Annotated in this window: 58 protein-coding genes (1 of these 58 only partly in view); 17 read left to right on the forward strand and 41 right to left on the reverse strand. The window is 68.7% G+C overall.

The genetic code is table 11. The features are described from left to right. From AB0I04_RS15885 to AB0I04_RS15895, 3 genes are all read left to right on the forward strand, one after another. The coding region (locus AB0I04_RS15885; protein WP_360884588.1) for a nuclear transport factor 2 family protein at positions 1-244 on the forward strand (244 nt) is incomplete at its 5' end. 338 nt (positions 245-582) lie between these two features. Beyond that, positions 583-1,674 carry a helix-turn-helix transcriptional regulator gene (locus AB0I04_RS15890; protein WP_360884591.1) on the forward strand — a complete coding sequence of 364 codons (1,092 nt, stop codon included), beginning with the start codon at positions 583-585 and terminating at the stop codon, positions 1,672-1,674. Between the two features lie 371 nt (positions 1,675-2,045). Next, complete coding sequence (locus AB0I04_RS15895) at positions 2,046-2,567, forward strand: hypothetical protein (RefSeq protein ID WP_360884594.1); 522 nt, start codon at positions 2,046-2,048, stop codon at positions 2,565-2,567. Positions 2,568-2,860: 293 nt separating this feature from the next. On the opposite strand, the gene AB0I04_RS15900 is transcribed toward AB0I04_RS15895, so the two are convergent. Continuing rightward, complete coding sequence (locus AB0I04_RS15900; protein ID WP_360884597.1) at positions 2,861-3,262, reverse strand: hypothetical protein; 402 nt, start codon at positions 3,260-3,262, stop codon at positions 2,861-2,863. Further along, on the reverse strand, positions 3,259-3,915 hold the full coding sequence (gene msrA, locus AB0I04_RS15905; RefSeq protein WP_360884600.1) for a peptide-methionine (S)-S-oxide reductase MsrA: 657 nt from the start codon (positions 3,913-3,915) through the stop codon (positions 3,259-3,261). The genes AB0I04_RS15900 and msrA overlap by 4 nt, the downstream gene beginning before the upstream one ends. A 103-nt stretch (positions 3,916-4,018) precedes the next feature. Here msrA and rarD point away from each other — a divergent pair, with 103 nt between their 5' ends. Then, entirely contained in the window at positions 4,019-4,924 is a 906-nt protein-coding gene (rarD, locus tag AB0I04_RS15910; RefSeq protein ID WP_360884603.1) for an EamA family transporter RarD, read from the forward strand. Between the two features lie 9 nt (positions 4,925-4,933). On the opposite strand, the gene AB0I04_RS15915 is transcribed toward rarD, so the two are convergent. From AB0I04_RS15915 to AB0I04_RS15930, 4 genes are all read right to left on the reverse strand, one after another. Next, complete coding sequence (locus AB0I04_RS15915) at positions 4,934-5,848, reverse strand: trypsin-like serine protease (protein WP_360884606.1); 915 nt, start codon at positions 5,846-5,848, stop codon at positions 4,934-4,936. Between the two features lie 41 nt (positions 5,849-5,889). Then, entirely contained in the window at positions 5,890-6,780 is an 891-nt protein-coding gene (locus tag AB0I04_RS15920) for a hypothetical protein (protein ID WP_360884609.1), read from the reverse strand. 218 nt (positions 6,781-6,998) lie between these two features. After that, positions 6,999-7,904 (reverse strand): hypothetical protein, encoded by a 906-nt coding sequence (locus tag AB0I04_RS15925; protein WP_360884612.1) that lies wholly within the window; start codon positions 7,902-7,904, stop codon positions 6,999-7,001. A gap of 146 nt (positions 7,905-8,050) precedes the next feature. Then, entirely contained in the window at positions 8,051-8,869 is an 819-nt protein-coding gene (locus AB0I04_RS15930; RefSeq protein ID WP_360884615.1) for a trypsin-like peptidase domain-containing protein, read from the reverse strand. Positions 8,870-9,140: 271 nt separating this feature from the next. Here AB0I04_RS15930 and AB0I04_RS15935 point away from each other — a divergent pair, with 271 nt between their 5' ends. The 5 genes from AB0I04_RS15935 to AB0I04_RS15955 all read left to right on the forward strand — a co-directional run bounded on the left by AB0I04_RS15935 (position 9,141) and on the right by AB0I04_RS15955 (position 17,379). Further along, entirely contained in the window at positions 9,141-9,713 is a 573-nt protein-coding gene (locus AB0I04_RS15935; protein WP_360884618.1) for an LPXTG cell wall anchor domain-containing protein, read from the forward strand. Positions 9,714-9,852: 139 nt separating this feature from the next. Continuing rightward, positions 9,853-10,005, forward strand: a complete 153-nt coding sequence (locus AB0I04_RS15940) for a hypothetical protein (RefSeq protein ID WP_360884621.1) — start codon at positions 9,853-9,855, stop codon at positions 10,003-10,005. Between the two features lie 331 nt (positions 10,006-10,336). Beyond that, the gene (locus tag AB0I04_RS15945) at positions 10,337-14,026 is read left to right on the forward strand and encodes a hypothetical protein (RefSeq protein ID WP_360884624.1); all 3,690 of its coding nucleotides are present in this window, start codon (positions 10,337-10,339) and stop codon (positions 14,024-14,026) included. Between the two features lie 114 nt (positions 14,027-14,140). After that, positions 14,141-14,737, forward strand: coding sequence for a hypothetical protein (locus tag AB0I04_RS15950; protein ID WP_360884628.1), 597 nt, complete (start codon positions 14,141-14,143; stop codon positions 14,735-14,737). After that, complete coding sequence (locus AB0I04_RS15955; RefSeq protein WP_360884631.1) at positions 14,734-17,379, forward strand: NACHT domain-containing protein; 2,646 nt, start codon at positions 14,734-14,736, stop codon at positions 17,377-17,379. Before AB0I04_RS15950 ends, AB0I04_RS15955 begins: the two co-directional genes overlap by 4 nt. A gap of 89 nt (positions 17,380-17,468) precedes the next feature. On the opposite strand, the gene AB0I04_RS15960 is transcribed toward AB0I04_RS15955, so the two are convergent. The 17 genes from AB0I04_RS15960 to AB0I04_RS16040 form a co-directional block, all read right to left on the reverse strand. Then, entirely contained in the window at positions 17,469-18,464 is a 996-nt protein-coding gene (locus AB0I04_RS15960) for a polyprenyl synthetase family protein (RefSeq protein WP_360884634.1), read from the reverse strand. A 16-nt stretch (positions 18,465-18,480) separates the two neighbouring features. Next, complete coding sequence (gene nuoN, locus AB0I04_RS15965) at positions 18,481-20,043, reverse strand: NADH-quinone oxidoreductase subunit NuoN (RefSeq protein WP_360884636.1); 1,563 nt, start codon at positions 20,041-20,043, stop codon at positions 18,481-18,483. Beyond that, the gene (locus AB0I04_RS15970) at positions 20,040-21,575 is read right to left on the reverse strand and encodes an NADH-quinone oxidoreductase subunit M (protein ID WP_360884639.1); all 1,536 of its coding nucleotides are present in this window, start codon (positions 21,573-21,575) and stop codon (positions 20,040-20,042) included. The genes nuoN and AB0I04_RS15970 overlap by 4 nt, the downstream gene beginning before the upstream one ends. A gap of 40 nt (positions 21,576-21,615) precedes the next feature. Continuing rightward, positions 21,616-23,544 carry an NADH-quinone oxidoreductase subunit L gene (gene nuoL, locus AB0I04_RS15975; protein ID WP_360885328.1) on the reverse strand — a complete coding sequence of 643 codons (1,929 nt, stop codon included), beginning with the start codon at positions 23,542-23,544 and terminating at the stop codon, positions 21,616-21,618. Between the two features lie 19 nt (positions 23,545-23,563). Further along, complete coding sequence (gene nuoK, locus AB0I04_RS15980) at positions 23,564-23,860, reverse strand: NADH-quinone oxidoreductase subunit NuoK (RefSeq protein ID WP_252779706.1); 297 nt, start codon at positions 23,858-23,860, stop codon at positions 23,564-23,566. Then, on the reverse strand, positions 23,857-24,687 hold the full coding sequence (locus AB0I04_RS15985) for an NADH-quinone oxidoreductase subunit J (protein ID WP_360884643.1): 831 nt from the start codon (positions 24,685-24,687) through the stop codon (positions 23,857-23,859). Before AB0I04_RS15985 ends, nuoK begins: the two co-directional genes overlap by 4 nt. Then, complete coding sequence (nuoI, locus tag AB0I04_RS15990) at positions 24,684-25,211, reverse strand: NADH-quinone oxidoreductase subunit NuoI (RefSeq protein WP_360884645.1); 528 nt, start codon at positions 25,209-25,211, stop codon at positions 24,684-24,686. Before nuoI ends, AB0I04_RS15985 begins: the two co-directional genes overlap by 4 nt. Continuing rightward, positions 25,204-26,550, reverse strand: coding sequence for an NADH-quinone oxidoreductase subunit NuoH (gene nuoH / locus AB0I04_RS15995; protein WP_360884648.1), 1,347 nt, complete (start codon positions 26,548-26,550; stop codon positions 25,204-25,206). Before nuoH ends, nuoI begins: the two co-directional genes overlap by 8 nt. Continuing rightward, positions 26,547-28,988 (reverse strand): NADH-quinone oxidoreductase subunit G, encoded by a 2,442-nt coding sequence (locus AB0I04_RS16000; RefSeq protein ID WP_360884650.1) that lies wholly within the window; start codon positions 28,986-28,988, stop codon positions 26,547-26,549. The genes nuoH and AB0I04_RS16000 overlap by 4 nt, the downstream gene beginning before the upstream one ends. Continuing rightward, a complete protein-coding gene (nuoF, locus tag AB0I04_RS16005; RefSeq protein WP_360884653.1) occupies positions 28,985-30,283 on the reverse strand; it encodes an NADH-quinone oxidoreductase subunit NuoF in 1,299 nt (432 codons plus the stop codon). Before nuoF ends, AB0I04_RS16000 begins: the two co-directional genes overlap by 4 nt. Then, positions 30,280-30,948: an NADH-quinone oxidoreductase subunit NuoE gene (gene nuoE / locus AB0I04_RS16010; RefSeq protein ID WP_360884656.1), complete on the reverse strand. Its 669-nt coding sequence runs from the start codon at positions 30,946-30,948 to the stop codon at positions 30,280-30,282. The genes nuoF and nuoE overlap by 4 nt, the downstream gene beginning before the upstream one ends. Continuing rightward, complete coding sequence (locus tag AB0I04_RS16015; protein ID WP_360884659.1) at positions 30,945-32,291, reverse strand: NADH-quinone oxidoreductase subunit D; 1,347 nt, start codon at positions 32,289-32,291, stop codon at positions 30,945-30,947. Before AB0I04_RS16015 ends, nuoE begins: the two co-directional genes overlap by 4 nt. Then, positions 32,288-33,034 carry an NADH-quinone oxidoreductase subunit C gene (locus AB0I04_RS16020; protein WP_360884662.1) on the reverse strand — a complete coding sequence of 249 codons (747 nt, stop codon included), beginning with the start codon at positions 33,032-33,034 and terminating at the stop codon, positions 32,288-32,290. Before AB0I04_RS16020 ends, AB0I04_RS16015 begins: the two co-directional genes overlap by 4 nt. Then, positions 33,031-33,585 (reverse strand): NADH-quinone oxidoreductase subunit B family protein, encoded by a 555-nt coding sequence (locus AB0I04_RS16025; RefSeq protein ID WP_345429122.1) that lies wholly within the window; start codon positions 33,583-33,585, stop codon positions 33,031-33,033. The genes AB0I04_RS16020 and AB0I04_RS16025 overlap by 4 nt, the downstream gene beginning before the upstream one ends. A 2-nt stretch (positions 33,586-33,587) precedes the next feature. Further along, the gene (locus AB0I04_RS16030; RefSeq protein WP_345352310.1) at positions 33,588-33,947 is read right to left on the reverse strand and encodes an NADH-quinone oxidoreductase subunit A; all 360 of its coding nucleotides are present in this window, start codon (positions 33,945-33,947) and stop codon (positions 33,588-33,590) included. A 95-nt stretch (positions 33,948-34,042) separates the two neighbouring features. Further along, positions 34,043-35,323, reverse strand: coding sequence for a geranylgeranyl reductase family protein (locus AB0I04_RS16035; protein ID WP_360884666.1), 1,281 nt, complete (start codon positions 35,321-35,323; stop codon positions 34,043-34,045). Between the two features lie 308 nt (positions 35,324-35,631). Continuing rightward, positions 35,632-36,828 carry a transposase gene (locus AB0I04_RS16040; protein ID WP_360884669.1) on the reverse strand — a complete coding sequence of 399 codons (1,197 nt, stop codon included), beginning with the start codon at positions 36,826-36,828 and terminating at the stop codon, positions 35,632-35,634. A gap of 91 nt (positions 36,829-36,919) precedes the next feature. Between AB0I04_RS16040 and AB0I04_RS16045 the strand changes: the two genes are divergently transcribed. After that, the gene (locus AB0I04_RS16045; protein ID WP_360884672.1) at positions 36,920-37,612 is read left to right on the forward strand and encodes a demethylmenaquinone methyltransferase; all 693 of its coding nucleotides are present in this window, start codon (positions 36,920-36,922) and stop codon (positions 37,610-37,612) included. Positions 37,613-37,643: 31 nt separating this feature from the next. Here AB0I04_RS16045 and AB0I04_RS16050 read toward each other — a convergent pair whose 3' ends face one another. Together AB0I04_RS16050 and AB0I04_RS16055 are read right to left on the reverse strand one after the other, a co-directional pair. After that, positions 37,644-38,003 carry a DUF4229 domain-containing protein gene (locus AB0I04_RS16050; protein WP_360884675.1) on the reverse strand — a complete coding sequence of 120 codons (360 nt, stop codon included), beginning with the start codon at positions 38,001-38,003 and terminating at the stop codon, positions 37,644-37,646. A 103-nt stretch (positions 38,004-38,106) separates the two neighbouring features. Then, on the reverse strand, positions 38,107-39,108 hold the full coding sequence (locus AB0I04_RS16055; protein ID WP_360884678.1) for a threonine/serine dehydratase: 1,002 nt from the start codon (positions 39,106-39,108) through the stop codon (positions 38,107-38,109). Between the two features lie 299 nt (positions 39,109-39,407). On the opposite strand from AB0I04_RS16055, the gene AB0I04_RS16060 reads away from it, so the two are divergent. Beyond that, positions 39,408-39,623: a BldC family transcriptional regulator gene (locus AB0I04_RS16060; RefSeq protein WP_252840677.1), complete on the forward strand. Its 216-nt coding sequence runs from the start codon at positions 39,408-39,410 to the stop codon at positions 39,621-39,623. Positions 39,624-39,654: 31 nt separating this feature from the next. Here AB0I04_RS16060 and AB0I04_RS16065 read toward each other — a convergent pair whose 3' ends face one another. Together AB0I04_RS16065 and AB0I04_RS16070 are read right to left on the reverse strand one after the other, a co-directional pair. Beyond that, complete coding sequence (locus AB0I04_RS16065) at positions 39,655-39,918, reverse strand: hypothetical protein (RefSeq protein ID WP_360884682.1); 264 nt, start codon at positions 39,916-39,918, stop codon at positions 39,655-39,657. Between the two features lie 10 nt (positions 39,919-39,928). After that, positions 39,929-40,885: a hypothetical protein gene (locus tag AB0I04_RS16070; RefSeq protein ID WP_360884684.1), complete on the reverse strand. Its 957-nt coding sequence runs from the start codon at positions 40,883-40,885 to the stop codon at positions 39,929-39,931. 176 nt (positions 40,886-41,061) lie between these two features. Here AB0I04_RS16070 and AB0I04_RS16075 point away from each other — a divergent pair, with 176 nt between their 5' ends. Then, positions 41,062-41,409, forward strand: coding sequence for a PLD nuclease N-terminal domain-containing protein (locus tag AB0I04_RS16075; RefSeq protein ID WP_360884687.1), 348 nt, complete (start codon positions 41,062-41,064; stop codon positions 41,407-41,409). 60 nt (positions 41,410-41,469) lie between these two features. On the opposite strand, the gene AB0I04_RS16080 is transcribed toward AB0I04_RS16075, so the two are convergent. From AB0I04_RS16080 to AB0I04_RS16105, 6 genes are all read right to left on the reverse strand, one after another. Next, a complete protein-coding gene (locus AB0I04_RS16080) occupies positions 41,470-42,651 on the reverse strand; it encodes an Ig-like domain-containing protein (protein WP_360884690.1) in 1,182 nt (393 codons plus the stop codon). Positions 42,652-42,727: 76 nt separating this feature from the next. Then, entirely contained in the window at positions 42,728-43,699 is a 972-nt protein-coding gene (gene ccsB, locus AB0I04_RS16085; protein ID WP_360884693.1) for a c-type cytochrome biogenesis protein CcsB, read from the reverse strand. Positions 43,700-43,704: 5 nt separating this feature from the next. Beyond that, positions 43,705-45,291 (reverse strand): cytochrome c biogenesis protein ResB, encoded by a 1,587-nt coding sequence (locus tag AB0I04_RS16090; RefSeq protein WP_360884696.1) that lies wholly within the window; start codon positions 45,289-45,291, stop codon positions 43,705-43,707. Between the two features lie 25 nt (positions 45,292-45,316). After that, a complete protein-coding gene (locus AB0I04_RS16095; RefSeq protein ID WP_360884699.1) occupies positions 45,317-46,048 on the reverse strand; it encodes a cytochrome c biogenesis protein CcdA in 732 nt (243 codons plus the stop codon). After that, positions 46,045-46,620: a TlpA disulfide reductase family protein gene (locus AB0I04_RS16100; protein WP_360884702.1), complete on the reverse strand. Its 576-nt coding sequence runs from the start codon at positions 46,618-46,620 to the stop codon at positions 46,045-46,047. Before AB0I04_RS16100 ends, AB0I04_RS16095 begins: the two co-directional genes overlap by 4 nt. A 55-nt stretch (positions 46,621-46,675) precedes the next feature. After that, positions 46,676-47,308 (reverse strand): histidine phosphatase family protein, encoded by a 633-nt coding sequence (locus AB0I04_RS16105; protein ID WP_360884705.1) that lies wholly within the window; start codon positions 47,306-47,308, stop codon positions 46,676-46,678. Positions 47,309-47,537: 229 nt separating this feature from the next. On the opposite strand from AB0I04_RS16105, the gene AB0I04_RS16110 reads away from it, so the two are divergent. Then, positions 47,538-48,722 carry an Ig-like domain-containing protein gene (locus AB0I04_RS16110; protein WP_360884708.1) on the forward strand — a complete coding sequence of 395 codons (1,185 nt, stop codon included), beginning with the start codon at positions 47,538-47,540 and terminating at the stop codon, positions 48,720-48,722. A 46-nt stretch (positions 48,723-48,768) separates the two neighbouring features. On the opposite strand, the gene AB0I04_RS16115 is transcribed toward AB0I04_RS16110, so the two are convergent. Further along, the gene (locus tag AB0I04_RS16115) at positions 48,769-49,680 is read right to left on the reverse strand and encodes a serine/threonine-protein kinase (protein ID WP_360885331.1); all 912 of its coding nucleotides are present in this window, start codon (positions 49,678-49,680) and stop codon (positions 48,769-48,771) included. A 277-nt stretch (positions 49,681-49,957) separates the two neighbouring features. Between AB0I04_RS16115 and AB0I04_RS16120 the strand changes: the two genes are divergently transcribed. Further along, positions 49,958-50,509 (forward strand): hypothetical protein, encoded by a 552-nt coding sequence (locus tag AB0I04_RS16120; protein ID WP_360884711.1) that lies wholly within the window; start codon positions 49,958-49,960, stop codon positions 50,507-50,509. Between the two features lie 162 nt (positions 50,510-50,671). On the opposite strand, the gene AB0I04_RS16125 is transcribed toward AB0I04_RS16120, so the two are convergent. Both AB0I04_RS16125 and AB0I04_RS16130 read right to left on the reverse strand, forming a co-directional pair. Continuing rightward, the gene (locus tag AB0I04_RS16125) at positions 50,672-51,088 is read right to left on the reverse strand and encodes a hypothetical protein (protein ID WP_360884714.1); all 417 of its coding nucleotides are present in this window, start codon (positions 51,086-51,088) and stop codon (positions 50,672-50,674) included. Between the two features lie 59 nt (positions 51,089-51,147). Continuing rightward, positions 51,148-51,534 carry a hypothetical protein gene (locus AB0I04_RS16130; protein WP_360884717.1) on the reverse strand — a complete coding sequence of 129 codons (387 nt, stop codon included), beginning with the start codon at positions 51,532-51,534 and terminating at the stop codon, positions 51,148-51,150. 172 nt (positions 51,535-51,706) lie between these two features. Between AB0I04_RS16130 and AB0I04_RS16135 the strand changes: the two genes are divergently transcribed. Next, a complete protein-coding gene (locus AB0I04_RS16135; protein ID WP_360884720.1) occupies positions 51,707-52,219 on the forward strand; it encodes an RDD family protein in 513 nt (170 codons plus the stop codon). 193 nt (positions 52,220-52,412) lie between these two features. Here AB0I04_RS16135 and AB0I04_RS16140 read toward each other — a convergent pair whose 3' ends face one another. The 3 genes from AB0I04_RS16140 to AB0I04_RS16150 form a co-directional block, all read right to left on the reverse strand. Beyond that, entirely contained in the window at positions 52,413-52,979 is a 567-nt protein-coding gene (locus AB0I04_RS16140; RefSeq protein ID WP_360885334.1) for a PIN domain-containing protein, read from the reverse strand. Between the two features lie 2 nt (positions 52,980-52,981). Further along, positions 52,982-53,440, reverse strand: a complete 459-nt coding sequence (locus tag AB0I04_RS16145; protein ID WP_360884722.1) for an excisionase family DNA-binding protein — start codon at positions 53,438-53,440, stop codon at positions 52,982-52,984. Positions 53,441-53,570: 130 nt separating this feature from the next. Then, positions 53,571-53,708 (reverse strand): hypothetical protein, encoded by a 138-nt coding sequence (locus AB0I04_RS16150; protein WP_360884724.1) that lies wholly within the window; start codon positions 53,706-53,708, stop codon positions 53,571-53,573. A gap of 283 nt (positions 53,709-53,991) precedes the next feature. Between AB0I04_RS16150 and AB0I04_RS16155 the strand changes: the two genes are divergently transcribed. After that, positions 53,992-55,203 (forward strand): hypothetical protein, encoded by a 1,212-nt coding sequence (locus AB0I04_RS16155; RefSeq protein WP_360884727.1) that lies wholly within the window; start codon positions 53,992-53,994, stop codon positions 55,201-55,203. Between the two features lie 43 nt (positions 55,204-55,246). Here the strand turns inward: AB0I04_RS16155 and AB0I04_RS16160 are convergent, their stop codons facing one another. Together AB0I04_RS16160 and AB0I04_RS16165 are read right to left on the reverse strand one after the other, a co-directional pair. Further along, complete coding sequence (locus tag AB0I04_RS16160) at positions 55,247-56,161, reverse strand: LLM class flavin-dependent oxidoreductase (protein ID WP_360884729.1); 915 nt, start codon at positions 56,159-56,161, stop codon at positions 55,247-55,249. Positions 56,162-56,256: 95 nt separating this feature from the next. Beyond that, the gene (locus tag AB0I04_RS16165; protein WP_360884732.1) at positions 56,257-56,790 is read right to left on the reverse strand and encodes a helix-turn-helix domain-containing protein; all 534 of its coding nucleotides are present in this window, start codon (positions 56,788-56,790) and stop codon (positions 56,257-56,259) included. Between the two features lie 64 nt (positions 56,791-56,854). Here AB0I04_RS16165 and AB0I04_RS16170 point away from each other — a divergent pair, with 64 nt between their 5' ends. After that, positions 56,855-57,123 carry the 5' portion of an alpha/beta hydrolase gene (locus AB0I04_RS16170; RefSeq protein WP_360884735.1) on the forward strand. The gene runs 622 nt beyond the window's last position, so only the first 269 of its 891 coding nucleotides appear in the window; it begins with the start codon at positions 56,855-56,857; the stop codon falls past the right edge of the window.

The following is a 57,123-nucleotide window of genomic DNA, read 5'->3' on the forward strand; positions in this document are numbered from 1 at the left end:
TCAGACCAAGGCGGACGACCTGGAGCTGCACCGCACTCGAGCGCAGGTGGTGACGAGGGTGGCCGAGGAAGAGTTGACCGTGCTCACCGACGGGCACACCGGGGTGACGTGGTTTCTCGGCACCGTCGAAGGGACCATCTCCGGGGCGCCGTTCGCGGCCAGGATCCGCTACACCCGTACTTGGCTATACGACGAGACGCACGGTTGGCGAATCATCGCCGCGCACGCCAGCACGACCGATTGACACAGCCGACACGTTGTCCGGCGACCGGCCAGTGAGCCGCGGCACCATCTACCGGGCGCTCCAGCAGACACCCTGACCTCCAGGCGCGGCTCTACTGGGCGTCCTTCTCGGGTCCAGCGTTGTGGACGGCGGGCCGCCGTCGGGACTGTTGAGCGCCGATCTATTGGCAGCGGTGGCGGCGGCCGGGGTCGTGTTCGGCGAGGGCGGCGGGGTGAGGTTGGTATAGATGGCCAGGCTGCGGATGTTCTCGTGCCCGGACAGTCCCCAGTCCCGTCAGTTTCGACACGCTGGTGACGTTACGGCTCGCGCGCCTGCTTACAGGCGAATACTTGCTTCGTGTGGTGGACAGTTTGGAGTGGATGACCCGGGAGCTGCGCGCGATGGTCTTGCAGCGACCCGGCCCGCAGGAGCTGGGGCAGTTACTGTCCCGCCTCGTGGCGTCGCGGGTGGCGCATGACGCGCTGCGGCTCATCGGGTCGAATCCGGCGCTGGGCTTGGAGACGGGGGCTTTCAGCTTCTGGCACGGGTACGAACCCGACCTGGGGCGGGCGCTATTGCTCAGCCACTACCGGGGAGAAGACCCGTTGAGCCCACAGCGGCTCGCCCTGCGACGGCTTCCCGGCGGCGTCATGGGTGACCGAAGGGTCGCTCGAACGCGCCATGTGGGTGAGCCAGGCGAAGGATCCCGGTGGGAACGGCTGCCCCACGACGTCTTCGCGGCCAACGGGGCCGGCAGCGAGCTGCGGCTGGTGCTGCGCGATTCGCGCGGCAGCTGGGGGATGCTCGGACTGCTGCGTGCCGAGGGCGGCATCCAGTTCAGCCAGAAGGACGTTGAGAAAGTCGCCGAGATGACCCCGACGCTGGTCGCTGCCGTTCGGGCCTTGGTCACCTCTCACCCGCTGCGCGCGCCGACCCCGGCCCCGCCGGCGGGCGTGATAATCCTCGACCAACAGCACCAGATCAAAGCGGTTACCCCGCAGGCGCGGGAATGGCTGCACATGATGGGCGCGTCAGGGAGGTACGGCCCGCCCGAGTGGACCATCGAGCCGTTCCACACCGGCATGTCGCTGGCCGTTCGGCGGCGGGCGAGGGACGCGAATGCCCCGGTACCGCTGGCCTGTGCTCCCCCGATCTGCTTCGGCCGGTGGGTCACCGTTCAAGGACAGCCATTGGACGAGGGCGGAACCGGTGATGTGGCCATCGTCATCCAGGCCGCCGGTAAGGAAGCGCTACTACCGTTCTGCGAGTGGCACGGGATCACCGAACGTGAACGCGCAGTTGTCCAAGAGGTGTGCACCGGATCAGCGCCCAAGCAGATCGCCCGGCGCCTCGACCTGTCGCTGCATACGGTCAACGCCCACCTCAAGGCGGTGTACCGCAAGACCGGCGCCAACGGACGAGACGAACTGATCGCCGCGATCACCGCCTGACACAGGCGCCCGGGAACACAGCGCACCCTCCCCACGAGGCAATACGGCGATGACCGAAGGTGCTCCAGTTACGCGCGCCCTGTCAACTGCCCAAAGACGCGAGCTCACCTCGCAGCCGCTCACCGGAGCCGCGCCGAAACAGATCACCCCACCATCCGCAATCCCCAACCTTGGTAATACCGCGCGCATCAGCGATCCCGGAACCTTAGGTGGCCAGCACAGGTACACCGTTCGAAGGAGAGCACCCCATGCAACGCGACAAGACCACAATCAAGATCAAGGACTTGATGGCGTCACGCCTTATCCGCCCTCTCGGGCGATCCGCCGAATCAAGGAGAATCCCGGCGAAAAGCGCGAGGAAGTTCCTCGCATTGTCGGCGGTCATCGGGCTGACCGTGGTCGGCCTGTCCGCCACGCCGGCGCACGCGTCCGCCTCACAGTTCTCCGACGGCTTCGAGGGCAACCCCTGGAGCCACTGGGAGCCGCTGGTGAGTGGGGACGGCAGGGCCGACGCGGACATCGACCAGGGCTTTGCGAGGACCGGCGCCAACAACGGCTGGCTGTACACCGGCCAGGGGTGGGCGGCCGAACGCATCGCAGTACCGATCGGCCCGTGGGAGGACCGGTCGAACTGCAGCGCGGAGATCTACGCACAGCCGTTGGGCGGAGGCGCCCAGGTAGGCCTCGAGATCTGGGACCCCAACGGCTGGCACAAGCTGACCGCCACGGCGCCCTGGCTCACCGGCCCGGGCTACCAGCCGATCAGGACCACCTCGGTCAACCTGACCGGAATCGACAGGGTCTACGTCCAGGCGATCTTCGGTAAGGACAACGGGGTCAAGCAGTTCGTCCGATTGGACGACATGACCTTGCGGTGCGGCTCCGGACGGTGACGCGCCCCGGGACCCGGCGTGCCTATCGCCGGGTCCCGGCAGGGAGTGGACCGGATCGAGCCGGATGGACGACAAGTGCCCCAATCGGCACCGAGGGACCTCCATGCCAGATCCGCCCCCGCCCTCCGGAGGGGGCACGGGCGCCAGCCAACCACTGACAGAGTTCCGGCGTCACGCCACGGACATGTTGAGCGACAGGAAATTGGGCTCTGACGCACACCTTGGGGCTGCGGTCGCGTTCGGGAGAAGACCCCTTGCTTGGCGGCGGAGGACACCTTCGGGAGCGGAGGGCCCTACTGGGAGTCGTCCTCGTCGAAGTCCTCGTCCTCGTCCCGGGCATCGGGGTCGCGCAGTTGCCGGGTTGCGGTGGCGCCTTTGCCGGGCCCGGCCGGACCTGTGGGAGTGAACGAATATTTCCCATGGACGTTGATGTGGCGCTCCGCGTATCGACGCCCTTCGCCACGGCGAAGCTTCGGAAGAAGCTTCTGGAGCACCCGGCTGCAGTCATCCAGAATGACGCGCTTCTCGGCGTCCAGCGCTCCGCCTAGATAGCTACTCACGCAACCGGCCATGTCGCTGTCGAGCAGCACGACCGGTTCGCCGTCAACCTCCAGCCACTTGAGGTCATCCGGGAACGTCAGCCCGAGATGTTCCGCCCACAGAACCGAGACCTCGTCGAAGACGGTGTCGTTCACTCGGCCCGAGCGATGCCCACCGGACAACTGACACCGGTGCCACCCACGCCGCAGTAGCCGTTGGGGTTTTTATCGCTTGAAAGATACTGCTGGTGGTAGTCCTCGGCGAAGTAGAACTCGCCGGCGGGGACGATCTCGGTGGTGATCTCGCCGTAGCCGCTCTCGGTCAGGACCTTCTGGTAGGCGTCGCGGGAGGCCAGGGCGGCGTCGCGCTCCGCGTCGTCGCGGTAGAAGATGACCGAGCGGTACTGCGTGCCGACGTCGTTGCCCTGGCGCATGCCCTGGGTCGGGTCGTGGCCCTCCCAGAAGGCCTTCAGCAGTTGCTCGTAGGAGACCTTGGCCGGGTCGTAGACGACGCGCACGACCTCGGCGTGGCCGGTCAGGCCGGAGCACACCTCTTCGTACGTGGGGTTCTCGGTGTAGCCGCCCGCGTAGCCCACGGCGGTGGACACGACGCCGGGGATCTTCCAGAAGGCGCGCTCGACGCCCCAGAAGCAGCCTTCGCCGAACTCGGCGATCGCGGTGCCGGGCGGGTAGGGCGGGGCGAGTGGGGTGCCGAGCACCGTGTGCCGCTCGGCCACCGCCATGGAAGTGTCCCGTCCGGGCAGGGCCTCGTCAGGACTGATCATCTTCGTCTGCGCGAATCCGAACACCCCTGCAGGTTATCCCCCGGCGCAAACGAGGCGTCGTCCGTGAAGCATTGCTTGACAGTACCGTTCAGCATTTACGCTGATTACGACTTGCTACTATTTCTCCGTGGCTGATACCCGTCGTGGCATTCTGTCCGGCATCGCGGCGTACACGATGTGGGGCTTGTTCCCCCTCTACTGGCCGCTGCTGAAGCCGGCCGGGCCGCTCGAGATCCTCGCCCACCGCATGATGTGGTCGCTGGCCGCTGTGCTGGTGATCCTCGCCGTGCGCCGGAACTGGGCCTGGATTAAGACCATGCGGCCACGGCGGATCGCGCTGCTGGCCCTCGCCGCAATGATCATCACGGTCAACTGGGGCACGTACATCTACGCCGTCAACAACGGGCACACGATCGAGGCGGCCCTCGGCTACTTCATCAACCCGCTGGTCAGCGTGCTGCTCGGCGTCCTGATCTTCCGGGAACGGCTGCGCCCCTGGCAGTGGGCGGCGATCGGGATCAGCGTGGCCGCCGTCGCGGTCCTCGCCGCGGACTACGGCCGCCTGCCGTGGATCGCGCTGCTGCTGGCCTGCAGCTTCGGCACGTACGGCCTGGTCAAGAAGTTCGCGGCCACGGGGTCGGCGGAGAGCCTGACGGTGGAGACGGCGGTGCTGTTCCTGCCGGCCCTGGGGTACACGCTGTTCGCGCCGCATCAGACGTTCACCGGGCACGGGGGCGGGCACCTCGCCCTGCTCGTCGGCGCCGGGGTGGTGACGGCGATCCCGCTGATGCTCTTCAACACCGCGGCGACGCGGGTGCCGCTCACCGTGATCGGCATGCTGCAGTACCTGGCGCCGGTGCTGCAGTTCCTGATCGGGCTGGTGGTCCAGCACGAGGCGATGCCGGCGAGCCGGTGGGTCGGGTTCCTACTGGTCTGGGCGGCTCTGCTGATCCTCAGCGTGGACGGGCTCCGCACTGCCCGCTCCAAGCGGCGTGCGGTGGTCCGGCCGGAGCCCGTCGCCGAGGCCGCCTGACGACCGCCCTCAGCAGTGCGAGGGCTGGCAGTCGTTGGCGTATTTCCTGAGCTTGAGGATGTCGTTGTCGAAGACGGCGCTGTAGGACCGCCAGTCGTACGCGCCGCCCCGCTGGTAACCGCCGAGCGCGCCGATCACGTACCCGGTCTGCCTGCGGCTGTCGTAACTCAACATCCACGGGCTGCCGCTCGTGCCGTTGTAGAAGCCCTTGCAGTCGAAGCCCTGCTGGTACGTCGCCTGCTTGAACGTGTAGTTGGTGCACTCGATCGGCTTGTCCGGCGGGTTGTGGTTGTGGTCCCTCGCCGGGTAGCCGATGATCGTCACCCATCGATGGAATCCCTCGTTGATCCAGATCGTGTTGTAGCCGAGGGTGTGGGCGATGCGGCCGTTGACGGCGGCGAAGCCGAAGTCGAGGTCCTGGTCGGCGTTGCCAGTCCAGCGCTTGTCGACCGCCATCATCCAGATGGGCCAGACGCCGTGCGGCCGGTGCCCCGCGCTGTAGCCGGGCACGAACGCGACGTTGCTGTTCCAACGGTGCTTGTCCGGGTCGTACAGGCAGTGCGCCGCGGTCAGGAGCAGGTTCTGCTGCGACGCGTTGATCACGCTGGCCGTGCAGTAGTGGCCGCCACTGCCGTTGTTGAAGAAGAGCGCGCCGATGACCTTGCTGCCGCTGCTGTAGTGGGCGGACGGAGTACCGGACGGGGGGCCGGCCGGCAGGAGCGTCTCGGCGTTCCGGCTGGTCACCGGCGAAGCGGTCGCCATCCGAGCCGGAGTCCAGTACTTGAGGATCTGTGAGGTGTTCTTCTCGACGTGGCTCACCGGGTGCACCTTGCTGCCGTCCCCGGCGGCCATGGCGGGCGGCGCCGCTACGGAGAGGAGCGACGCCGTCAGCAGCGCGCCCTGGAGCATTCGTCTGATCTTCACCAGGCGCCTGCCTTCGTGATCGGAAACAGTTCGGCGCCGCATCAGTTCACCTTGGCGAGGAGGGTGGCGGCGTCGTTGTCGAAGACGGCGCTGTAGGACCGCCAGTCGTACGCGCCACCCGCCTGGAAACCGCCGAGCGCGCCGATCACGAACCCGCTCTGCGTGTGGCTGTTGTAGTTGATGATCCACGGGCTGCCGCTGGTGCCGTCGTAGTAGCCCTTGCAGTCGAAACCCTGCTGGAACGTCGAGTGCTTGAACGTCCAGTTGGAGCACTGGATCGGCCGGTCGGCGTGGTAGTACCTCTTCTGCGGGTAACCGATGACCGTCACCCACCGGTGGAAGCCCTGAGTCGCGCGGAACTTGTTGGAACCGACCACGTTCTCGATGTGGCGTCCACCCACCGTGCCGACCGAGACGAAGCCGAAGTCGAGGTCGGGGTCGCCGTGGCCGGTCCAGCGCCCGTCCAGGTACATCCTGCGAACGGGCCAGACGCCGTACGGCCTCGGCCGGGAGGTGTTGTAGTCCGGCACGAAGGCGATGTTGCTGAAGTAGCGGTGCTTGTTCGTGTCGTAGAGGCAGTGCCCGGCCGTGAGGACGGCGTTCTTCCCCATCGTGTGGATGACGCTGCCGGTGCAGTAGTGGTCGCCGCTGCCGTTGTGGTAGAACACCGCACCGACGACCTTGCTGCCACCGCTCCGCTTCGAGCTCGGCGTCCCGGCCGGCGGACCGGCCAGATCCGGGGTCTTCCCCTTGGTCCCCTCCGAGGTGGCGGACGCCATCCGGGCGACGGTCCAATATGCGGCGGTCTGCGCGGTGTCCTGATCGTGGCTCACCGCCCGTACCGTGTCGGTGTCGGCCGCCGCGGCCGGCACCGCGAGGGAGAAGAGTGACGCGGTCAGCAGCGCGCCATGGAGCAATGGTCTGATCTTCACCAGGCCCCCGCTTTCATGATCGAAAACAGTACGACGGCGCACTATTTCATGATCATTAAAGCGATAGACCCAGATTTCGGGCGATCAGGCCGCCGATACCGTCGATCCGGTCGTCCGACCGGGCGTGTATCCGCAGGTCAGCAAGGCCATCTCGATGCCGCGCCGTGGCCGGATGTGGACGTTCGCCCACACGCGGGTACGGGGCCGCCTCCCAGCGCTCAGGCCTGGTTGTTCGCGGTGACGGCGAGGCGGCCGATGTCGTCGTCGAAGAGCGGGCTGTAGGACCGCCAGTCGTAGTCGCCGCCGCGCTGATAGCCGCCGATCACGCCGATCACGTAGCCGCGCTGCGCCTGGTCGTCGTACTGGGCGATCCACGGGCTGCCGCTGGTGCCGCCGGTGAAGCCGCCGCAGTCGAACCGGAGCTGGCGATCGTCCTGCCGGTACGAGCGGCCGGTGCAGCGGATCGGCCGGTCGCTCGGGTCGTTGGCCTTCGACGGGTAGCCGATGACCGTGACGCGGTTGGAGTAACCCGTGTTGACGAGCATCTCGTTCGCCCCGACGACGTCGGCGATGCGCCGGCCGTCCATCACCTGCACGGCGGCGAACCCGACGTCGGCGTCTTGGTCGCCGTGGTCGAGCCAGCGCTCGTCCGTCACCATCAGCCAGACCGGCCAGGTGCCGTACGGGCGGCGGCCCTGGCTGTACTTCGGGACGAAGACGATGTGGTTGTTCCAGGTATGGCTGGTCGGGCTGTAGAGGCAGTGGGCCGCCGTGATGAGGAGGTTCTTCTTCGGAGAGTCGACGACGCTGGCGGTGCAGTAGTGGCGGCCGCTGCCGCTGCCGAAGAAGAGCGCTCCGACGACGCGGCTGCCGGTCGTGGGGGCGGCCGAGGGAATCGCCGAGGGCGGGCCTGCCTGCCGCGCCAGGCGCACGTCCCGGGGGTCGAGAGGGGTCGCCGACGCCATCAGGGCCGCCGTCCAGTACGCGGCGCTGCGCGCGCCGGCGGCGCGGTCGACGAAGGTGACGGGGTGGGCGCCGTGCCTTCCGGCGGCCCAGGCCGGCGAGGCCGGGGTGAGCGACGCCAGGCCGGTCAGGACGGCGCAGCACAGTCGTCTGGTCTTCACCGGTGACTCACCCTCCGTGCGCAGGCGTACACGATAACGAACTATCGCATCATCGCCGCGCCGCCGCCGGGTTTTCCACCGCCGTGTCGCAGACTGGGGCACGCTCTGGCCGCCGCGCAGCCGGACGGAGATCCGCCGGGCGCGCCCTAGCCGCGGTTCTTGGCGGTGGTGAAGAGGTGGTTGATGTCCTTGTCGAAGACCGAGCTGTAGGAGCGCCAGTCGTACTTGCCGCCCTCCTGGTAGCCGCCGATCACGCCCAGCACGTCGCCGCGCCGGGTGGTGGTGTTGTAATTCTTCAGCCAAGGACTGCCGCTGGTGCCGCCGTAGAAGCCGTTGCAGTCGAACTTGATCTGGTACTTGAAGGCCTTGTGGGTGGTCACCGTGCAGTAGATCGGCTTGTCGACGGAGGCGTACTTCTTCATCGGGTAGCCGATGACGCGGACCCGGTTGGTGTAGCCCTGGTTGATGACGAGCCGGTTCGCGCCGACGACGTCCGCGATCTTCAGGTTGTTGCGCGTGCCGACCACCGCGAAGCCGAAGTCGAGGTCCGGGTCGCGGTTCTTCTTCCAGCGCGAGTCGACGTACATGTACTTGATGGTCCAGGCGCCGTACGGGCGGCTGCCTTGGCTGTAGCGCGGCACGAAGACGATGTTCTTGGCCCAGCCCTTGGTGCCGTAGAGGCAGTGCCCGGCGGTGAGGATGAGGCTCTTCTTGGGCGTACTGACAACGCTCGCGGTGCAGTAGTGGCTGCCGCTGCCGTTGCTGAGGAACAGCGCGCCGACCACCGGGCTGCCCGACCACGTGCTCGCGGTCGGCCTGCTGGACGCGATGCCCATCTTGCCGCTCGAGAGGGCCTGCATCGGCCGGCCGTCGAGCGGTGTCGCCGCCGCCATGCGCTTAGGAGTCCAGAACGCCAACGTGGCCGGGTCGGCGAGACCGAACGGATCGTCCGCCTGGACGGTCACCGGAGTACCGTCCTCATTGGCGGGTCCGGCGAGCGCCGGTCCCGCAAGAGTGACCAACGTCGCCGGAATCAGGACAATCGGGAGGATCCTCGTCGACCGCACCAGCTACCCCGTCTATTGACAACCGTTAACACCAGCAAAGCGAATCAATAGCGTAGCCCTAACCTCTCGGCGCTTGATCAAGATATGCAGTAACTTGCATGTGCCGGGATTGACCTGAAGCTGCCCGCACAGCGGGGGCGAGAGCCCGCGAGGCTTGGAGGAGGAAGCAGTGCGACCAGCGCGTAAGGCCGTCACGGCCACCGTCGCGGCCGTTGTGGCGACCGGTCTGGGCGCCGCGCCCGCCGCCGCGCAGGGCATCGATGTGACACCGAACACGCCGCATGCCGGGCAACGGATCCACATCTCCGTTCCCGGCTGCAGCGTCGGCCCGACACCGCACATCGCGAAGTCGGCGGCGTTCACGCACGATGTGACGCTCTACGGCAAGGCGGACACCGGTGACGGCGATCCGCGGCTCAAGAAGGACCTGCCGGCCGGCACGTACGCCATCACCGCGTCGTGCGGCAACGGCCGTACGGTCCGCGGTCAGATCGTCGTGGCGGCCAGGGCCGGCCGGCCTGAGACGCCCGGCAAGCCGACCCACAAGCCCGTCACGTCGCAGGCGACCCCCGGTGGCGCGTCACCGCACCCCACGTCGTCCACGACCACGCTCAGTGCCAGCCCCGCCGCGTCGCAGAGCAAGAAGAGCTCGAACATGCCGTTCTTGGCGATCGTCGGGGTCATGGCGGTGCTGATCTTCGGCGGCGCGGGCCTGCTGTTCGCCCGACGCCGACGTAACTAGTGCGGTGACACCGTAGGTTCACCGGGTCGGTGACACGCTGGTCACCGGCGCACCCACGGCATCCGCCATGTCCACGGCTGCTGGTGAGCGATGACCGGCTGTGGGGCGCCGCCCGCCGGGCGGCGCCACCGTCTATGTGATGCGTGTTCCGGCGCTCTATGTGATGCGTGTTCCGGCGCTGCGGATGGGAACCGTCACAGTCCCCGGGGCGAAGCCCGTCGCCGCTCCGGCCGGTCGTGTTGAAATCCTCGTCGAGGCGGCGTTCGCCATACTCCTTGACCAACGTCGCTGATGTGCATCGAACGATGCGGCCTCCAGCGCACCGGATGTGCGCTGAGCGTGCCCGTATGGCTTCTGAGAGCCGATCCCGCTGTGCATGGTTCGCTCGGTCCCCTGTTTCTTCGTTGGTGAGATCCGCAAGTACACCTAACGCGTGTTCGAGCTGTTCAGGCCATGGGTCGGACGGAACTGCACGGGATCGGACGACGTGCGCGAGACCAGAACCGACCTGTGGCGAAGTGACCTGCGGATCGTCGTGGGCAGCCGCCGGCCGGCAGCCGCCGCTCTCCTGCCCTGTTGGACGCGATTGATCGATACGACCACGATTCGACAGAATGAAGGTCATGGATCAGGGTGGCCACGGCGACCATCGCCGGCCGCGGGCACCGGCGCTGCCGCAGGCGCCGGCGAGACTCCCCCATCCGCGGAAATACGGCGCCCCATCGACGGCGTCCGACGTTGTGGACGATGTGTGCCCTTATCAGGGCCTTGCGCCATTCGACGCCGAGCGGACCGAGTTCTTCTTCGGGCGTACGCGGGCGACCCGCGGCATTCTCGAGCGCCTGGGATCACGCCTGACAGAGCACGGCACCGTGCTGCTCGTCTCGGGTCCCTCGGGTGTGGGCAAGTCGTCGCTGCTGCGTGCGGGGCTGATGCCGGCGCTGGCGCAAGGGATGTTGCCGGCGGTCGGATCGCAGCGTTGGCCGCGCCTGCTCGTGACGCCGACCTCAAGGCCGCTGCGCGCATTGGCGGAGCGCTGGACGGAAGTGTTCGGTGGGGACGCCGAAAAGCTTTACGAGGGGCTGCGAGACGAGCCGCAGGATGCCCTGTCCGGAAGTGTCCCGCCGGACCGCCGGCCAATACTGGTGGTTGATCAGTTCGAGGAACTGTTCACCGTGGTGGCCGACGAGCGGGAGCGCCAAGCGTTCGTGGGGGCTCTGCACGCCCTGGCCGAGGGCCCCGCGCAAGCCGGAGTGATCATCGGTGTGCGCGCGGACTACTGGGACCGATGCGCCGCCTACCCGCAGTTGGCCGAGGCCATCCAGGACGGCCAGGTCATCGTCGAGCCGATGACGGAAGAGGATCTGCGGCTGGCCATCACCGGGCCCGCGGCCGCGGTGGGCCTGGAGATCGAGCCGGGCCTGGTGGACACCATCCTGGCCGAGTTGCGCGCCGACCAGGCCGTCGGCGATCGGTACGAGGCAGGGGCCCTGCCCTTGCTCTCGCAGGCGTTGCGCAATATGTGGGACAGGCGGGAGAACGGTCGGCTGACCATCCGCGGCTATGAGGAGTCCGGCCGGATCCGCGACTCCGTACGGCGCACCGCCGACGAGGTCCTGGGGCTCCTATCGACGGACGACCGCAAGACCGCCTTCAAACTCTTCCGGCGGATGACCTTGATCACCGTAGGTGGGCGAGTGGCGCGGCGCAGGGTGACCCTACCCGAGATTCACGCGGCCGTGTCCGCGGACTCGGCGGAGCGGCGGGATCGTGTCGAGACGCTGCTGTCCGCGTTCGCCGACCAGCGATTGATCACTTTGCACGAGGACGCCGTCGAAATCTCCCACGACGCGCTCTTGACCGCCTGGCCGGCGCTCCGTCTGTGGCTCGAGCCCGACTTGACCGCACAGGCGGTGTACGACCAGCTCATCGACGACGCCGCGGAGTGGGCCGAGCACCACCGCGACACCGCCTTCCTCTACCGGGGCGCGCGATTGCTGTCCGTACAGGACAGCCGGCCCCGCTGGGACCGCGACCTCGACAGCTTTCCGCCGCCCGGCCCGACGGTGGAAGGCTTCATCGCGGCATCGACGCGAGAGGCCCGGCGAGCAGACCGCCGTCGCCGTCTCGTGATGGTCGGCCTGGCGGTGCTGACGATCTTCACCCTCATCGCGGCCGGCGCCGCCGTCAACGCGGCGAACGAGGCCGACCACCAACGCAAACTGGCGGTGTCGCGCCAGTTGGCAGCGCAAAGCGAGATCGTCGGCGATCCGATCGCCTCCGCACAGCTGGCCGTGGCGGCGTGGCGAATCGCTCCCACCCCCGAGGCCCGCCATCGTCTGCTGGTCACGGCGGCGGGCGCGACCCGCGGAACGCTCGTCGGGCACGAGGCGTACGTCAGATCATCGGCGTTCAGCCTCGACGGCAGGATGATCGCCACCGGCGGCGTGGACGGGACCGCGCGCCTTTGGGACACGGCTTCGCATCGGCAACTCGGCGCCCCGATCGTCCTCCCCCGACAGGAGTGCTCCGATTGGCTCCCGGCGGGGGTGCAGGTGGCCATCAGTCCCGACGGGCGGGTGCTGGCTTCGGCATGCGCCCGGATCGTCCGGTTCTGGGACGTGTCCACGCACCGACAGGTGGGGCGCCCGCTGGACAACGGGGCTCTCGTCTCGGCGATCGCCTTCGCCCCGGACGGGAGGACTCTCGCGGCCGCGGGCTTCGGGAACATCGTCCGGCTGTGGGATGTCGCCGACGGCCGCCAACGGTGGGAGAACATCGGCCGCGCCACTGGAGCGGACGGCCATGACACGATCAACGCGGTGGCCTTCAGCGCCGACGGGAAGCGCCTCGCCACCGCGAGCTCCGACCGCACCGTACGCCTCTGGGACACCACCTCCCACGATCAGATCGGCGCACCCTTCGCGGGACACACCGGTGACGTCGACGGCGTCGCGTTCAGCCCGGACGGGAAGAGCCTCGCGACCGCGAGCACGGATGGAACCGCCCGGCTCTGGAGTCTGGCCACCCACCGGCAGATCGGTGCCGCCCTGAGGAAGCCCGATGGCAGAAGCGCCTTCCATTGGATCACCTTCAACCCCGATGGCAGGCGACTCGCCACCGCCGGAGACGACGGCCTCATCCGTCTCTGGGACACGACCAGCCACCAGCAGGTGGGCGTACTGGGCGCCAACGACCTTCCCCTCTGGCGAGTGGCGTTCAGCCCTGACGGAAGGCTCCTCTCCACCGCGGGCGACGATGGCGTGGTGCGGCTGTGGGATCCCCTGACCCACCAGCAGATCGGCGACGCCATGCCCGGAAGATCCGCCATCGCTCTGAGCCCCGATGGACGAACCCTCGCCAGCGGCGGACCCGGAAGAGACGATCCGGCGGTCCGCCTGTGGGATGTGGCCACCCAACGTCCTACCGGCCGCCTGCTGCGATCGGCGGACAGCCCGTCGAGCGGCGGCGCCGTCTTTCAGATGGCGTTCAGTGCCGACGGGCGGACACTCACGACTCTGAGCACCGACGCCGTGCGGACATGGGACACGACGAGCGGACGTCAGACCGGTTCTCCCGGCTACGTGGAGAAACGTAGTGGTGTCGCGGCGCTCAGCCCCGGCGGCAGGTTCCTCGCCGTCGAAAAGGACGATTCCATAGTGGCTTGGGACGTCGCGGGCCGCCGCGAGATCGGGACACGAATCCGCGTTCCCGGCAACGCCCCGATCATCTCGGCGATGGCCATCAGCCCCGACGGCGCCTTCCTGGCCACCGATGACTTCGACCGCCACGTGCGTCTTTTCGACGTGGCCAAGGGCCGTCAGATCGGGACTCCGCTGCCCGTCGGCACCAACGTGATCATGGTCTCGATGGCATTCGGCCCCGATGGCAGGACCCTGGCCATCGGAGCAGCCGATGACACCGTACGACTGTGGGACGTGGCGGGCCATCGTCCGATCGGAGCCGCCCTGACCGGTCACGCCGGCCGGATCAGCGCGATGGCGTTCAGTCCTGACGGCAGGATTCTCGCGACCGGCTCCGCGGACCACACCGCGAGGCTGTGGGATCTGTCGACGTACCGTCAGATCGGGGCTCCGCTCACCGGACATACCGGCGCTGTGACCGACATCGCCTACAGCCGGGATGGAACCACCGTCGCGACGGTGGGCGAGGACGGGACCGCGAGGCTGTGGAACGTCGTCCTGCCCGCCGACCCGGTGGCCGCCGCATGTGCCATCGCCGGCCGCTCCTTCACCCGCGCCGAATGGGAGCGCTACGTGCCGCAGGAGAAGTTCCGACGGATATGTCCGTGACTGTGCATACCCGCAGCGAGAATACTGCCCTACGTCAGCCGTATGGATAGGGCGAGGATGTTCCTACGAGGTTTCCGGCGACGAACGGGCAGGCCCGTCCCTGAACTGGCCACGTTGTTCCGTTCGATCGTCGGCCAGGGGCGCGACGTCCATCCGATCGCGTCCGATTTCCTGGAGCACTTCATGGACGGCGCCGGCGCCTCAAGGACGCTGTCGCCGCGCTGGCTGCGCTCGTTCAGAGTGATCCAAAAGGCCGAGCAGAAGAATCAGCACCGTTTCGAACGCCAGCTCGCGCAAGAGGCGAAACGGTTGCCGGACGGCGCCTCGACCTGGCTCCACGATTACTGGGACGCCCGGATCAGTGCGCTCATCGGCACGGAACTCTTCTATGTCAGCAGAATGAGCATGCTGCGCTCACGGGGATCGTTCACCCTGACGCGGACCGGCCCGGAAGTGCGGGTGTCCGGCACGGTTCGCCACCACTGGTTCGATCCCTATGACTGGGACCGCGGCCGATGGGTCTACATCCCCCGGCACGGGTTCGTTCCCATCGCCGTCGGCCGGGAGCTGGTCGAATCCGACGAGGCGCGCAACTTCCTGATGGAGTCACGTCATGTTCAAACGCTGGTGGGCACATTCCTGGACCGGCGATGGCCTCGGCGCCCCACGGCGACCTTCGAATGGTCGCTGGTGAGGATGGGGCACCGATGACCGCGGGCAGCCCCCGTCCCCCCGATCCCACCGAGGTCCACACCGTCGCGGATTTCGTCCGGTCGCTGGTCCTGCTCAAGCAGTGGGCGGGCGAACCACCGCTGAGCAGGCTCCGGTCACTCGGCGGCCAGACGGTGACCCCGGACGGCGCCACGGTCGACGCGTTGCCCAAGAGCACGGTCTCGCATGTTCTGCGGCAGACCGACAAGCTGCCACGATGGGATTTCGTCAAGGCGTTCGTCACCGCGTGCCTGCGCTACTGCGACCATCCGACCGAACTCATCCCTGGTGAGCTCGAAGGCTGGCGGGCGGCCAGGAGCGCCCTGGCCGAGGCGTCCATCAGTACACCGCCCGCAGAGAGCGGCGACGAGCGAACGTCGCCGGTGGTCACGGCGCCCGCGCCGGTGGTCACGGCGCCCGCGCCGGTGGAGCCCGACGGTCCAGTCGCGGTGGACTCGCCGGTGATGATCGCAAGGGCGGATGCGGCCGCTCATTGGGACATCACCGACCATCCCGAACACGACCACACCGTCGCACTCCTGGCACGGCGAGTGGCCCGAGAGGAGGACCGAGCACGCAAGGGGCTGCTCGGCGGCTACAGCATCGCGCCGCTCTCCTTCAGATCGCACGCCGACTCGACCCGCCACGACGACGGCACCGGCGAGATGCGGGACGACCTGTACTCGATCGGCCACTTCTTCAACGACCTACGCCCCCAGCGCCTGCTGGTCGTCGGTGAATCAGGAGCGGGCAAGACGGTGCTCGCGATCGAACTGGTGCTGCAGTTGGTCGAGCCTCTGGTGGAACCCCGGGGGCGGCCCAGTGACCGGCCGATGGTGCCGGTACGCGTGAACGCGGCTCGATGGACCCCGGGGAGCCCATTCGAACAGTGGCTGGCCGAGCAACTGGTGCGGGACTTCGGACTCGCGGCCACGGACGCGCAGCGGCTGGTGCGGGACCGCCGCGTACTGCCGGTGATGGATGGGCTGGACGAGTTGGACCCCGAGCCCTCCGCGGGCCCGCCCCGCCGGGCGATCGGACTGCTGACCGAGCTCAACCGGTACAGCGATCTTTCCGGACGGCGGCCAGGTGCGGTCGTCGTCACCTGTCGAGCCGACCGTCATGCGCAGTTGATCGAATCCCGGGTCGGACTCGACAACTCCACCCGCGTACATCTGCACGACCTGACCGTCGAACAGATCAACGCGTACCTGCGCGCCCGCTGGCCGGACGACCATCCGTGCAGCCCACACCGCGACCACATCCACACGGCGCTGACGGGAACATCGGGGACCGCGGTCCATTCCGCTCTGCGCACACCGTGGCGGCTGTCACTGACCGCGACCGCCGTGGAGTCCGGCGCCGACACCGCCGAACTACTGCACGTCGCCCCTGCCGCAGATCTCCCCGAAGCAGCGGCCCAGATAGGCCGACGACTACTCGAAGCGTACGTCCCGGCGGCGACCGGGCTCACCCCGCGCACAGCCCACGGCACTCCGTACCATCCCGCACAGGTGCGGTCGTGGCTGGAGCACCTCGCCGACCACCTGCGGTGGCAGGCGACCCGCGCCGCCGAGATGGATCGGCCGCCGTCCGGTCTCACGGCGATCGACATCGTCCCGCACCTGCTGTGGCCGATCGGCGGCCGGCGTCGGGTCCGGGCGCTGCACTGCCTGTGCTGCGCGATATTCGCGGTGATCGCCATGCTGGCGTTCTGGGTGGGATCGGCCGTCGATCCCCTCACCGACCTGCGCGACGGGCTGGGCGCGGGAGAAGGTCTTACTCTGGCTCTCATGGTGGGCTGGGTGGCCATCGCCACCGGCCTGTCACTGTCGCCATGGCCGGCCGCCGACGGCGGACGCGCCAACGTCCCCCACAGGCGCCGCATGATCGGCGGACTGCTCGGTGCGCTCGCGGGCGGCCCGGTCGGCGTGCTCGGCGGTCTGGGCGGCCTCATGCTGACGGCAGGCAGAGTGTTCGGTCCGGGCTTCGCCGTCGCCGCGGGTGCCGCTGGGGGCTCGGTGCTCGGAGCTCTCATCGGGCTCACCGCAGCCGGGCGGCAAAGGGCCGAGCACAGGACCCTTTCCGAGGTGATCCGCACCGAGCCACTCACCCTCCTGGGCTTCGGACTGTGCGGGGCGCTCACCGGGCTGCCGCCGCTACGCCTCGCCGCCGCCGGCTCGGTGCAACTGTTCGTCGGGGTAACAGGGGCCTTCGCCCTGGCGTTCGCCCTGGGAGTCGTCTTCAAGATCGCAACGGGTGGTTGGAGCAAGGACGCGGAACTGGCCCACCCGCGAGAGGCCCTTCATCGCAATCCGATGATCGGAGTGGCCTTCGGCCTCACCGGCGGCGTCGCCGCCGTACTCGTGTTCGTCATGAACCAGGGCGTCATCGAGTCAGTGGTGTGCGCGCTCATCGGTGGTGTGGCGTTCGGCCTGGCCTTCGGCGCGATCGCCTGGTCCCGCGCCATGATCGGCCTGCTCATCGCAGCCGCGCGCGGCCTGCTTCCGCTGCGGCTCTGGAGCTTTCTCGACTGGGCCTGCGAGGCACGGCTGCTGCGCATCAGCGGCGCCACCTACCAGTTTCGGCACCGCGAACTTCAGGAATTTCTCACCGCCTCTGAGGACGCCCACAGCACCTGAGTATCGGAGGCCTGCGACGATGGCGATCCAGGCCTGTCTCAAGCCCCGCTGTCCTACGGACGGGGGACCTCGAGACAGGCCCCAGAGCTTTAGCTCGTCCGGGTCAGGACGAAGTCGCAGAGGCCGAGGAACGCCGCCCGCGCCGGCACGTCGGGGACGGTCAGCAGCTCCGCACGGGCCTCGTCGACCCATCGGCGAAGGTCGGCGCGGGCGCGGTCCATCGCCGGGTGCGCGCGTAGCAGGACGAGCGCCTCGGCGTGCGCGGCGTCGTCGGTGAGGTCGGAGGACAGCAGCTCGCGCAGGCGGGCGTCCTCGTCCGCCGCCGAACGCAGCACGTGCAGCACCGGTAGCGTACGGATGCCCTCGCGCAGGTCGGTGCCGGGGGTCTTGCCCGACTCCTCCGACTCCGAGGCGATGTCGAGGATGTCGTCGGACAGCTGGAACGCGACCCCGATCTTCTCGCAGGCCGACGTCAGCGTCGTGACGATCTCCGGAGCGGCGCCGGCCAGGAGCGAGCCCAGGTGCGCCGACGCGGCGATCAGCGAGCCGGTCTTGCCCGCCACCACCTCGATGTAGTGCTCGAGCGGGTCGGCGCCCTCGGCCGGGCCGACGGTCTCCTGGATCTGGCCCTGGACCAGCCGGGCGAAGGTGCGCGCCTGGATGCGCACGGCTTCCGGCCCGAGATCGGCCAGCAGGTCGGAGGCGCGGGCGAACAGGAAGTCGCCGATGAGGATGGCGATGGTGTTGTTCCACCGGGAGTTGGCCGACACCTGGCCCCGGCGCATCACCGCCTCGTCCATCACGTCGTCGTGGTAGAGCGTCGCCAGGTGGGTCAGCTCGACCACGACCGCCACCGGGATGACCCCGGGTGCGGACGGGTCGCCGAACTGGGCGGCGAGCAGTGCCAGCATCGGCCGGAACCGCTTGCCGCCCGCGTCGGCGAGGTGCCGCGAGGCGTCGGTGATGAGCGCGTAGTCGCTCCTCACCGCCTCCCGCAGCGCCTCCTCGACCTCTGTCAGTCGCCCCTGGACATTCGCTGCGAGTGTGTCATCGACGGCCGGAAGGCCCAGAAGGGCACTACTCACAGACTCTCCCCAGGGGTCAGCGAACGAACAGCTGGTTTGCGGCCGACTGCGCCAGGTGCAGCGCAGGGCCGGGAATCACACCGAGGACCAGAGTAACGAACGCCCCAACTCCGACAGCAGCCGCGGTCGTCGGGCTGAATGCCACGGTCGGCCCGTCCGCCGCCGGGTCGCTGAAGAACATCAGCACGATCACCCGGACGTAGAAGAACGCGGCGATCGCGGAGGACACCACGCCGACGATCACGAGCGGCAGCGCGCCGCCGGCGACCGCGGCCTGGAACACCGCGAACTTACCGGTGAACCCGCTGGTCAGCGGAATACCGGCGAACGCGAGCAGGAAGAACGCGAACGTCCCCGCGACGAGCGGCTGGCGCTTGCCGAGCCCCGCCCAGCGGGACAGGTGCCCGGCCTCGCCGCCGGCGTCGCGGACCATCGTGATGACGGCGAAGGCTCCGACGGTCGTGAAGCCGTACGCGGCCAGGTAGAACAGCGTGGCGGACAGTCCCGCCTTGTTGGTCGCGACGACGCCCGTCAGCAGGAAACCGCCGTGCGCGATCGAGGAGTAGGCGAGCATCCGCTTCACGTCGGTCTGCGTGATCGCGACGACCGCGCCGACCAGCATGGTGAGGATGGCGATGGCCCACATCATCGGCCGCCAGTCCCAGCGCAGCGTCTCCAGGCCGACGTAGAACACCCGCAGGACCGCGCCGACCGCGGCGACCACGGTGCAGGAGGCCATCAGCGCGGTGATCGCCGTCGGGGCGCCCTGGTACACGTCCGGCTTCCACGCCTGGAACGGCGCGGCGCCGACCTTGAACAGCAGGCCGACCGAGAGCAGCGCGACGCCCGCGAGCAGCAGCGGCTCGGTGCCGCTCTGCTTGCTGATCGCCGACGCGATGTCCGACAGCCGCACCGAGCCGGCGAAGCCGTACAGCAGCGCGGTGCCGTAGAGGAAGAACGCCGAAGAGAACGCGCCCAGCAGGAAGTACTTCACCGCGGCCTCCTGCGAGAGCAGGCGACGGCGCCGCGCGAGACCGCACAGCAGGTACAGCGGCAGGGACATGACCTCCAGGGCCACGAACATCGTCAGCAGGTCGTTCGACGCCGGGAAGATCAGCATGCCGCCGACGGCGAACAGCACCAGCGGGAAGACCTCGGTCTGCACGAGGCCCGCGACGAGGCTCTCCCGCTCCTCAGGGCTGCCGGGCACCGTGGAGGCCTGCGCCGTGAACGGGCTGGCCTCGTGCGTCCGCTCGGCGATGAGCAGCATCGACATGATGGCGAGGACGAGGATCGTGCCCTGGATGAACAGGGTCGGCCCGTCGACGCCGATGGCGCCCATCGCGGCGACGTGGTGCGGCTGGTCGCCGAGGCCGAGCGCGATCGTCCAGGCGAACGCCGCGACCAGACCGACCGCCGAGACGAAGACCTGCATCCCGTACCGCTGGGCGCGGGGCGCGAGGGCCTCGACGAGCACGCCGACGGCCGCCGCCCCGAGCACGATCAGGATCGGGGCTAGCCGCCCGTACTCGATATGGGGCGTTGGAATGTCCCCCGCCGCCAATACCACGGGTGTCACTGGTGGCTTCCCTTCTCGGCGATCGTCGGCTTCGGGTCCTGCTGGTGGACCTGGATCAGGGTCTGCTTCACCGACGGGTTGATGACGTCCAGCACCGGCTTCGGGTAGAAGCCGAGCGCGACGATGATCGCGATGATCGGCGCGACGACGATCAGCTCGCGCTTTGACAGGTCGCTCATGCCCTTGACCGCCTCGGCGGTCGGGCCGTTCATCGTCCGCTGGTACATCCACAGGATGTAGACGGCGGCCAGGATGATGCCGACCGTCGCGATGACCGCGGGCACCTTGTAGCGGGTGAACGTGCCGACCAGGACCAGGAACTCCGAGACGAAGCTCGACAGACCCGGTAGCGACAGGCCGGACAGACCCGCGACGAGGAAGGTCCCGGCCAGCAGCGGCGCGACCTTCTGCACGCCGCCGTACGCGTCGATCCGCGCCGACCCGCGACGGGAGATCATGAACCCGGCGAGCAGGAACAGCGCGCCGGTCGAGAACCCGTGGTTGACCATGTACAGCGTCGCGCCGCTCTGGCCCTGCGTGGTCATCGCGAAGATGCCCAGCGTGATGAAGCCGAAGTGGGAGATCGACGTGTAGGCGATCAGGCGCTTGATGTCGACCTGGCCGATCGCGAGGACGGCGCCGTACACGATGCCGACCACGGACAGGGTCAGCACGACCGGCGTGAACCACTTGGCCGCACCCGGGAACAGCTCCAGGCAGAACCGCAGCATCCCGTACGTGCCGACCTTGTCGAGCACACCGACGAGCAGCACGGCGGCGCCGGCGGGCGCCTGGCCCGCGGCGTCCGGCAGCCAGGTGTGGAACGGCACCAGCGGCGCCTTGATCGCGAAGGCGATGAAGAAGCCGAGGAACAGCCACTTGGCGGTGGTCGGCGCGATGTGGAGGTTCCGCAGTTCCTCGAACAGGAACGTGCCGTGGCCGGCGTTGGCCGACACGACGTACAGGCCGATGACGGCGGCGAGCATCAGCAGACCGCCGAACAGTGAGTACAGCAGGAACTTGACCGCGGCGTACGAGCGCTGCGGCCCGCCGTAGGACCCGATGATGAAGTACACCGGGATCAGCATCGCCTCGAAGAAGACGTAGAAGAGGAAGATGTCGGTCGCCGCGAAGACGCCGATCATCATCGCCTCGAGGCTGAGCAGCAGCGCGAAGTAGGTCTTCACCGACCGCTTCGGCGGGGTGTCGACGCCGCCCGAGCGCTCCGCGTCGTTCCAGGAGGCCAGCACGACGAGCGGCACGAGGATCGCCGACAGTGCGATGAGCACGAGCGCGACGCCGTCGACACCGACGCTGTAGTGCACGCCGAACTGCTTGATCCACCAGTACTTCTCGGTGAACTGGAAGCGATGGCCGTCCGGCTTGAACTGCACCGCCATGACGATGGTGAGCACCGCCACGACCAGCGTGACGCCGAGGGCGACCTGCTTGGCCAGCAGGTCGCGGCCCTTCGGCAGCAGTGCGACCAGCAGCGCCCCGAGAGCGGGTATCGCGATGAGGGCAGTCAGCATGAGGCGACCTTCCGGTGCGGCAGGGAAGTCGTGGCGACCACTAGATCCTCACCAGGAACAGGGCGCCTACGATCAGGGCGGCGCCGACGAACATTGACAGTGCGTACGAGCGGACGAAGCCGGTCTGCACGCGCCGTACCCTCCCGGACGTCCCTCCGATGAGCGCGGCGAGGCCGTTGACGATGCCGTCGACGCCGCGGTTGTCGAAGTAGACGGTGAGGCGGGTCAGCCACTGGCCGGGCCGCATGAACAGCGACTCGTTGAGCGCGTCGCCGTACAGGTCCTTGCGGGCGAAGGTGACGGCGAGGTTGCCCGCCGGGGCGGTGCGCGGGACCGGACGTCGCAGGTACTGCAGGTACGCGATGCCGATGCCGACCACCATGAGCGCGAACACGATCCCGGTGTACGGCGTGATCAGCTTGTGCGCCGCCTCGGGCTTGCCCACGACCGGCGCGAGGAAGTTCGCGAACCGGTCGCCGGCGATCAGGAACGCGCCGGCCGCGATCGAGCCGATGGCCAGGAAGATCAGCGGGATCGTCATGACCTTCGGCGACTCGTGCGGGTGCACGTCCTTCTCCCAGCGCGGCTCGCCGAAGAACGTCATGAACATCACACGGGACATGTAGTACGCGGTGATGCCGGCGCCGAGCAGCGCGAGCCAGCCGAGAACCTGGCCGGACGTGCCGCCCTTCTCGAAGGCGGCGTCGATGATGCCGTCCTTGGTCCACCAGCCGGACAGGCCGGGGAAGCCGATGATCGCGAGGTAGCCGAGGCCGAACGTCGCGAACGTGATCGGCATGACCTTCCGCAGGCCGCCGTACTTGCGCATGTCGACGTCGTCGTTCATCGCGTGCATGACCGAGCCGGCGCCGAGGAACAGGCCGGCCTTGAAGAAGCCGTGCGCGATGAGGTGCGCGATCGCGAAGACGTACCCGGCCGGGCCGAGGCCGGCGGCCAGCACCATGTAGCCGATCTGCGACATCGTCGAGCCGGCGAGGGCCTTCTTGATGTCGTCCTTGGCGCAACCGATGAGCGCACCGGCGAGGAGCGTGGAGACGCCGACGATCGTGACGAGCAGCCGCGCGTCCGGCGCCAGCTCGAAGATGACGTGGGAGCGGACGATCAGGTAGACGCCCGCGGTGACCATGGTCGCCGCGTGGATGAGCGCCGACACCGGAGTCGGGCCCTCCATGGCGTCGAGAAGCCAGGACTGCAGCGGCAGCTGGGCGGACTTACCGCAGGCGCCGAGCAGGAGCAGCAGGCCGATCGCGGTGATCGTGCCCTGCGACGCCTCCTTGGCGTGGCCGAAGACGTCCTGGAAGCTCAGCGAGCCGAACGTCGCGAACATCACCATGACCGCGACGGACAGGCCGAAGTCGCCGACCCGGTTGACGATGAACGCCTTCTTGGCCGCCGTGGCCGCGCTCGGCTTGTGCTGCCAGAACCCGATCAGCAGGTACGAGGCGAGACCGACGCCCTCCCAGCCGATGTACAGGCCGACGTAATTGTCGGCGAGCACGAGCAGCAGCATGGCCGCCACGAACAGGTTCAGGTAGGCGAAGAACCGCCGCCGGTCCGGGTCGTGGCTCATGTAGCCGATCGAGTAGATGTGGATCAGCGAGCCGACGCCTGTGATCAACAGTACGAAGCTGATCGACAGTGGGTCGATCAGCAGGTTCATATTGATCTTCAGGGATCCGGCCGGGATGTACTCGAAGAGGTGCACGAACCGACTGCGCCCCTCGGCCCCTTGGCCCAGCATCTGCACGAACGCGAGGACACCGACGACGAAGGCCCCGAGGGACATCGCCGTGCCCAGCAGGTGGCCCCACTTGTCGGTGCGGCGCCCGCTCAGCAGCAGGATCGCCGCGCCGGCCAGCGGCAGGGCGATCAGCAGCCAGGCGGCGGACTGGACGCCCTCGGCCGCCTGGGGGTGGAGTTCCGGCCCCGCGGCGAGAACAGCGTTCATCGTGGTCATCGAGATGTCCTCAGTACTTCAGCAGGTTGGCGTCGTCGACCGACGAGGACTTCCTGCTCCGGAAGATCGTCATGATGATCGCCAGTCCGACGACGACCTCGGCCGCGGCGACGACCATCACGAAGAACGCGATGATCTGCCCGTCGAGGCTGCCGTGCATGCGGGCGAAGCTCACGAACGCCAGGTTGGTGGCGTTGAGCATGAGCTCGACGCACATGAAGACCACGATGGCGTTGCGGCGGATCAGCACGCCGATCCCGCCGATCGTGAACAGGATGGCGGACAGAACCAGGTAGTGGCCCGTCACTGTTCCTCCTCCTCGACCTCGACCGGCTTGGCGATCACGGCCTTGACCGTCGCGGTGTCGTGTTTGGCGACCGACTCGGGCGAGACGCCGTGCAGGTCCTCGTGTTCACCGCTGCGGCGCCGGGCGATGACCGGGCTGACCGACAGCTCCGAGACACTGCCGTCGGGCAGCAGGGCCGGCATGTCGACGGCGTTGTGCCGGGCGTACGTGCCGGGCGGCGGCAGCGGCGACACGCGGTCGCTCTTGATCCGCTCCTTCGACAGCTGCTTCTGCGTCGGCTTCGGACGGAGCCGCTCGCGGTGGGCGAGCACCATCGCACCCAGCGCCGCGGTGATCAGCAGGGCGCTGGTCACCTCGAACGCGAAGACGTACTTGGTGAAGATCAGCCGCGCCAGGCCCATGACATTGCCGCCGTTGGCGTTGGCGTCCTTCAGGCCGGCCGACTTCGGCAGCGTCGCGTGGCCGAACCCGACGAACAGCAGGACGGCGAAGCCGATGCCGACGATGACGGCGGCGACGCGCTGACCCTTGATCGTCTCGACCAGGGACTCGGTCGAGCTGACACCGATGATCATGACGACGAACAGGAAGAGCATCAACACCGCGCCGGTGTAGACGATCACCTGCACGAACGCCAGGAACGGCGCCTCGTTCACGGCGTACAGCACCGCGAGCGAGAACATCACCGCCGCCAGCATCAGCGCCGAGTGCACGGCCTTCCGCGTCAGGATCATGCCGAGGGCCGCGGCGACCGAGACGACGGCGAGGATCCAGAAGATCGCACTCTCGCCCGTCTGGTGCGCGCCCGCGGCCACTACCCCGGTCATTTGGCACCGTCCTTGGACTCGCTCTTGGCGCCGAGGAGGTAGTAGTCCTCTTCGGTCTCGCCGAGACGCATCTCGTGCGGCGGAGCCTCCATGGCCTCGGTCAGCGGCGCGAGCAGCATCTCCTTGGTGTAGATGAGGCTCTCGCGGCTGTCGTCGGCGAGCTCGTACTCGTTGGTCATCGTGAGCGCCCGCGTCGGGCACGCCTCGATGCACAGCCCGCAGAGGATGCACCGCAGGTAGTTGATCTGGTAGACGCGGCCGTAGCGCTCACCCGGGGAGAACCGCTCCTCCTCGGTGTTGTCCGCGCCCTCGACGTAGATCGCGTCCGCCGGGCACGCCCACGCGCACAGCTCACAGCCGACGCACTTCTCCAGGCCATCGGGCCAGCGGTTCAGCTGGTGACGGCCGTGGAAGCGCGGCGCCGTGGGCTTCTTGACCTCTGGGTACTCCACCACCTCGGTCTTGCTGAGCATCTGGTGGAAAGCGACGCCGAACCCCTTGATCGGGTTCAGGAAATCAAGCACGGGTGGCCTCCGCAGAGTTGGACGCACGGGCGTTGCCGACGCCGTGGTAGTGCGGCGCGTCGAGCGGCGGCACCGGGAACCCGCCCGCCATCGGGTCGTGCTCCGCCCCGGCCTCGGCCTCCTCCGCCTGCGCCTCCTGGGCGGACGTCCGCTCCCAGACGAACGAGCCGAGCAGCAGGAGCAGGGCGACCACGGCGGCGATCAGCATGATCGGCACGACGTCGTGCCTCTCGTTGCGCAGGGCCCGCACCGCCGACACGAAGAGAATCCAGCCGAGCGAGACCGGGATGAGGACCTTCCAGCCGAGCTTCATCAGCTGGTCGTAGCGGACCCGCGGCAGGGCGGCGCGCAGCCAGATGAAGAAGAAGGTGAACATCCAGATCTTGACCAGGAACCACAGGATCGGCCACCAGCCGGCGTTGGCGCCGGACCAGAACCAGGTGATCGGCCACGGGGCGCGGTAGCCGCCGAGGAACAGCGTCACGCACAGCGCCGACAGCGTCGTCATGTTCACGTACTCGGCGAGGTAGAACATCATGAACTTCAGCGACGAGTACTCGGTGTGGTAGCCGGCGACCAGCTCGCCCTCGCCCTCGGGCAGGTCGAACGGGATACGCCCCGACTCCCCCATCATCGTGAAGATGTAGATCACGAACGACGGCAGCAGCAGGACCGCGTACCAGGACGGCGTGTGGAACGTCATCCCGGCGAGCTTGAACGCGCTGCCGTGCGCCTGCGCCGCGACGATCTCCGAGGTGGACAGCGACCCGGCGAACAGGAACACCGCCACGAACGACAGACCCATCGCGATCTCGTACGAGATCACCTGGGCGCTGGAGCGCAGCCCGCCGAGCAGAGCGTACGGCGACATCGACGACCAGCCGGCGAGCACGAAGCCGTACACGCCGATCGAGGCCATCGCCAGCGGCAGCAGCACCGCGACCGGCAGGTCGGCCAGCTGCAGCGGCGTCTTGTGCCCGCCGATCGAGACGACCCCGCCCCACGGGATGATCGAGAACGACACCATCGCGGGCGCGGCGGCGAGGATCGGCGCGAGGAAGAACACCACCTTGTCCACGCCGCGCGGGACGATGTCCTCCTTCAGCGCGCCCTTGATGCCGTCGAACAGCGCCTGCAGGATGCCGAAGGGGCCGGCGCGGTTCGGGCCGGGCCGCAGCTGCATCCGGCCGATGATCCGGCGCTCCGCCCAGACGGTGATCAGCACCGTCAGCAGCAGGAACACGAAGATCACCAGCGCCTTGGCGCCGATCAGCCACCACGGGTCGTGGCCGAAGCTGTTCAGCGTGGCGCCCTCGGCGAGGACGTGGGTGGCGTTCATGCGACGCTCCCGTTCTGGATCTTCACGACCGCCCCGGCCGAAACGCCCAGGTCCCGGTGGACCGCGCAGCCTGGGGAGTTCTCGGGGAGCCAGACCACGCGATCCGGCATGTCGACGACCTCCAGCGGAAGGGTGATCTCGCCGTGCGCCGTGGCCACGGTGACCTTCCCGTCCACTCCGATCTCCTCGGCCGTCGCCGCGCTCAGGCGGGCGACCGGCGCTTTGGCCGTGCCCGCGAGGTACGGCTCACCGGCCTGCATCCGGCCCGCGTCGAGCAGCATCCGCCAGGTGGCCAGCAGCGCCTCGCCCTTGCCCGGGTCCGCGGGAACGGCGGCGGGCACGCTCGGCAGGCTCGGCCGGTCGCCGCGGAACGCGCCGAGCGCGGCGAGCTCGCGGCGGGCCGCCGCCGAGTCCGGCAGGCCCAGGTGGACGTCGAGCTGGTCGGCGATGGCGGCCAGCACCTTCAGGTCCGACATCACGCCGGGCGTCTTGAGCACGACGTCGAACTGGCGGCCGCGGCCCTCCCAGTTGACGAACGTCCCGGCCTTCTGCGTCACCGTCGCCACCGGCAGCACCACGTCGGCGCGGTCGGTGACCGCGCTGACCCGCTGCTCGAGGCTGACGATGAACTGGGTGTTCTCCAGCGCCTCCAGCGCGGCGGCCGGGTCCGGCAGGTCGTGCGGGTCGACGCCGCCGACGAGCAGCGCGTCGATCTCGCCGGCTCGCGCGGCGGCGAGGATGCCCTCGGTGTCGCGGCCCGGCGTCTCCGGCAGCGAGCTCACGGTCCAGGCGCGGGCGACCTCGCCGCGCGCGGCGGCGTCGGTGACCGGGCGGCCGATCGGCAGCAGGGTCGGCAGCGCGCCGGCCTCGACGGCGCCGCGCTCACCGGCCCGGCGCGGGATCCACGCCAGGCGGGCGCCGGTGGCCGTGGCCAGGCGGCCGGCGGCCGACAGCGCGCCGGGCACCGACGCGAGCCGCTCGCCGATGAGCACGATCGCGCCCTCGGCCTTGAGCAGCTCGGCCGCGGCCTTGCCCGCGTCGTCCAGGGCCGTCCCGGTGATCAGGTCGCCGAGCGTCTCGGCCTCGCCGCCGGGCGCCGTCTTCAGCAGCGTGCCGGACATCTTGCGCAGGCCGCGCGTGGCGTACGGGGCGACGGAGTAGACCTTGAGGCCGTGCTTGCGGGCCGCCTTGCGGAGCCGTAGGAAGACGATCGGCGACTCCTCCTCCGGCTCGAAGCCGGCGAGCAGCACCGCCGGGGCCTGCTCCAGGTCGGCGTAGGACACCGTGATCGGCCGGCCGGCGACGGTCGCGGCCAGGAACTCGGCCTCCTCGCCCGAGTGCGCGCGGGCGCGGAAGTCGATGTCGTTCGTGCCGAGCGCGATGCGGGCGAACTTGCTGTATGCGTAGGCGTCCTCGAGCGTGACGCGGCCGCCGGTCAGCACGGCCGCCTTGCCCCGGGCGCGCGCCAGGCCCTCGGCCGCGACGCTCAGCGCCTCCGGCCAGGACGCCGGCTCCAGCACGCCGTCCTCGTTACGGATCAGCGGGTGGGTCAGGCGGTCGGGCTGGGTGGCGTACGTGAACGCCCACCGGCCCTTGTCGCAGTTCCACTCCTCGTTGACCTGCGGGTCGTCACCGGCCAGCCGGCGCGTCACCTTGCCGCGCCGGTGGTCGGTGCGCTGGGCGCAGCCGGAGGCGCAGTGCTCGCAGACGCTCGGCGTCGACACCAGGTCGAACGGCCGGGAGCGGAAGCGGTACGCCGCGCCGGTCAGCGCGCCGACCGGGCAGATCTGCACCGTGTTGCCGGAGAAGTACGACTGGAACGGCTCGTCGGTCGCCGCGCCGACCTGCTCCTTGGCGCCGCGCTCGAACAGGTCGATGAACGCGTCGCCCGCGATCTGGTCGGAGAACCGCGTGCAGCGGGCGCACTGGATGCACCGCTCGCGGTCCAGCAGCACCTGCGAGGACAGCGCGACCGGCTTCGGGAACGTCCGCTTCGTCTCGACGAACCGGGACTCGCCGCGGCCGTTGGACATCGCCTGGTTCTGCAGCGGGCACTCGCCGCCCTTGTCGCAGATCGGGCAGTCCAGCGGGTGGTTGATGAGCAGCAGCTCCATCACGCCGTGCTGGGCCTTGTCCGCCACCGGCGAGGTGAGCTGGGTCTGGATCACCATGCCCGGCATGACCGTGGTGGTGCAGGACGCCTGCGGCTTGGGCATCGGCCGCCCGTTGCCGGCGTCCGGGATCTCCACCAGGCACTGGCGGCAGGCGCCGACGGGGTCGAGCAGCGGGTGGTCGCAGAACCGCGGGATCTGGATGCCGAGCAGCTCGGCGGCCCGGATGATCAGCGTGCCCTTCGGGACACTGATCTCGAAGCCGTCGATCGTGACGGAGATCAAGTCCTCGCGCTTCTCGACCCCGGTGCTGTCGGTGACGGTCACTTTCCACCTGCCCACGCGGTCGAGGCGGCCCGGTCGAAGGGACAGCCGCCCTGTTCGAAGTGCTGGATGTACTCGTCGCGGAAGTACTGGATCGACGAGGTCACCGGGCTGGTCGCACCGTCGCCGAGCGCGCAGAACGACCGGCCGAGGATGTTGTCCGACAGGTCGAGGAGGGTGTCGAGGTCCTTCTCGCTGCCCTCGCCCTTTTCCAGACGCTTGAGCATCTGCTTGTACCAGTAGGTGCCCTCGCGGCACGGCGTGCACTTACCGCACGACTCGTGCGCGTAGAACTCGCTCCAGCGCAGGACCGCCCGGACGACGCAGGTCGTCTCGTCGAAGAGCTGCAGCGCCCGGGTGCCGAGCATGGAACCCGCCGCGCCGACCGACTCGAAGTCCAGCGGCACGTCGAGGTGCTCGTCGGTGAAGAGCGGCGTGGAGGAGCCGCCCGGCGTCCAGAACTTCAGCCGGTGGCCGTTCCGGATGCCGCCCGCCATGTCGAGCAGCTCGCGGAGCGTGATGCCCAGCGGCGCCTCGTACTGGCCCGGCCGGGTCACGTGGCCGGACAGGCTGAAGATGCCGAATCCCTTGGACTTCTCGGTGCCCATCGCGGCGAACCAGTCGGCCCCGTTCGCGACGATGCCGGGAACGCTGGCGATCGACTCGACGTTGTTGATCACGGTGGGGCCGCCGTACAGGCCGGCCACCGCCGGGAAGGGAGGCTTGAGCCGGGGTTGGCCGCGGAACCCCTCGAGGGAGTCGAGCAGCGCCGTCTCCTCGCCGCAGATGTACGCGCCGGCGCCGGAGTGGACGACGAGCTCCAGGTCGAAGCCGGAGCCGAGGATGTTCTTGCCGAGGTAGCCCGCCTCGTACGCGTCGGCGACCGCCTGCTGCAGGCGGCGGATGACGTGCAGGACCTCACCGCGCACGTAGATGAAGGCGTGGTTCGCGCGGATCGCGAACGAGCTGATGATGATGCCCTCGATCAGCACGTGCGGGTTGGCCATCATCAGCGGGATGTCCTTGCACGTGCCCGGCTCGGACTCGTCCGCGTTGACCACGAGGTAGTGCGGCTTGCCGTCGCCCTGCGGGATGAAGCCCCACTTCAGGCCGGTCGGGAAGCCCGCGCCGCCACGGCCGCGCAGGCCGGAGTCCTTCACCGCCTGGATGAGGTCGTCCGGATTCGTGCTCAGGGCCGTGCGGAACGCCTGGTACCCACCGGCGTTCTCGTACCCGCGCAGGGTGAACGAGTCCGCCTGGTCCCACGTCTTCGTGAGGATGGGAGTGAGGGTCGTCATTTGGTCTCCTCGGGCTCAGGAGCGGTCCAGCCGTTGCGCTTGGCCAGCTCCAGGCCGACCAGCGACTCCGGACCGGCCTGCACGCCCTCTCCGGCGCGGCCGTCATTGAAGCCCGCGAGCACCCGCGACGCCTGCTTCCAGGAGCACACCGAGCCCGGGCCGCGGGTCGGGGCGACCGCCTTGCCGGCGCGCAGGTCGTCGACGAGCTGCTTGGCCTTCTCCGGCGTCATGTCGTCGAAGAACTCCCAGTTGACCATCACCACGGGGGCGAAGTCGCAGGCGGCGTTGCACTCGATCCGCTCGAGGCTGACCTTGCCGTCCTCGGTCGCCTCGTCATGACCGACGCCGACGTGCTCGGACAGCTCTTCCCAGATCTGGTCGCCGCCCATGACCGCGCACAGCGTGTTGATGCAGACGCCGACGTGGTAGTCGCCGACCGGCTCCCGCTTGTACTGCGTGTAGAACGTCGCGACGCCCGTGACCTGCGCGGGCGTGATGCCCAGCGTGTCGGCGCAGAACTGGATGCCGTCGTCGCTGACGTACCCGACCTCGGACTGCACCAGGTGCAGCATCGGCAGCAGCGCCGACCGCGGCTTCGGGTAGCGGGCGATGATCTCTTTCGCGTCCCGTTCGAGCCGCTCCAGCACGTCTGGCTCGAAACTCATCGGTCGACTCCCCCCATGACCGGGTCGATACTCGCGACCGCCGCGATGATGTCGGCGACCTGGCCGCCCTCGGACATCGCCGGGGCCGCCTGCAGGTTGGTGAACGACGGGTCGCGGAAGTGCACCCGGTACGGGCGGGTGCCGCCGTCGCTGACCGCGTGGCAGCCGAGCTCGCCGCGCGGCGACTCCACCGCGGCGTACACCTGGCCGGCCGGCACGCGGAATCCCTCGGTCACCAGCTTGAAGTGGTGGATGAGGGCCTCCATGGACTGGCCCATGATGTGCGCGATGTGGTTCGGCGAGTTGCCCATGCCGTCGGGCCCCAGCGCGAGCTGCGCCGGCCAGCCGATCTTCTTGTCCTCGATCATCACCGGGCCGGACTTGGCGGAGCCGGAGCTCAGCCGGTCGAGGCACTGCTCGATGATCTTCAGGGACTCTTCCATCTCCGCCATACGGACGAGGTAGCGGCCGTACACGTCGCACGTGTCCACCGTCGGCACGTCGAACTCGTACGTCTCGTAGCCGCAGTACGGCTGCGTCTTGCGCAGGTCCCACGGCAGGCCCGCCGCGCGCAGGACCGGGCCGGTGACGCCGAGCGCCATGCAGCCGGTCAGGTCGAGGTAGGCGATGTCCTTCGTCCGCGCCACGAACACCGGGTTCGCGTCGAGGAGCTTGCGCAGCTGCTTGAGCCGCTGCTTCTCCCGCTTGACGAAGTCACCGATCTTGTCGATCGCGCCCGGCGGGAGGTCCTGTGCGACGCCGCCCGGCCGGATGTAGGCCATGTTCATCCGCAGGCCCGCGACCATCTCGAAGATGTCGAGGGCGTACTCACGCTCGATGAACCCGTTGAGCATGACGGTGGTCGCACCGAGCTCCAGGCCGAACGTCGCGATCGCGACCAGGTGCGAGGAGATCCGGTTGACCTCCATCATCATCACCCGGATGACCTGCGCCCGCTCCGGGACGTCATCGGTGACGCCGAGCAGCTTCTCCACCGCGAGGCAGTACGACGCCTCGTTGTACAGCGGCGCGAGATAGTCCATGCGGGTGCAGAACGTGGTCCCCTGGGTCCACGTCCGGTACTCCATGTTCTTCTCGATGCCGGTGTGGAGGTAGCCGATGCCCAGCCGGGCCTCGTCGACCGTCTCGCCGTCGAGCGTCAGGATGAGCCGGAGCACGCCGTGCGTCGACGGGTGCTGGGGACCCATGTTGACGACCATGCGGTCCTCGTCGCCGGACGCCGCGGCGTCGACGATCTGGTCCCAGTCCTGGCCGCCCACGTTGTAGACGGTGCCCTCGGTCGCCTCGCCCGTGCCGTAGGCGTCGTAATCCGTGGCCGTCATACGTACGACCTCCTCTCGTCGGGCGGGGGCACCTTCGCCCCGCGATACTCGACGGGGATGCCGCCGAGGGGGTAGTCCTTGCGCTGCGGGTGGCCCTGCCAGTCGTCCGGCATCATGATCCGCGTCAGCGCCGGGTGGCCGTCGAAGACGATCCCGAAGAAGTCGTACGTCTCGCGCTCGTGCCAGTCGTTGGTCGGGTAGACCGCGACGAGCGACGGGACGTGCGGGTCGGTGTCGGGGGCGGTGACCTCGAGCCGGACGCGCCGGTTGTGGGTCATCGACAGCAGCGGGTAGACCGCGTGCAGCTCCGCGCCGGCCTCGGCCGGGTAGTGCACGCCGGAGACGCCGGTGCACAGCTCGAAGCGCAGCTTCGGGTCGTCGCGCAGGGTCTGGGCGACCGCGACCAGGTGCTCGCGGCGGACGACGAGCGTCAGCTCGCCCCGGTCCACGACGACCCGCTCGATCGCCTCGCCGAACTCGGGGTAGGCCCGCTCGAGCTCGTTCGCGATCTCGTCGAACTCGCCCTCGGCGCCGGTCGTGCGGGGACCGCCGTACGGGCGCGGGCTGGAGACCTTCGGCGCCTGCCGGACGACGAGCTTGCCGTACCCGGAGGTGTCACCGGTGGTCTTCGCGCCGAACATGCCCATGCGGGCGATCGGCTGTTCGCGCCGCTCTTCCTCGGCGTGCGCGGGCAGCTGGTCGGCGGCCTGCTCGGCCTGCTGCTCGGGGTGCTGGGACGTCACAAGACCACCTCGGGCTGGTCCAGGAGGGGCAGCTGCCGGAGCTTGGCCTTCTCGAGCTCCTCGATCTCCCGCTTGCGGTGCACGCCCATCTTGGTGTTCTGGATCTTGTCGTGCAGCTTGAGGATCGCGTCGAGCAGCATCTCCGGGCGCGGCGGGCAGCCGGGCAGGTAGATGTCGACCGGGACGATGTGGTCGACGCCCTGGACGATCGCGTAGTTGTTGAACATGCCGCCGGAGGAGGCGCACACGCCCATCGCGATGACCCACTTCGGCGAGGCCATCTGGTCGTAGATCTGCCGGAGCACGGGGGCCATCTTCTGGCTCACCCGACCGGCGACGATCATCAGGTCGGCCTGCCGCGGCGAGCCCGAGGCGCGCTCCATGCCCCATCGGGAGAAGTCGTGGCGCGGGTCGCCCGTCGCCATCATCTCGATGGCACAACAGGCGAGGCCGAACGTCGCCGGCCACACCGAACTCTTCCGCGCCAGCCCGATGACCTGCTCGACCGTGGTCAGCAGAACACCGGCGGGGAGTTTCTCTTCAAGACCCATTGTCAGTCCCACTCCAGACCACCGCGACGCCACACGTAGGCGTACGCGATGAGGACGGTGACGATGAAGAGCACCATTTCGACGAGACCGAACAGCCCCATGTGGTCGAAGGCGACCGCCCAGGGGTAGAGGAAGATGATCTCGATGTCGAAGACGATGAACAGCATCGCCGTCAGGTAGTACTTCACCGGGAAGCGGCCGCCGCCGACCGGCTGCGGTGTCGGTTCGATACCGCATTCGTACGCCTCGAGCCGGGCGCGGTTCCAGCGCTTGGGCCCCGTGAAGGACCCCATGACCACCGAGCCGACGGCGAACAGCAGCGCGAGTGCGCCCAGTACGACAATAGGAACGTAGAGGTTCAAATCCCTACACCCCCCTCTTGGTGAGTGCCTTCGAACACGCCTCCGGCGCTGTGAAAATCCTAGGCAACGCGATCATCACTTCTTCTCTCGGGGTCTCACGCCGCCGGCGCCATCTTCGACATCGCGTTGATGACCCGGTCCATCGCGTCGCCGCCCCGCGGATCCGTCAGGTTGGCGAGCAGCTTCAGCGTGAACCGCATCAGCGTCGGGTGCGGCAGGCCGTGGCGTGTCGCGAACTTCATGACGCGCGGATCACCGATCGCCTTCACGAAGATCCGCCCGATCGTGTAGTAGCCGCCATAGGTCTCCTTCAGCACGCGCGGGTAGTCGTGCAGGGCACGCTCGCGCTGCGCGGCGGTGGGCCGGCCCAGCGCCTGAGCGATGATCTCGGCCGCCATCTCCCCGGACTCCATCGCGTACGCGATGCCCTCGCCGTTGAACGGGTTGATCATCCCGCCGGCGTCGCCGACCAGCACGAGGCCGCGCGTGTAGTGCGGCGTCCGGTTGAAGCCCATCGGCAGGGCGGCACCGCGCACCGGGCCGGTGGCGTTGTCCTCCTGGTAGCCCCACTCCTCCGGCATGCCGGCGAGCCAGCTCTTCAGGAGGGCGCGGTAGTCGACGTTCTTGAACGCCTCGCTCGTGTTGAGCAGGCCGAGGCCGACGTTGGAAGTGCCGTCGCCGACGCCGAAGATCCAGCCGTAGCCGGGCAGCAGCCGGTCGCCGTCCCACAGCTCCAGCCAGGACTCGAGGTAGTCGTCGTCGTGGCGCGGGCTCGTGTAGTAGCGCCGGACCGCCACGCCGATCGGCCGGTCGTCGCGCTTGCGCAGCCCCATGGCGAGCGACAGCCGGGTGGAGTTGCCGTCGGCGGCGACGACGAGCGGCGCCTTGAACGTGACCTCGCCGTCCTCGGTCTTGGCGACGACGCCGGTGATCCGGCCGGTGCGGTCGTCGAGGACCGGGCCGGTCACGTTGGTGTTCATGCGGAGCTTCACCCCGGCGGCGACGGCGCGCTCGGCGAGGATCTCGTCGAAGTCCATGCGGGTGCGGACCAGGCCGTAGTCGGGATAGCTCGCCAGGTCGGGCCAGGGCAGCTCCAGACGGGTGCCGCCGCCGATGATCCGCAGGCCCTTGTTCCGGATCCAGCCGGGAGCGTCGAGGTCGACGCCCATCTTGATCAGCTGCTTGACCGCACGGGGGGTCAGGCCGTCACCGCACACCTTCTCGCGCGGGAACGTCGTCTTCTCCAGCAGGAGGACGTTCAGGCCCGTCTGGGCCAGGTGATAGGCCGTGGTCGAGCCCGCCGGGCCGGCGCCGACGACGATGACGTCGGCCTCGGTCTCGGTGTTCTGCTGCGGTACGGCCACTGGCTCGGTCACGAGAATCCTTCGGGTGCACGGTTTCGGTTGTGCCGCCCCGGGTCGGGGGCGATGCCGCGACGGATCGTACGGGGCTGCGTGGAGCCGGGTGCGACCCGGGGTGCGTCTGGCTCTCTTGTTCTTTTGTGAAGCGCTTCACAAGCGCCTTACACCGTGAGTGTAAACCTTGCGTGACATCGCTTGGGAACCACGCGCCCGGCCCGATCGTACGCGCCCTCCCGCATGCGGCGTTAACCGAGGGCTTGCGTACGCTTACCGTTCTTGGCGTCCTCCCTCGTCCGGAGGCGAGGGATTCCAACCTGTCCCGTCTACGGGGAGGAGAGAGCAGGTTGAGGTTCGCGGTTCGCAGGCCGGGCAACCCCGAGGCCTCCCCGCGCAGTCACCGTCCGCCCGACGGCGATGTCTCGGATGTTCCTGGCCGCGTTCACGTCTGCATGGTCGGTGTGCCCGCAGGCGCGACAGTGAAAGACCGCTTGGCTCTCGCGGTTCTCCGCTGCGCGATGCCAGCAGGCATTGCAGGTGATGGACGTGTTCGCGGGATTGACCCGCACTACCCGCCGCGGAGCCTTCTGCTCCAGCCGGGACACGAGCAAGCCCCAACCGGCCGCGTGGATCGACCGATTCAACCCCGCTTTGGCCCGCACGTTCTCTCCTGGTGCGTCGATCGTGCCGCGGGCCGAGCGGACCATGTTCTTGATCTTCAGGTCCTCCACGCTGATCACACTGAATCGGCGAGCCAACGTGGTGGAGGTCTTCTCGACCCAGTCCTTGCGTCGGTCGGTCTCACAAGCTTTCAGCCGGGCGATGGCGGTCTTGAGTCGCGCACGCCGGTTCGACCCGCGCTGCGCCCGGGCAAGTCGGCGCTGCAATCGCGCCAACCGTTCGGTCTCCTTGACCGACAGACCCCAGACCGACAGCAACTCGCCGGTGGACAGCGCGGCCGAGATCGCCACACCACGGTCGACACCGACGGCCTCGTTGGTAGCCGGCCGGTCGATCGGGCGGGGGATCGCAGCGAAGGCGACGTGCCAACGGCCGGCCGGGTCGAGCGTGATGCGATACGACCTCACGTCGTCGGGGACGCGGCGAGACCAGCGAAACCGGACCCAGCCGACCTTCGGCACCTTCACCTCGCCGACCTTCCGCGACACCCGGCGCACGTCCCACTGGGTGCCACGCCGCCCGGTGATGCGGAATCCCTCATGCCAGTGGCGCTTTCGCCAGGTCGGACGCCCATGCGTACCGTTGAAGAAGTTGCTCATGGCCCGCGCGAAGTCCCGCAGCGCTTGTTGCTGCACCGTCTGCGACCCGGTTCGCAGCCAGTCGAACTCCTTCCTGGCTTCCGTAAGTTGACGGCACTGTTCCAGATACCCTGGCGCGCTGGCTCGCCCAGGCCGCCAGCGCTGGTGCTGTTCTACCGCCAAATTCCATACAAACCGGGCGTGCGAGCAGTGCGCCAACAACGCCGCCTCCTGGGCGGCAGTCGGAGCAAGCCGAAACCGCACGCGAACACACTATCGACCAGCACCCACAGATGAGGGAGGGAGCGGCGTTTTACCCCGGTCAGAAGGCCGGAGCCTCCACGCCGCACATTCGATGACTCGCGCATCCCTGGACAAGCGACCGGCCGAGGTTGCGGCGATGTTCGACCGCACCGCCGCGCGGTACGACCTGCTCAACGACCTGATGACCGGCGGCCTGGACCGGCTGTGGCGCCGTGAGGTCGTCAAGGCCCTGGACGTACGGGCTGGTGAGCGGGTCCTCGACCTGGCGGCCGGCACCGGCACCTCCTCGGTGCCGTTCGCGCAGGTGGGCGCGCACACCGTCGCCTGCGACTTCTCCCTCGGCATGCTGCAGGAGGGCATGCGCCGCAACGGCTCGGCGGGCCTGCGGTTCGTTGCCGGAGACGCGCTGCGGCTGCCGTTCGCCGATTCGTCGTTCGACGCCGTAACCATCTCGTTCGGGATCCGTAACGTCAGCGACACCGTTCAGGCACTCGCGGACATGCGCCGGGTGACGAAGCCGGGCGGGCGACTGGTCGTCTGCGAGGTCAGCCGGCCGCCGAACCCGGTGATCCGGACCATGCACGGCCTGCACCTGAAGGTCGGCCTGCCGCTGATGGCCAAGGTCAGCTCGAACCCGGACTCCTACCACTACCTGGCGGAGTCGACGGCGGCCTGGCACGACCAGGCGGGGTTCGCCCGGCTGATCCAGGAGGCCGGCTGGACCTCGGTGCGCTGGCGCAACCTCACCTTCGGCGCCGTCGCCCTCCACCACGCCGTCCGCTGAGGAGCCCGCGGCCCCTACGCGGGAAGCGGGCTTAAGAAGCGGCGTCCGGGCCGTTCGGCGCGGGCTTACGGCTGCCGGTGACCGGCTCCGGGTCGCCGTCCTCGCGCCGCTCGGCGGGGCCCGGCTCAGCCGAGGCGGCGGGCTCCGGGTCGTCGTCGTCCTCGCGGGCCGCGCCGGCGGCGAGGTTCTCCCGCATCCGGGCGGCACGACGGGTCACGGAGGTCGAGACAGCGTCGCGCTGCCGGGACAGCAGCACGAAGCTGACGATGCCGCTGATCAGGACCGCCAGCGCGAGCAGCAGGAAGCCACGTGCCCCGACGAGGAACAGCACTCCGGCGGTCGCGCCGAACAGCGCCAGCCGGGCAAGGGTGTAAAGAAGTACGGAACGCATGACCTTCTGAGAGTATCCCCACCCGCCGAAGGTCCGTCCGGGACCCGGCCCGCCGGGCACCCGGACCCGCATTACTCCTGGCCACCGGCCCCGGGACGAGACGTCACTCGATTCCGGGCGGCTCCTCCGCGAGGATCTCGGCGTACAGCTTCGGGTCGACGTTGCAGCCGGAGACGATGGCGACGTGACGCTGGGGGCGGCCCGCGTGGTGGCGGCCCCGGGAGGCGGTCGACACGAGGTGCCCGGCGGTCGCGACCGCCCCACCCGGCTCTGCGACCAGGCCCGCGCGACGCGCGAGCAGCCGCATCGCCTCCCGGATCTCGTCCTCGCCGACGGTGATGATGTCGTCGACGTGCGCGCGCAGGTGCTCGAACGGCAGTTCGCCGATGCGCTCGACGCGCAGGGCGTCGGCGATCGTACGGCCGGTCTCGGCGGCCGGCCAGCCGATCCGCTGGCCGGCCAGGAAGGACGCCTTCGCGTCGGCGGCCAGCTCCGGCTCCACGCCGATGACCTTGGTCTCGGGCCGTTTGGCCTTGATCGCCGTGGCGATGCCGGAGATCAGTCCGCCGCCGCTGATGGGCACGAAGACCGCGTCCACCTCGGGTTCGTCGTCGAGGATCTCCAGACCGATCGTGCCCTGTCCCGCGATGATCCGGCGGTCGTCGAACGGCGGGATGAGCGCGTACCCGTGGGCGGCGGCCAGCCGGTCGGCCGTCTCGACGCGCGCCTCAATGGTCGGCTCGACGAAGACGATCTCCGCACCGAGCAGGCGGCAGGCGTCGACCTTCACCGCGGGAACCGTGTTCGGCATCACCAGGACGGCCGGGATGCCGAGGACGTTCGCGGCGTACGCGACGGCCTGCGCGTGGTTGCCGCTGGAGTGCGCGATGACGCCGCTCTTCCGCTCCTCCTCGGGCAGCGCGCTGATCGCGGCGTACGCGCCGCGGAGCTTGAAGGAGCCGACCGGCTGCAGCGACTCGGCCTTCAGCAGGAGAGGAGCGGAGGGCGCCGTACCACGAAGCGGCACCAAGGGGGTACGGACGGCGACGCCGGACAGCCGCCGAGCGGCGTCCTCGATCTCCTCCAAAGTCACAAGATCGGGCATATCGATCACCCTACGGGGAGTGAACGGGTCACCGCGCACCGGTCGACATCTCACCCCGAGGCGGTGATCATCCCACCGTCGTGCTGCCGTCATCTCACGGTAAGACCGGTGCCATCCGGCCGTCTGCCGGGTAGCGCCCCGCGGAACTCGAAACTGGCCGGTCACGTGTAGTCATTACTGCATGTCACAAAACTACGTAGCGTGATCTTTTCCGAAAACAAGGGAGAAATCGGTCTTGACACGGCAGACTGAGAAACAGTCCACCCGCGACGAGAGCGGGACAAAGGGGGAGAGAAAACGTGGAGAGTACGAGCGAGCGCCTGCTGACCCCGGGTGAGGTCGCCGCCCTGTTCCGGGTCGACCCGAAAACTGTAACGCGCTGGGCCGCGGCAGGCCGGATCAGCAGCATCCGGACCCCGGGCGGCCACCGCCGTTTCCGGGAATCCGAGGTGCACGCCCTACTGAGGGGCGAGGAGCCGGTCGAGGCCTCCGTACGCAGCGAACTGAGCCGCTAGACGCGCGACCGACGGCGACCGCGACTCGCCGTCACTCCTCTGGCTGTCTGGCCTTGAACTCCTCGAATTCGGCGCGCAGCGCCTCATCGTCCTCGCGCCACCGGCGGCGTATTTCCGCCATCTCCTCTTCCGAGATCGACTGGGCGAGAAGCCGCTGGTAGTCGGGATCCTCCGGGCCGATCTCCACGTAGGCCTGCCCGATCACGCTCCCCGCGCCACCGTGCGCCTGTCGGCCACGCGCCAACACGCTCGTGGGCACCCGCAGGTTACCGCCGGGGAGCCTGATCACGTACATCGCAGATCACCTAAATCCCGTATTTGCGGTTGAAGAAAAGCATTACATTCAGCGCTGTCCGGGTATCCCCGCCAAGCATGTCGACAAGCGCGGGCCGTTGCCGCGACGCGATCGCGGCGAAGGCGTCCGCGAAGAACTCGTGGCGACCGAGATCTTCCGCCTGCCGATGAAACTCACTCTCCAAGTGTGGAAGACATTGGGCGTACAGCGCACGGAACTCCGGTGTGTCGGACTGCCATTGTCGGCCGCCGTCTTCGGTCACCGCGCCGTCGATGTCATCGAGAGCATGACCGATCTCATGAAGCATCACGTCCGGCGTAGGTGACGGACGGTCGCCGACCACGATCGTGCGATCGCCGTACGCTCCGGCGCAGATGTCCCAGGTCCCTTTGCCCGACGGAAGCGGCTCGCCCCGGAGGTAGTCCATGTCGTCGAGGTCCGGGACGCCTCCGGAGCCGACGTAGATCCCGCTGAGTCCTTCGGCCAGCTTGTCCTTGAGTAGATCGGGCAGCTCGGCGAGGCTGTCGACGGCCCGGACGACGTCCGGAGACACCGGATCGGCGCCGGGGTACCACTGGCGGTACAGAATGTCCTCCAGCGCCCCGCAGTGCCGTCGTCCGTCCCGTACGTCGGGCGTGTCAGGCAGATGGGGCGCGGCACGAGGCAGCTCCTCGTCGAGCTCGAAGTCCCGCCAGGTGTAGCGGAGTTCGTCCGGCCGCTCGGGGACCGGGGTGTCCACCCGCTCGATCGCCGCCCGGTCGCTCCGCTCCACGGGCCGCCGCTCCTCGTCGGGGCGGAGCTTACGGAACCGGCCGAGCGCGTCCCTCGGCTGCAGGCGGCGGGGCCGGGCGACAGGCCGCTCGAGCCGGTCCGTGTCGCCCGCGGAGTCCTTGCTCCGGCGGTGACGCCCGGTCCGGGAGTCGGCGGGTGCGTCGAGCTGCTGGCGACGGTTCACCCGGTAACGCATGACACGTCCCCTCGGCTCGGCTAGGCGGAAGCGTAAGCCAGCCCCCAGGGACGCGTCATCCCCAACCCAAGCAACGGCCCGCTGCGGCCATCTCGACGCGTCATGGCGCCGGCGGGCCGCGGCCCGTTGCGGCCACCCTTTGGGTGGCATTCAGGTCGGCGGGTTACTCTGCGACCATGCTCGTCCTTGCCGTCGTGCTCGTCCTTGTCGCACTCGGCGTCTGGCTGTTCTGCCTGTTCGAGGTCCTGTCGACCGATGAGAGCGAAACCCGGCACCTGCCGAGGTTCGCGTGGTTCCTCATCGTGCTGCTCGGCTTCGAACTCGGTGCGATCGCCTGGCTCCTGTTCGGTCGGCGCCGCCGATTCGTCACCGCCGATGTCACCGCGTGGCCGCCGGACTTCCTCACCTCGGCGGGCGGTGAGGGCCGGGCAGCGGCCCCGGCCGAGCGCGGTCCGCTGGGCCCGGACGACGATCCGGAGTTCCTCCGTCACCTCGACCGCCGCCTCCGCGGCGACGACTCCTAGAGAACACCGGACCCCGGCGCCGGTGACGGCGGCCGGGGTCGGAGAGGCGTTCTCGGCGGGTCAGTGCAGCGCGCTGCCCTTCACCCAGTTGTCCCAGGACAGGGCCCAGAAGACCCAGCCGTTGGAGTCGACCTCGTTGGACAGCTTCCGGTCAGTGCCGGTGACGTTCACGATGTCGCCGCGCTGGGAGATGTTGTAGAAGTACTGGGCACCGGTCGGTGAGGTGCGGACGCAGCCGTGGCTGGCGTTGCGGTGGCCGAGCGCGTCGTACTCCCCGACGCTCTTGTGGACGTACTCACCCTTGTTGGTGATCCGGACCGCGAGGTTGACGACCTCCTTGTAGTAGCCCGGGTCGCCCTTCTTCCGGTTCGGCGACTCCATCGTCACGCTCTCGGACTTCTCCTGCGTGATGTGCAGACCGCTGGTCGTGGTGTACTCCGTCGTCGTCCCCATGCCCGTGCTGATCGGGAACTTCTTGATGACGCCGTCGTGGTTGACCGTCATGTAGTGGGTCTTGGAGTTGGCGACGGTGACGTTCGAGGCGCCGATCTTGAAGGACCGCGACTGGTCCTTCGTGCCGTACACGCCCTTGAGGCCGCGGACGCCGGCCAGGTGGGCGGTGAAGGTGACGTTCTGGTGCGAGCCCCAGAACTTCTGGGTGCGGAAGACGACCTGCTGACTCGACATCCAATGCCAGACGCCGGTGTCGCCCTTGTCCGACTTGACCTCGAGGGCCCGCTCGACGTTCGCCTTGTTGGCGATCGGCTTGTCGAACGTCACGATGATCGGCATGCCCACGCCGACCTTCTCGCCGGGCTGCGGCGTGATATCAGTGACCTTGAAGGTCTCCGTGGCCTTCTGCGTCTGGAACTTGCTGGTGGTCGTGGTGGTCTTGCCCTTGGCGTTCTTGGCCGTGACGTTCACGGTGTACGACGCGCCGGGCGCGAGCGTCCACTTGGTCTTCCACTGCGTGTGGTCGGGGGTGAAGTCGCCCGGCACGGCCTTGCCGTTCTGATCCACCGTCACCTGCTCGAGCTTGCCGCCCGAGGCCGCGACCGAGACGCCCTGGTCCGGGCGCACGGAGCCGGTGCCGTCGGCCGGAGTGACGCGCACCTGGGCGTCGGGGGCCTTCGTTCCGCCGTTGCCGTTCGTCCCGGCCTCGCTGTTGCCCGAACACGCGGACGCGCCGGCGAGCAGGGCCGCCATCACCACCATGCCGACGGTCGACCGCCTCTTAACCACCCGAGTCCTCCCAGATTCACCCACGACCCATCTGACGCACGTCGTGGGTAAAAAGTTGCCAGTGGGGCTTAATAAATCAGCCAGCGTAGGAGTGCAACCCGGAAACGAGGTAGTTGATTCCGAAAAAGTTGAACAGAAGACACGCGAAGGCGATCAGGGAGATGACGGCCGCCTTGCGGCCGCGCCAGCCCGCGGTGGCGCGGGCGTGCAGGTACCCGGCGTACGCGACCCAGGTGATGAACGACCAGGTCTCCTTGGGGTCCCAGCCCCAGTAGCGGCCCCACGCGGAGTCCGCCCAGATCGCGCCGGCGATGATGGCGAACGTCCAGATCGGGAAGCCGAACATCATGGTCCGGTGCGAGATGCGGTCGAGGGTCTCGGCGTCCGGGACCCGCTCCATGATGCCGCCCGGCTTGGCGGGCTTCGCGCGGACCTTGACGAGGTAGAGGATCGTGGCGACGCCGGCGACGGTGAAGACGCCCGTGGCCGTGACGGCGGCGGTGACGTGGATGGCGATCCAGTACGAGTGCAGCGCCGGGCGGAGCGGGCCCGGGTCGTCGTACAGCCAGATCGTGGCGACGCCGAGCGCGATGACGACGGCGACCATGAGGAACGGGCCCAGCCAGTTGATCTTGTAGCGCCAGAGCATCACCAGATAGACGGTCACGGCCGCGAACGTGATCGCGGACATGAACTCGTACATGTTGCCCCAGGGCACGCGGTCGGCCGCCATCCCCCGGGTGACGATCTCGGCGCAGTGGACGCCCCAGGCGAGCACGTTGATGAGGATCGCGAACCGGCCCCACTCGATCCGGCGGCCCTCGTCCTCGTCGGTCTCCTCGGCGTCCGTGACGGCCTCAGGGACATCGTCGGTCGTGTCGGGGCCGCCCGCGCCGACGAGGACCTTCGCCTCGCTCGGCGCCGCGGCCAGGGCGCGCCGCCGCCCGAACGCGATGTCGGCGGCGTATCCGACCATGGCGATGACGTAGAGCAGCACCGCGCCGAGCATCAGCTGGTTGCTCAGGTTCGCCAGATGGGTGTCGACCACGGTCGTCACTCCTCGTCCGTCTTTGGGGGTTCTTCGGGCGCGGCCTTCTTCAGCCGCTCGACGATGGCGTCGAAGTCCGGGGTCGCGCCGCCGAGCGTGAGTCCTCCGACCTCGACCACGGTACGCCCGCCCTCGTCGGCCTTCGCACGCACCCACACCCTGCGGCGGCGCACGAGGAACGAGGTGACGATGCCCATGATCGCGACGATGCCGGCGGCGAGCGCGGGGACCCGTCCGGGGTCGTGGTTGACCGAGATGGTGATGTACTGCTTGAGGCCGTCGAAGGTGACCGATCCGGCGCCGCCCGGCAACGGCAGGGTCTTGCCGACGGCCAGCGGCTTGACCTTGTTGCCCATGAGGATGGGCCTGAGGTTCTTCGTGTCGAGCCGGTACACCGACTGCGGGGCGCCGTTGGACAGGCCGAGATCGCCCTTGAAGGCGAACAGCGCCACCTGCGGGTTCAACGCTTTGGGGAAGGCCGACACGACCTTGCCCTGCTGGTTCGGCACCGCAGTGGGCCAGAACAGCCCGATGAAGCCGAGCTGGTCGGGCCGGGCGTCCGGCACCTTGATGACGCCCTCGGAGGCGTACGTCGCCTCGTTGGTCGGCAGGAACGGCACCGCCCCCTGGAAGGCGACCTGCCCCTTGCCGTCGCGGACGGTGAACTGCGGCGCGTAGCCGTGGCCCAGGAGGTAGACGCGGGCGCCGTCCACGTTGAGCGGGTGGTTGACCTTCAGGTCGTACGGCTTGACCGGGGACTTCAGGCCCTTCTGATACCGGATCTTCGCCGCGAAGCTCGTCGGCTGCCCGCGGTTGGGGCCGCTCAATAGGTAGTCGGCCTTGAAGGAGTCCAGCCACACCGTGAACGGCGGCAGCGTCCCGGAGTTGAAGCTGCGACCGCCCTTGAACGCGTCGTACGAGGTGAGCGTGTTGGAGAAGCCATCGCCCTCGACCACCAGGACGTTGCCCTTGTAGCCGAACGCCGCGCCGGAGCCGACCGCGAACAGCAGCACGAGCAGCGCGAGGTGGAAGATCAGGTTGCCGGTCTCGCGGAGGTACCCCTTCTCGGCGGCGATCGCGTCGTCGTACGTGTCGACCCGGAACCGCCGCTCCTTGAGGATCTTCCGCGCCTCGGCGAGGACGGTCTCCGGCGCGATGTCCGTCTCATGCGACGACGACTCCGGCAGCCGGCCGAGGTTGCGCGGGGCCTTCGGGGGGCGGGAGCGCAGCTGCGTGTAGTGGTGCTTGGTCCGCGGCAGCACGCAGCCGGCCAGGGACACGAACAGCAGGATGTAGATCGCCGCGAACCAGGGTGCGGAGAACACGTCGAACAGCGACAGCTTGTCCAGCCACGGCGCGAGCGTCTTGTGGTTGCTGAAGAAGGTCGTGACGTTCTCCGGCGCGGACCCGCGCTGCGGCAGGAACGACCCGGGCACGGTGCCGAGCGCGACGAGGAACAGCAGCACCAGCGCCGTGCGCATCGAGGTCAGCTGCCGCCAGCCCCACCGCAGCCAGCCGATCAGGCCGATGCCCGCCGGCCGGTCCTTCGGCGCCTGTGGCGCGGCCTGGGTCTCCGGAGCGTCGACGCTCACGGGCGGGCCCCCTTGTCGAACAACATCAGATCACCGTCTTGAAGCCGGACACCCAGCCTTGCAGTTGGATCGTCAGGTCGGTCCACAGCCCGGTCACCAGGAGGACCCCGATCGCGACGAGCAGGCCGCCGCCGATCCGCGTCACGGCCTGGTAGTGGCGCTTCACCCAGCCGAACGCGCCCAGTGCCCTACGGTACGCGACGGCGGTGAGCAGGAACGGCACGCCCAGGCCCAGGCAGTAGGCGAAGGACAGCAGCGCACCACGCGTCGCGCTCGCCTCGGTGTAGGCCATCGCCTGGACGGCCGCCAGGGTCGGGCCGATGCACGGCGTCCAGCCCAGGCCGAACAGGGCGCCCAGCAACGGCGCCCCGGCGATCCCGGCGGCGGGCAGCCGACTCGACTTGACCGTCCGCTGCAGCCCGGGGATGAAGCCCATGAACGCCAGGCCGAGCACGATCGTGACGGCGCCCAGCACCTTCGTGATCACCACGGCGTGCCGTTGCAGCAGCGCACCGAACCCGCCGAACGCCAGCCCGGCGCTGACGAACACGACCGTGAACCCGAGGACGAACAGCGCCACCCCGAGCAGCAGCCGCCCGCGCTTCCGCTCCGCGAGGTCCGCGCCGCTCATGCCGGTGACGTACGACAGGTAGCCCGGCACGAGCGGCAGCACGCACGGCGACAGGAACGACACCAGCCCGGCCGCCGCCGCGACCGGGAACGCCATGACGAGCGAGCCGCTGGTGATGGTGCTCATTTCTCGGCGGCGACCTTGGTGACGAGATCCTGGAGGCGGGAGTAGGGCACGCTGCCGATGACGCGGACCGCCACCTTGCCCTGCCGGTCGATGATCAGCGTGGAGGGCACGGCGTTCGGCGGGATGTCGCGGAAGGCGAGCGCGATCTGCCCGGCCTGGTCGTACAGACTCGGGTAGGTGATCTTGAAGCTGCGGATGAACGCCTGGGCGTTGTCCTTGCCGTCCTTGATGTCCACGCCGACGAACTGCACGCCCGAGCCCTTGGTCTTCTCGTAGATCTGCTCCATCGTCGGCGCCTCTGCGCGGCACGGCGCGCACCAGGAGGCCCAGAAGTTGACGACGACGACCTTGCCGCCGAACTGCGCGAGGTCGAAGGGCTTGCCGTCGAGCGTGGTGCCCTTCACCTGCGGCGCGGCCTTACGGCTCTTGAGGATCTGGCTGGAGTTGTCACCGGCGACGTACCGCGAGTCGGAGCCGGTGCCGTTCGGCCCCGATCCGGTGCCCGCGCATCCGGCGAGCGCGCCGGCGCCGAGCAGGATCACCGCCGGAAGGGTCAAGGCACGGGGGGTCACGGGCACACTCCTACTACTACAGGGCGTAGTACTCGTTTCTATTGTGCAGGAGGGCTCAGGCGCCGGGCACACTGGGGCGGCGGGACAGGTCTCCCGCCGGCTCCGCGTAGTCGACCTTGACGATGCGGTCGTCGTCGTAGGTGAAGCTCGTCACGCTGGCCAGCCCGCACTGGCGGCGCGCCGGGTTGTGCCACATCCGGCGGCCCTCGACCTTCCGCCGCGTCACCCAGATCGGCAGCTGGTGGCTCACGCAGACCGCCTCGTGCCCGCGCGCGGCGTCACGCGCGTCGGCCATGGCCGCCAGCATCCGCCGGGCGATCTCCGCGTACGGCTCGCCCCAGGAGGGCCGGAACGGGTTCCAGAGGAACGGCCAGTGCTCCGGCCGGCGCAGCGACCCGTCGCCCACACCGAAGGTGCGGCCCTCGAAGTGGTTGGCGGCCTCGATCAGCCGCTCGTCGGTGCCCACCTCGAGGCCGAGCGTCTCGGCGATCGGCTCGGCGGTCTCCTGGGCGCGCTCCATCGGGGAGGACACGAGCGCGGTGATGTCACGCCCGTCGAACCACTTGGCCGCCGCCTTCGCCATCAGCCGGCCGTCGTCGCTGAGGTGGTAGCCCGGCAGCCGCCCGTACAGGACACCCTCGGGGTTGTGCACCTCACCGTGGCGCAGCAGATGAACGATCGTCTTCATAGCGGTCCCACACTACCGGCCCCCGAGAGCAGCACCACCGACCCCACCAGCGAGTCGGCGAACCCGTGTCCGACGTGGCCCTCGTCGCGTGGGAGTGACCGCCGCCGACGTGGGGAGTGTTGGGGGCCTTCGTGGACACGCCGCAGGGAAAGGCGGCGTTCGGTCCGGTCTTCGAGACACTTGGGCATATCCCTGCGAACATCTTCGGCTTATCTGCATCTTATAGAGAGTGAAGATCGACATGAGAAATCGGCGGCTGGTCGCCGGGCTGGCCCTCGCCGCCGCGACAGTCGCCACGATGACGGCTTGCTCCGGTGGCGGTGGCCATAAGGCGGAATCGGTCGCGGCGGACGCAACGATCAAGATCACCCCTGGGGACGGCACACGGACGGCCCGGCCTGACGAGGGTGTCGCGGTCTCCGCCTCCAACGGGCATCTGGAACAGGTCGACGTGCGGGAGGATGGCGTCTCGGCGCCAGGCGGGTTCAGCACCGGCAACACGTCGTGGAAGACCACCTGGACGCTCAAGCCGGGAGTTTGGTACCAGGTGAAGGTCACGGCCAAGAACTCCAAGGGCCACGAGACCGCGGTCATGAGCCGGTTCCGCACCGCCCCGGCGGGCAACAAGATCGCCATCTCCGACGTCACCCCGCAGGCCGAGGAGAAGGTCGGCGTCGGAATGCCGATCATTGTGACGTTCGACGGTCCGGTCGCCAACAAGGACCAGGTGAAGCAGGCCCTTGAGGTGAAGTCGGACAAGGCGGACGAGGGTGCCTGGCACTGGATGTCGGACCGGCAGGTCGTCTACCGCACCCACCACTACTGGCAGCCGCATCAGAAGGTCGTCTTCACCGCACACCTGGCCGGCGTACGTGCCGCAAAGGGCGTGTACGGCACGACCGATGTGACCAAGCGTTTTTCCATCGGCGCGTCGAACATCACCGTGGCGAACGGTAAGACGCACCACATGACGGTGAACCACGACGGCGTCGTGAAGAACTTCCCGATCAGCATGGGCAAGGCCACCACAGCGGAGTACACCACCACCAGCGGCATCCACCTGACCAAGGAGAAGGAGGACCCGGTGACGATGGTGTCGCCGGGACACCAGCCCGGCGACCCGGAGTATTACAAGGAGGTCATCCACCTGGCGGTCCGGATTTCCGACGGCGGCGAGTACATCCACCAGGCCGGCGAGGAGTACGACGCCCTCGGTGTCCGCAACGCCAGCCACGGCTGCGTCCGCACCTCACCGACCGGCGCGCGGTACTTCTTCGGCATCGCGCAGCGCGGCGACGTCGTCAATGTCACCGGCACGGACAAAAAGTTCGTCGACGAGCCGTACGACAGCGACTGGAAGTTCTGGAACTACTCCTGGGACTCCTGGCTGAAGGACGGTAACCTCCAGCGCTGATCGGCCGGACGGCGGCACCGTACGGGGCGGTGCCCGCGGTCTGTGGTCAGCACATCGTGAACGAGACGCTCTTCACGATGTTGAGGTCGTCCATGTAGACCTTTACGACGTGGTTTCCGGAACCCCAGAAGGTCGCGGGGCCGACCGTCGAGTGCCTGTCGCTGTTGCCGTCGATGTAGTCGCCGTCGACATAAACCTGGTGCTTGGCGTTGGGATAATTGATCTCATACTGGTAGCCGCCCTTCGTGTAGCAGCTCCCGCGCTTGGTGCCGATCAATGCCGGGAGCGCCTGCGGGACGGTTACCGGCGGCTGCGGCGGGGCGTGAGGTGTCTGCGGTCCAGGCGGCGGTGGGGTGGTGCCGGCCGGCTGCAGTCCGGTCGCCGCCGAACGGGCGCTGACCAGGCGCAACATGACATCCTGCATGGTCGGCCTGCGGGCGGGGTCCTTGGCCAGGCAGGCCACCACGAGGGAGCGCAGCGGCTCCGGGAGATCACCGAGGTCGGGTTCGCTCTGGAGGACCCGATTCATGATCGCCGGGAATGAGTCCGCGCCGAACGGCGGCCGCCCGGTGGCCGCGAAGGCCATCACCGATCCCCAGGCGAACACGTCGGCGGGCGCGCCGACGGACTTCCCCTCGAACTGCTCGGGAGCCATGTACGCCGGCGTGCCCATGATGGTGCTGGTGAGCGTGAGGGGGGCTTCGGTATCGCGGGCTATCCCGAAGTCGATGACCCGCGGCCCATCCGGGCCGAGCAGCACGTTGGACGGCTTGAAATCACGATGCACGATTCCCGCGTCGTGGATGGCCGTGAGCGCCGTGGCGGTGGCGACGGCGAGCCGCTGGAGGGCCGCCGTGCCGTCACGCGGTCCCGACTGCTGCAGCGAGGGACCATCGACGTACTCGGTGACCACGTACGGCCGCGATCCCTCCATGGAGGCGTCGAGGACCTGCGCGATGCAGAACGGATCGGAACTACTCCCAGATGATCAACAGAGGGGGTCTGCACCCTAACGCACGGTTGTGGCTTCCGTCAGAGCAACAGCTCGATCACGCAGTTCGCACGAGCGCCGCGACGGCCCATCCACCGCAGGAAGGCCGAGAACGGCGTTTACCCATACTCACCAGACACGCTTCCGAGAAGCCGTCGTATCGGACGCATCACGGTCGGTAGGATCTCTGGCCGTGTCCTCCTGGCGAGCCGCTGGCGAAATCGCACCCACGTATCCTCACCCCATGCAGACGCTGACCCTCATGCTCATGGACGGCTCCGTGCCTCGCCGGGCCCGAGGGGATATGGACGCCTGCCTCGCGGCCGTTCTCGAAGGCGCCGAGAACAACCTCCGTCCAGAGCCGGGCGGCCGGATGCTCTATCCGTTCGGGCTGGTCATGGACGCCGACGGGGTCCTCCGGACGGCCGCGCAGTACGAGGTCGACTACGCGTACGACGAGACGGCCACCGCCGCCACGCTGCACCACCTCGCCGACGACTACCGCGCACGAGCGGCCGAACTGCGCTGCGCCACGCTCGCCTACTACGTGCGCATGAAGGAGCCGTCGCCGGGCGACACGGCCCCCGTCAACGTGCAGATCCAGAGGTCCACCGACTGGCGGAACGGCGCCGCGGAGCCCCCGCCGGGAACCGTCGACGCCGTCGCCATGGAGGTCGAGCACCAGGCGGGCTGCGCACTCGCGGTGTTCATGCCGTACGCCTGGCAGGATCGGGAATTCGTCGTCGGCGACTTGATGGCCGTCCCCGCCAGACGCCGCATCTGGCCCGACGCCTGAGCGGGAAGACCTTACGTACGGGGTGGCGTAGGCGAAGGAGCCGCAGCCGATCGGTGAGGGCGGGGGCGTCCGCGTGGGCGGGCCGACAGGCCCTCCGGAGTTTCCCCGAGGACACCGACTTCTACCGGCCGACGACGGCCCGCGATTGTGGGCGCGAGCCGGCTACCACGTCCACACGAACGGGCCCGTCGACCATGAGCCCTCCGCGCCGATGCCCAGGCCGGACACCGAGCTGTTGTACCACTGGCTGCCGAGAGAGAACTGCGAGCCGTCCGGACGTAGCCCGGTCACGTCGACTCGCGCCCATTGCCCAGCCGTGTCGACCGGCTGCAGCCAGCAGTGCCCCGGAGACATGACCGTACTGCCCACGCCCGTAGTGGTCATATTGGTGCCCGGGATCGGCGCTGGCTGTTGAAAGATGAACACCGAATAGTTGCCTTGCGCGCAGATCTGAAGCTCACCAGTGGGGATCGTCGACGCGGCCGCGGGGTTCAGCCCGCTGCTCGCGATGAGCAGGGCGCCGGCGGTCGCAGCCACGGCGCCGGTGACCGCAGCGCCACGCTTGAAACTCAGCTTCATCGAGAACCTCCTGTTGAAGACTTCATCACCCGGGCATACGCGGCCAGGCCGCCATGGGTTCAGGCGCGCCGCTCCTGGTCGTCACGCCGCTTGTACTCCATCAGCGCCTCAACGGTGATTCGGCGGTGCTTTCCCACGGCGTAGCATGCAACGTCGCCGACCCGACTGGCTGGGATGTCGCCTTTGAGGCAGGGCCGAGCGACGAGGCGTGGGTAGAGATATGCCGTCTCGTCGAGGGGATGCCCGAAACCGCCGTGGCCGAGATCGCTACACGGCTGCGAGCCTGGCCCGATCGGTTGCGCGCGATGCCCGACCGATCCTGACATCGACACCAATCCCGCCAGCGATCCCGAGACCGACCTGTTGGTGGCCTCGCCGGCAGAGCAGGCAACGGCCGTGGACGCACTGTTCAGCCCCGACGGCTCGCAGGTGACGGCGGGTTTCAACGCCGCATCGGGCCCGAAGCCTGATGGGGCTGGCCGGGTCGGCTACCGGCAGACTCGGCGACCCGGCAGCCGCCGGCGGGTGAGCACCTTCGAAACCCTACAGAGTTGGCTCTGACCTGCACTTTCGCAACAGAATCCGCAGTCGAGTGCGGTCTGATATTAGGCTTTCGGCGTGGCACAGTCCCATCTCAGACCGGCGAAACGCACAGACCGCTTGGCAGGAGCTTTCCTCGACGCCCTCTACAGCGCGTTGCTGTACAGCTGGATCGCCTTCAAGGTCCTCGATGGCGACAGGGTATGGCAGGCCGTGGGGCTGGTCGTGTTCGTCTTCGTCCTGTTCTGGGTTCCGCTCGCGCTGTGGGGCCAGACGCTGGGCATGATGATGGTAGGTGCCAAGGTGCTCCGGGCGGATGGCGAGGAGATCAGCGCGGGCACCGCCTTCGTCCGGGTCGCGGCAATGCTGGGGCTCACGGTGACCGGTGTCGGCCTTGTCGCCGACGTGGCGTGGATGCTGTTCGACCAGCGGCACCAGGCCCTGCATGACAAGATCGCCCATACCCGGGTCGTCGCCGTTCTCCGGGTCGCCCGGCGCAACACGCTGGTGGACGATGCGGGCAACGTGGTCGAGGACGGCCCGGGAAGCGCCGTCGACCCGTACGGTTCCACCCACCACCGCGGGCGCTAGCCGACGAGCGTCGACGACTAACGCGCGAGCGCCCTCGGCGGCCGGGATCCGGTTGCCGAGTCCGTTCCGGGATGACTGAGCCCCGATCTCACCCCGCGGACAGAGCCCGCAGGCGCGCACAGACCAGCCTCGACCTCCGACTCGTCCGGGATTTCGCCGGCTCGGAAATCGCCTGCTCTGATATTTGATTCGGTCAGATGCCGTACCGGCCGTCGCGGAGCGCGGCCACAGACTCTACGAGACCGGCCTTCTCCAATGCGCCCAGCACGTCTTCGATCGTCTCCGGCGGATTCGCCCGGGAGTCCACGACCTGTTGGACGCAGGCCCAGACGACCCGGTCGTCCAAGTCGATCTGGTTGAGCAGGAAGTCGTCTGGCGACTTCGCCTCCACGTTCCAGGTCGCAAGCTCGTCTGGCGGGAAGTCCCTGAGATTGGACGTGACGATGACTTGGGCACCTGCCTTGATCGCAGCCGCGAGCACATGGCGGTCGCCCGGATCCGGCAGCTTCAGGCCTTCCATCAACGGCTCATAGCCTTCGACTAAGCAGTCTCGAACAGCGGCGTTCATGAGAGCCCGCAGCCGTGAGAGCTTTTCTGCCGGGATGTCAGGACGGTTGGTCGCGAGATTCCGAAGCATCTCGTCCAGGATCCGGTGCGTCCGCTTGGCCTGGACCACGCCTGCCTGAGCGACGCGGATGAGAAGATCCCGCACCGTGTTCCCGTAGAGGACGTTGGCGTCGTAGACCACAACGAAGGCCATGGTCACGCCCCGAATTCCTGACCGAGCGCGGCGAGATCATCGGCGGCGGCGCGCCGCTCCTGGTCATCACGCCGCTTGTACTCCATCAGCGCTTCAACGGTGATGCGACGGTGTTTTCCCACCAGCCGATAGCGGATCATCCCCGCTTCCAAGAGCCCGATCAAGAAGGGACGGGAAACGTTCAGCAGGTCCGCTGCCTGCTGAGTCGTCAGCTCGGCATGTGATGGGATCACCGACACGCCCCTGCCCTCGGCCGCCTGGGCGAGGATGTAGGCGAGCAGGCTCACGGCGTCGCGGGGAAGGATCAGTGCTTCCTCGGCACCGAGCTCGCCGGTGACCGGGATGGCCTCATGCTCGGGATGCCGCATGAGGTAGTCCTTGATGCGCCTGACCGCACGCGCCGCAACCTCAGCGTCTATCTCTCCGGGCTCGATCGATCGCTTGACCTGCACACCCGCCATAGCCGCCTCCTTCCACTAGTCGCAGTATGCGAAACAATCGAAATAAACGCAACACCTACGCCGTATGATTTTTGGGCTCGGCCGCAGACTTCCCCGCCGAAGCGTCATCCAGTCTTGACGTCTCTGTCGCTCACTCGATGCGGTCCCGGTCGGCGAGGGCGTCTCGGAGGCGCGCGCAGACGGCCTCGACCTCCGACTCGTCCGGGAGTTCGCCGGCGCGGAACATCGCGGTTTGCAAGTCCGGCCCGCCTGCATCGAAGCGCGTCATGTCGGCCTTGGTGATCGGCTGGACGACGAAGTGGATGTGGCGGAAGCGACGGCAAGACGATCTGGGCCCGCTGCGGCGGATGACGAGCCCCGGGCGATCGGGTCCTCCCCCGAAGCCGGTCGCGCGGTAAGGGCCACGGCGAGCGCGGCATGAGGGACCGGTGCTCGCCGTGGCCCGCACAACGCCCGGCCGCCCGTCCTCGGCGCCATGAACAGCAGCGACTGGACCGAGTGCCGTCAGGTACGCGGACCGGGCGAGTGTTTTGGTGGCAGCATGATCATCCATGACTGGCTGGGATGTCGCCTTTGAGGCAGGGCCGAGCGACGAGGCGTGGGTAGAGATATGCCGTCTCGTCGAGGGGATGCCCGAAACCGCCGTGGCCGAGATCGCCGCACGGCTGCGAGCCTGGCCCGATCGGTTGCGCGCGATGCCCGACCGATGGTGGGCGCAACGGCAGGCCGGTGATCATCGGCCGTGGCATGCGCTGGCCACTCACCGCACGCTGTGCCGGGTCGGCGAGTACTTCTGTGTCAGCGCGGTGGCCTGCCCGAACGACCTCACCATGCTCCTGGCGGGGTCCGGCGTGACCGGCAACAACGATCTCGGCGAGGTCCTGCTCCTCAGACCCGATCCTGACATCGACACCAATCCCGCCAGCGATCCCGAGACCGACCTGTTGGTGGCCTCGCCGGCAGAGCAGGCAACCGCTGTGGACGCACTGTTCAGCTCCGACGGCTCGCAGGTGACCGTGGGTTTCGCGGATCTGGGCGGCGGAGTGGGACCGGTCGTCTATGGCGTCGACGGCCGGCGCCGCTACCACCTCGACCTGGACACCGGCGGTGACGCCGCCGACGAGATCGGTTTCGGCCGCGTCGGTCAGAGCGGCGACGGGCGGCTGATCGCCGGGGGCAGCACAGAGACGCAAGCGGTGCTGGTGGCCGAGGCGGCCACCGGCGAGGTGCTCCTGCGCGCCGACGGAGGCACCGGACCGGTCGCGCTTGATCACACTGGTCGGCTGGTGGCCTACGCCTGCCCTTCCGGGCAGGTCGCCGTGCGTGACGTTTCGTCCGGGGAATCGCTGTTCACCGGGAAATCGGGGTTGACCACGATCAACGCGCTGGCGTTCTCTCCCGACGCGTCCCGTCTGGTGGCCGCCGGAGACGACCACCCCACGGCATGTCTGCTCGCTCTGGATCGGGGCGGGCCGACCAGCACCTCCCAGGTCACCGTGGCCGATCCCGCACTCACCATTGACTCGACGACCCCGGTCGCCAGTTACGCGGCCAAGGCGTCCTGGACGGATCGCGGGCCGCTGGTGTTCGTCGCCGATGACGAGCGGGCCGTTCTGTTCGACGCCTCCAGTGGTCGGGTCCGCTGGGGGGCCGCTGCCGCTCTGGTCACGGCCTCGTTCACGCCGGACGGTCGCGTTCTGGTCGCCTCCGGGCTGGACGGCGTGATCAACGCCTGGTTCCTCGACTCGCTCGCAGCGCCATGAGTCGACACCGCCCGGCGCGTGCGTGCCGAGATGGGTGATGCGGTCACAAATGAGGCATGACCTCGGCGGCGAGGCGCTCCAGCTGCTCGGCGTCGTCGAAGAGCGGGGTGAAGAGGATCATCTCGGCGCCCGCGTCGGCGACCTGGCGGAGCCCGTGGACGCAGTCCTCCGGCGGACCGTACACGGCGACGGGAGTCAGCTCCTCGCCGCCCGACCGGCCGTACATGCGGTTCAGGGCGTCGGTGACGCGCTTGCGAGCACGGCCGGTGTCTTCGTCGACCGCCACGTAGACGCGTTTGGCGATGCGGAAGTCCTTCGGCTGAGGGTCCGCCTCCGCGAGGGCCTCGCGTACGACGCGGACCTGCTCGGCGAAGCGCTCGGTCGTCTGGGAGCCCGCGCCGAAGAAGCCGTCGCCGTACCGGACCGCGCGGCGCAGCGCATTGGGGTGGCTGCCGCCGAACCACAGCGGCGGGTGCGGCTTCTGGACGGGTTTCGGCTCCATGGCGGCGCCGTCGACCTGCCAGAACCGCCCGTCGAAGGTGATCTTCTGGTCGGTCCAGCAGGCCTTCATCAGCCGAACGCCCTCGGTGAAGCGGGTGACGAGGCCGTCCGGGTCGATGCCGAACGCCGCGAAGTCCCGCTGCCCGCCCATGCCGACGCCGGCCTCCAGCCGACCTCGGCTCAGCTGGTCGAGCGTGCTGAGGCTCTTGGCCAGGTGCAGCGGGTTGTGGAGGGTGCTGACGAACACCGCGCAGCCGAGCCGGAGGCGTTCGGTGCAGGCGGCCGCGTACGTCATCGTCTCGATCGGGCTGAAGCGGGGCGCCGAGCCGAGGACCTGTTCCTGGGTCCACGCGCTGTCGAAGCCGACCTGCTCCGCTCGCGCCAGAAAGTCCCGGAACGCGCCGGGTTCGAACTCGCCGTCACCGAAGGCCTGTGGAATGGAGATCGCGAAGCGCACTCTCCGACACTACTCCGGCGGTCCCGACCGGCCCGGTCGCCCCCGTACGGAGACGGTGGCGCGGACCAACGGCCTCTCTCCCCTGGCCGCCGGGGTCAGCTCGGGCTCTCGGCGGGGAAGAGGATCGGGCTGAGGAGGTGGCGGGTGCGGTCCGGCGAGGGCTCGTTCCGCATCCGGGAGACGATCACGTCGCGCAGCTCGCCGATCATCTCGGCGCGCTCCTCCGGGCTGAGCCAGATGGCGTGCTGCCGGTAGCCGACGAGGTCGGCGGCCGGGTCGGCGTCGTCGCGGTCGAGGTAGGCGTTGAACTCGGCCAGCAGGGTGGCCATGGCCACGGCGAACACGCGGCGGTGGTCCTCCCGTGACGTGGACGCGGCCGTCTCGGCGTCGATGACCGCTCGCTCGCGGCGCAGCCGGTACCGGCGTTCGACGGCGCCCCGCACCCGCTGCTCGCCGTCGACCTCGAGGAGGCCTCCCTCGGCCAGCAGACCGACGTGCCGGTAGACGGTGGCCTTCGAAACGTCGGGCAGCAGCTCGCACAGCTGGGCGGTGGTGAGCGTCCGCCCGCCGGACATCGCGTGCACGACGCGGAGCCGCACCGGGTGGAGAAGCAGGTCCACGGTGTCCATACCCTCACAATCTCAGAACTGATACTGTTCGCAAAATTGAGAATGATGATCTGAGGAGTGGCCCATGACCGAAACCCAGCCCCCACTGGGCCGCCTGTACGACGTCGGCGACCGGCGGCTGATGCTGCACCGCTCCGGCACCGGCGGACCGGCCGTGGTCTTCCTGCCCGGAGCCGGTCTGGTCGGCCTGGACTACGTCAACACGCACGACCGCGTCGCCGAGCTGACGACGAGCGTGCTCTACGACCGGGCGGGCACCGGCTGGAGCGATCCGGTCGGCCTGCCCCGTACGGCCGCCGCGGTCACCGACGAACTCCACGCGCTGCTGCCCGC

It is taken from the genome of Actinoallomurus sp. NPDC050550, assembly GCF_040655075.1.
Taxonomy (GTDB): Bacteria; Actinomycetota; Actinomycetes; order Streptosporangiales; family Streptosporangiaceae; genus Actinoallomurus.

Excerpts from the sequence above, each read along its gene's own strand:
- AB0I04_RS15940 (WP_360884621.1), top strand. The coding sequence starts at position 9,853 with ATGCGTGTTCCGGCGCTCTATGTGATGCGTGTTCCGGCGCTGCGGATG.
- AB0I04_RS15945 (WP_360884624.1), top strand. The coding sequence starts at position 10,337 with ATGGATCAGGGTGGCCACGGCGACCATCGCCGGCCGCGGGCACCGGCG.
- AB0I04_RS15955 (WP_360884631.1), top strand. The coding sequence starts at position 14,734 with ATGACCGCGGGCAGCCCCCGTCCCCCCGATCCCACCGAGGTCCACACC.
- AB0I04_RS15970 (WP_360884639.1), bottom strand. The coding sequence starts at position 21,575 with ATGCTGACTGCCCTCATCGCGATACCCGCTCTCGGGGCGCTGCTGGTC.
- nuoL (WP_360885328.1), bottom strand. The coding sequence starts at position 23,544 with ATGAACGCTGTTCTCGCCGCGGGGCCGGAACTCCACCCCCAGGCGGCC.
- AB0I04_RS15985 (WP_360884643.1), bottom strand. The coding sequence starts at position 24,687 with ATGACCGGGGTAGTGGCCGCGGGCGCGCACCAGACGGGCGAGAGTGCG.
- nuoH (WP_360884648.1), bottom strand. The coding sequence starts at position 26,550 with ATGAACGCCACCCACGTCCTCGCCGAGGGCGCCACGCTGAACAGCTTC.
- nuoF (WP_360884653.1), bottom strand. The coding sequence starts at position 30,283 with ATGACGACCCTCACTCCCATCCTCACGAAGACGTGGGACCAGGCGGAC.
- nuoE (WP_360884656.1), bottom strand. The coding sequence starts at position 30,948 with ATGAGTTTCGAGCCAGACGTGCTGGAGCGGCTCGAACGGGACGCGAAA.
- AB0I04_RS16015 (WP_360884659.1), bottom strand. The coding sequence starts at position 32,291 with ATGACGGCCACGGATTACGACGCCTACGGCACGGGCGAGGCGACCGAG.
- AB0I04_RS16025 (WP_345429122.1), bottom strand. The coding sequence starts at position 33,585 with ATGGGTCTTGAAGAGAAACTCCCCGCCGGTGTTCTGCTGACCACGGTC.
- AB0I04_RS16045 (WP_360884672.1), top strand. The coding sequence starts at position 36,920 with ATGACTCGCGCATCCCTGGACAAGCGACCGGCCGAGGTTGCGGCGATG.
- AB0I04_RS16050 (WP_360884675.1), bottom strand. The coding sequence starts at position 38,003 with ATGCGTTCCGTACTTCTTTACACCCTTGCCCGGCTGGCGCTGTTCGGC.
- AB0I04_RS16055 (WP_360884678.1), bottom strand. The coding sequence starts at position 39,108 with ATGCCCGATCTTGTGACTTTGGAGGAGATCGAGGACGCCGCTCGGCGG.
- AB0I04_RS16065 (WP_360884682.1), bottom strand. The coding sequence starts at position 39,918 with ATGTACGTGATCAGGCTCCCCGGCGGTAACCTGCGGGTGCCCACGAGC.
- AB0I04_RS16070 (WP_360884684.1), bottom strand. The coding sequence starts at position 40,885 with ATGCGTTACCGGGTGAACCGTCGCCAGCAGCTCGACGCACCCGCCGAC.
- AB0I04_RS16075 (WP_360884687.1), top strand. The coding sequence starts at position 41,062 with ATGCTCGTCCTTGCCGTCGTGCTCGTCCTTGTCGCACTCGGCGTCTGG.
- AB0I04_RS16095 (WP_360884699.1), bottom strand. The coding sequence starts at position 46,048 with ATGAGCACCATCACCAGCGGCTCGCTCGTCATGGCGTTCCCGGTCGCG.
- AB0I04_RS16105 (WP_360884705.1), bottom strand. The coding sequence starts at position 47,308 with ATGAAGACGATCGTTCATCTGCTGCGCCACGGTGAGGTGCACAACCCC.
- AB0I04_RS16120 (WP_360884711.1), top strand. The coding sequence starts at position 49,958 with ATGCAGACGCTGACCCTCATGCTCATGGACGGCTCCGTGCCTCGCCGG.
- AB0I04_RS16125 (WP_360884714.1), bottom strand. The coding sequence starts at position 51,088 with ATGAAGCTGAGTTTCAAGCGTGGCGCTGCGGTCACCGGCGCCGTGGCT.
- AB0I04_RS16140 (WP_360885334.1), bottom strand. The coding sequence starts at position 52,979 with ATGGCCTTCGTTGTGGTCTACGACGCCAACGTCCTCTACGGGAACACG.
- AB0I04_RS16145 (WP_360884722.1), bottom strand. The coding sequence starts at position 53,440 with ATGGCGGGTGTGCAGGTCAAGCGATCGATCGAGCCCGGAGAGATAGAC.
- AB0I04_RS16150 (WP_360884724.1), bottom strand. The coding sequence starts at position 53,708 with ATGACGCGCTTCGATGCAGGCGGGCCGGACTTGCAAACCGCGATGTTC.
- AB0I04_RS16155 (WP_360884727.1), top strand. The coding sequence starts at position 53,992 with ATGACTGGCTGGGATGTCGCCTTTGAGGCAGGGCCGAGCGACGAGGCG.
- AB0I04_RS16165 (WP_360884732.1), bottom strand. The coding sequence starts at position 56,790 with ATGGACACCGTGGACCTGCTTCTCCACCCGGTGCGGCTCCGCGTCGTG.